Genomic DNA, 54,777 nt, shown 5'->3' on the forward strand with positions numbered 1-54,777 from the left:
AACATCAGTCGGGCAACAAGTGCCCGACCTACCCGCTGCAACAAAATTCAGCATAACCCGTAGGGTGTGCAACTTGCTGCGCACGCTGTTTGCTAACTCAAAGGCAGCCTTGCCCCTTTGTCCAAATCTTTGATTTGGGTATAAAGGGGTAGTCCGCAGCGCACCGCGCAAGGTAGAAAAACCTATTTCCCCACTTTCAAGCTGCCTCCCCCGAAAGCCCGCCATGCCCCACACCACCAACAAAACCCTAGCCCAAGCCGAGCGCATCATGCTGGTTTCCGTGTTGCTGTCCAGCCAATATTCGGGCAGCAACCAAACGCGCGAGCGCAGTTTTCAGGCTGCCTGTACCGAAGCTGCCGAGCTGGTGCGTGCCACAGGCGGCGAATTGGTTTGCAGCGAAACCGCCAAGCGCGACAAACCGCACACCGCGCTGTTTGTGGGCACGGGCAAAACCGAAGAACTCGCCCAACTTGTGCAGCAACACGACATCCAACTCGTCGTCTTCAACCACGAACTCACGCCCACCCAAGAGCGCAACCTAGAACGCGCCCTGCAATGCCGCGTGCTAGACCGCGTAGGGCTCATCCTCGCCATCTTCGCCCAGCGCGCCCAATCGCAAGAAGGCAAGCTGCAAGTGGAGCTTGCCCAGCTCAACCACCTGTCCAGCCGCCTCGTGCGCGGCTACGGGCATCTGCAAAGCCAAAAAGGCGGCATCGGCTTGAAAGGCCCGGGCGAAACCCAGCTGGAAACCGACCGCCGCCTCATCCAAACCAAAATCAACGTGCTCAAACGCCAGCTTGCCAACGTGAAAAAGCAACGCGAAACGCGGCGCAAAGCCCGCCTTTCAGGCAGCCTAAAAACCTTTGCCATCGTGGGCTACACCAACGCCGGCAAATCCACCCTGTTCAACCGCCTCACCAAATCCGACGTGTTCGCCAAAGACCAACTGTTCGCCACGCTCGACACCACCGCGCGGCGGCTCTACCTTGCCCCCGAAGCCAGCATCATCCTCAGCGACACGGTGGGCTTTGTGCAGGATTTGCCGCATCAGCTGGTTTCCGCCTTTTCCGCCACGCTGGAAGAAACCGCGCTGGCAGACGTGCTGCTGCACATCGTGGACGCGCACGACCCCGAACACGAACGCAAAATCCAAGATGTGAACGCGGTGTTAGCGGAAATCAAAGCCGATAAAATCCCGCAGATTATCGTATACAACAAGATTGATTTGCTGCCCGAGGCGGAACAACACGCAGGCAGCCTGAAAAACCATGCAGGGCAAACCGTTGCCGTGCGCGTGTCGGCGGCCAGCGGCGCGGGGTTGGATGATTTACGCGCGGCGTTGGCAGAATGGGCTTGAATGATGGTTTTCAGGCTGCCGCAAATGACACGTTGGCAGCTTGTCGCCATAACCGCCCATGCAATGGAACGGCGGCGGCTCGCCGCCACAAACTCAACGCCACCACACCCACGCAAGCGCAAGATAGGAAACAGTTTGAACTCTTTGCCCCCTGCGGCAGCCTGAAAATCAGAAATACCGTCATCCCCGCGATATTCAGAAATAATTGTAAAAACAAACTGTTGCTTATCAGTAGGTACGCGCGCGGTTAGGATGGCGCAAACCGCGTGCGCAGCCAAGCTGCACACCCCGCAATTAGAATCAACAACCTATCCCATCAGTAAAAATGCAGCTTGCGCGGTTGTTTGCCGCATTTCCCCCGTGTAAACTGCGCCTCGCCTTTTCAGGCTGCCTCAATATGGAACAGCGGCAGCTTGCCAACATTTCGCCCACCATGCGCAAATGTTGATTGAACGAACCATCGCCGCACCACCAACAAAGGCAGCCTGAAAACGCAAACCCTTTCCCAACCCCCAACGGAGTAAATACCATGAGCATTAAAATCGTTGCCACCCTTGCCGTAAAACCCGCCCACCGCGCCGAGCTGCTCGCCGTGTTCCGCGATTTGGTCGCCAAAAGCCGCGCCGAAGCGGGCAACCTGCGCTACGACTTGCACCAAGATGTGCAAAACGAAAACCGTTTTGTGTTCGTGGAAACATGGCAAGACCAAACGGCGGTGGACAGCCACAACGCCAGCAGCCATTTTCAAGGCTTTGTGCAAGCGATTGACGGCAAAACCGACAGCGTGGAAATTGTGTTGATGACAGATGTGAGCGAAAACGGTAATTAACCGCCGCGCAAACCAAAGGCAGCCTGAAAACGAGCGAAGCGAGTTTCAGCGGAGCTAACAGCGAAGCTAAAACGTGCCTCTAAAAATGTTTTCAGGCTGCCTTACATTTGCCATCCAACTGCCGTCATTCCCGCGCAGGCGGGAATCTTGGCTAAAATTGGGCAATAGATTGTTTTTACACACATTTCTGAATAACAAACAAGATTCCTGCCTGCGCGGGAATGACGGCGTTTCTTGTTGTTCAGGCTGCTGCTAGGGTTTGCAAAGGGTTCAGATGGCATGAAAGGCAGCCTGAAAACAAATCACACCATTTTCAGGCTGCCTATATGCTTACCGCGCAGCCATTACCCCACGCGATAAAACGCCAAGCTGCCGAGCAAATTGGGCAGTATTTCCACGCGGTGATCGCCCGTCATCACGGTGCGTTCCAGCACGCGGATTTGGTTTTTGGCGCACAGTTGGTCAAAGTCTTGCAGCGTGCACCAATGGATATTGGGCGTGTTGTACCATTGATACGGCATCCGCTCGGACACGGGCATATGCCCACCCAGCGCGATTTGCAGGCGGTTGCGCCAGTAGCCGAAGTTGGGGAAGGTAACAATGGCCTGCTTGGCGACGCGGGTTAAATCGCGCAGGATGGTTTCGGTGTTTTGCATGGCTTGGATGGTTTGGCTGAGCACAATCACGTCAAAACTTTGGTCACCGAAGGTGGTCAAGCCGCGTTCCAAGTCGGCTTGGATGACGTTGATGCCGCGTTCTATGGCGGCTTGCACGCTGGCGGGGTTGATTTCTATGCCGTAGCCCGTGCATTGTTTGCTTTGGGTGAGCGCGGATAGCAGCGCGCCGTCGCCGCAGCCGAGGTCTAGCACATGGGATTTTTCGGGAATCCAGTCGTAGATGAGTTGGAGGTCATTGCGTAGGGGCATGGTTGGGGGTCTCGTTTGGGATTTTCAGGCTGCCTCTAAGACAGGGCAACAGCAAAACACATTAGGCAGCCTGAAAATGGGTTTTAAGGACAGATACGTTTTACTCCACCAATTCCCACGTTTGCTTACTGGATTGCCAGCGCAAATAGGGGGCGACGTAGCCGTCTTGGTAGCGGATTTCGTATTCGCTGGGGCTGTGGCGGATGTAGTTGGGTTGCCAGCCTTGTTTGTTGTGTTTGAAGCCGAGCGGGATAAGTTCGGCTTCATTGTTTTCAGGCAGCCTGTGGTGGCTGCGCTGGAATTGTTGGATTTGGGCGATGATTTGGTTGCCAAGCTGGATGTCTTTGTGTCGCCGCCATTGAACCGGCATGTTCAGATAGAGCATGCCGACGGCAATCAGCACAACCATGCCCAACAGGGTTTGAATAAAGGTTTTCATGGGTTTAGACGCTGATGTTGTTCATATAGGCGCGCACGGCGTTGTGGTATTGCGGGTCGTCGAGCAGGAAGGCATCGTGTCCGTGTTGGCTGGGCACTTCCACATATTGCACGTTTTTGCGCGCGGCAATCAGGGCGCGCACCAGCTCGCGCGAACGCTCAGGGGAAAACCGCCAATCGGTGCTGAAACTGGCGATAAAGTAGTGCGCTTGGGTGTGTTGCAGCGCGGCTTGCAGGTTGTTGTATTCGGCGGCGGGGTCAAAATAGTCTAGGGCTTTGGTCATCAGCAGATAGGTGTTGGCATCAAAGGTTTCGGCGAATTTGTCGCCTTGGTGACGCAGGTAGCTTTCTACTTCAAAATCTATGTCGTAGTTGTAGTTATAGTGTTCGTTGCGCAGTTGTCGCCCGAATTTGTTGCCCAGCCCGTGTTCGGCGAGATAGGTGATGTGCCCCATCATGCGGGCGGTGCGCAGCCCACGGCGGGGCTTGGTGTGGTGTTGGGCGTAGTTGCCACCGTGGAAATCGGGGTCGGTGATGATGGCTTGGCGGGCAACGTCATTAAAGGCGATGTTTTGGGTGGAGAGTTTGGGCGCGGACGCAATCACTAGGGCGTGGCGCACGCGGCTGGGGTAGTCTATTGTCCATTGCAGGGCTTGCATGCCGCCCAAGCTGCCGCCGACTACGGCTGCCCATTGTTCTATGCCAAAGTGGTCGGCAAGCTGGGCTTGGGTGTTCACCCAATCGCGCACGGTTACCAGCGGGAAATCTGCGCCGTATGGCTCGCCTGTGGCGGGGTTGATGCTGGTTGCGCCTGTGCTGCCTGCGCAGCCGCCTAGGTTGTTGAGCGCAATCACAAAGAATTTGTTGGTGTCTATCGGTTTGCCTGCGCCTATCATGTTGTCCCACCAGCCTGCGTATTTGTCGTTGGTGTGGTGTCGCCCTGCGGCGTGGTGGTTGCCCGATAGCGCATGGCAAATGAGCACGGCGTTGCTTTTGCTCTCGTTGAGTTCGCCGTAGGTTTCTATGATGAGCTGGTAGCTGGGGAGTGTGCTGCCGTTTTGTAGGGTGATGGGATGGGGGAACTGGATGATTTGCGGGGTGATTATGGTGGTGCTGGTGATGGTCATGGCGGGGTGGGGTTAGGATGAAAATAAGGCGCGATTATAGCGCGAGATAAGGGGGCAAAGGCAGCCTGAAAATGGAAAAGCGCGGGCGCGGCGGTAACCCTAGGCTTCAATTTACGCTACAATCTCGCCTTTTTCAGGCTGCCTTACAAGGAAACATCATGTCGCTTAAATTCAGCAAAATGCACGGCTTGGGCAACGATTTTATGGTGATTGACGGCATCAACCAAACGTTCGCGCCCAACCCCGCGCGCATCGCGCAGTGGGCAAACCGCCATTTCGGCATCGGCTTTGACCAACTGCTGCTGGTGGAACGCGCCCAAACGCCCGCTGCCGATTTTCGCTATCGTATTTTCAACGCCGATGGCGGCGAGGTGCAACAATGCGGCAACGGCGCGCGCTGCTTTGCCAAATTTGTGTACGACAAGGGTTTAACCGATAAAACGCACATCGCGGTGGAAACGGCGGCGGGCATCATCAAGCCGCAAATCCAGCCCAATGGCTTGGTAACGGTGGACATGGGCGCGCCGCGCGTATTGCCCGATGACATCCCTTTCAGGCTACCTGCTGATGGCTCGGAAACGGCAGGCGCGCTCACGCATCAAATTGTGTGGCGCGGCGACCAACCCGCCGTTGCCGCCAGCCTGGTGAGCATGGGCAACCCGCACGCCGTGCTGCGCGTGGACGACACGAAAACCGCGCCCGTTGCCGAAATCGGCGCGGCGTTGCAGCAGCATCCGCAGTTCCCCGAGCGCGTGAACGTGGGCTTTATGCAGGTGCTTGACCCCACGCACATCGCGCTGCGCGTGTTTGAACGCGGCGTGGGCGAAACGCTGGCTTGCGGCACAGGCGCGTGCGCGGCGGTGGTGGCGGGGATGCGGCAAGGCTGGCTGGCGGCGGGCGAAACGGTGCAGGTGTCGTTGCGCGGCGGCGATTTGTTTGTCCAATGGCAAGAAGGCGAAAACGCGATGATGACGGGCGCGGCGGTGTTGGTGTTTGATGGGGAATTGGCGTAAGTGTGCCAGAGGCAGCCTGAAAAAACAGCCCAACCGCACAGCGGCGATGCGCCCATGAGTGATAAACCGTTGCCACACCATTTTAGATTTCAGGCTGCCTTGATGCTGCTGCCAATGGTTGATACTGATCGGGGTGCAGGGGCTTGCCCCTGCTCGTGGTAGGCGGCGAAACACCTGCGCTGGCAAAAAAATAAAGAATGCAAAAAAGCAGCCTGAAAAGCATTTAACCACACGGCAGGCGCAACGCCCATTGCGCTTAATCCTCAATGCAGCCTGAAACCCTCTTTCAGGCTGCCCATTCCACAGAGTTCCCCCATGATAAACGTAAACAAAGTTTGGTTTTACAGCACAGCAATGGCGGTGGTGATTGCGGGCGTGTATTTCAGCCTGCCCAGCGAAGAGCAGCAAGCCAAAATGCAAGCCGCCGCTGCCAAGAAAAAAGCGGAACGCGCCGCCAAGCGGCAACAATCCGCCGCCCAACCGCCCGCCGCATCCGCACCCGCCGGCGCAGCACGGTCGCAGTAGTTTTCAGGCTGCCTCTGCTGGGTGCGGCAGATAAGCCCGCCCATATCGCAACCATTAGTAATGCAGCCTGAAAACCCATTCATCCCCATTTCCCCCTCCAAGCCGCTTACCCCTTTTTTCAGGCAGCCTCACCCAACCCACTCCATACCCACCCGCCATGTCCCAAATCAACCTCCTTACCGCCAGCCTATTTGTCGCCCTATTCGTGTTCCAAACCCTGCGCCACCGCCAGTTTGCATGGCTCGCCCTCAGCACCGCGCTGTTTATCGCCGTGCAATGGTATTTTTTGCACGACCTTTCGCGCCCTGCCCTGCCCTTTGTGCAGCCATACAGCATCGCCGCCCATCTCTACATCGCCCAAGCCTACATCCTCATCGGCAGCCTTGCCTACCGCCACCCGAGGCAGCCTGAAAACGGGCATCACGAGCATAACAAACTGGCACCCAGCGCCACCCCCAGCCTCTATATCACCAGCCTCATCCACGCCAACCTTGCCATGCACCTTGCCTTTTTTATCCTGATTGGCTGCGCGTGGATTATCTACCCCTACGGCATCAGCCCGCATTTCATCGCCGACCTCTACCAAATCTACGCGCTCGACCCCACCGCATGGCTCAGCTTCACCGCCTTTTTAATGCTGCTCACCACCCTCTATCTGGTTTTATTTCGGCAGCCTGAAAACTGCAAACCCGGCCGCCGCCAGCTTTCCGTCAGCGTGCTGCTTGCCCTTGCCATGCAGGCGCACTACATCCGCCAAACCCTGATAGACCTGTTCGCCCAATTCCAATGACCCTAGCCGCCCTGCACCAAACCCAGCTTGCCCTTGCCCCCATGGCAGGCATCACCGACCTGCCCTTTCGCCAGCTCACCCGCCAATTTGGCGCACAATGGGCCGCCAGCGAAATGGTAACCGTGAACCCCGATTTGCAGCACACCGCCAAAACCCGCCACCGACAAAACCACGCAGGCGAAAGCGGCGTCATCGCCGTGCAAATCGCAGGCAGCGACCCCGCCCAACTCGCCGCCGCCGCGCAACACAACGTCGCCCTCGGCGCGCAAGTCATCGACATCAACATGGGTTGCCCCGTTAAAAAAGTGTGCAACGTGCTCGCAGGCAGCGCCTTGCTGCAAAACGAAAAACTCGTTGCCCAAATTCTTAACGCCGTCGTGCGCGCCGTAAACGTGCCCGTAACCCTCAAAACACGGCTCGGCTGGGACGACGCGCACCAAAACATCCCCACCATCGCCCAAATCGCCGAAGACGCAGGCATCGCCGCCCTTGCCATCCACGGGCGCACCCGCAGCCAAATGTATCGCGGGCAAGCGCAATACGAACTCATCGCCGCCGTCAAACAACAAAGCCGCCTGCCCATCTGGGCAAACGGCGACATCACCAGCCCGCAAAAAGCCGCCGCCGTGCTCGCGCAAACAGGCGCAAACGCGGTGATGATTGGGCGCGGCGCGCAAGGGCAGCCGTGGCTGTTTGCCGACATCCAGCATTATCTGCAACACGGCACGCTGCCCCCGCCCATGCCGTTTCAGGCTGCCTCTGCCACCATCCTGCGCCACCTCGCAGCCATGCACACCTTCTACGGCGACAACGCAGGCACACGCATCGCCCGCAAACACATCGGCTGGTATCTCGCCCGCATCCCCAACAGCCAAACCGTCCGCCAGCAACTCAACCAAATCAACCACGCGGGCGAGCAATACGACTATTTGGCAAACTATCTCGCCGCGCAAGCCCAGCAATACGCATACTGGCCGCGCGATTATGAGGCAGCCTGAAACGCTAAACCCAAATGGAACGGCGACGGCTTGTTGCCCAAAGGCAGCCTGAAACCTTTAACACAATAACAAATCTGAAACCTTTGCAAACCCAAGTAGGTCGGGCATTTATGCCCGACGTTTTTAGTTATGGCGTATGAAATAAATATGGCAGTTTTTGTCGGGCATAAATGCCCGACCTACAACAACTGCGCTATTTTATTTACCAAAATGTCGGCAAGCCGCCGACGCTCCATCGCGCATCTGGTTTCAGGCTGCCTCAGCAACGCAATTCCCAAAGGCAGCCTGAAAAAGAAAAACCGTTTGGTATTCAGCCAAGCGGTTTTTTTGCTGGATGAATTGGCTTTCAGGCTGCCTAATCTCATCACAACCGTTTAATACTGCCACTCTCTCCCCTACGTCCAGCCGAACGCAGCATCTTTTTTTCGGGAAAAAGCGTGCGCTTGTTCGACGACGCGCGAAGCGCGGCTAGTTCGCACGCGCCGAAAAAAGGATGTGCAGTGAGGGAAGTTCGCGCAGCGAACCTGCACGTCGGGGTCGCCTTTTTTTGCCAGAACCTGTATTCGTTATCTGCGCGAGCGGATTTTGTATTCAGTGAATACGAATACAAGGCGACAAGCCAAGTTAATAGTGGTTCTATTAACTTGGCTTGGCAACGCGGTAGGCGTGTTCAATGAAGGAAAAAGCAGCCGTGCAGATAGCGAATGCAGGTTCTCATTCTTTGGCGAAGCAAAGAAAAGTAAGTGCCCCGCTGGCACGAAGCGCATGGTTAAAACTACACCCCAAACCAACCACAAAACAGCAACCTTTTTCAGGCTGCCTCACCATCCTGTAACCCAACAACACAACCACCCCCAGTCTTTACAAATTAACGAAACAAAGCAACACTTTATTTACACAAAATAACGGTTATAATGCGCGCGCTTCTGATTTCGGAGTAATCATACAACATGACCTTAACGCTTCTTTTCCGAGAATATTGCAGTTTGTGCCACCACATGCGCCAAGCCCTGCTGCCCTATCAGCAGCAATACGGGTTTGAACTCAACGTGGTGGATGTGGATGAAGACGAAAATCTAGTCGCGCGCTATAACGAGCTGGTGCCCGTGCTGCTGCATGGCGAACACGAAATTTGCCATTGGCATCTCAACGAAGCCGCGTTATCGGCGTATCTCAATCAGGCGGCGGTTTAGGGGCTATTGACAATCAACAGCCCTAGGGCAGCCTGAAAATATCGCGTGAACACGCTTTTCATACAGCACAACGCCGTAGCCAAAGCCAAGCCGCGCGATGACAGGCAGCCTGAAAACCGCTTTTGTTTTACTTGTTGGAAGGAGACTGTCAAATGACAGCACTTGTTGAATATTTAACCGCCAATCCCTTGTTTGCATTGTTTGCAACGATTGCATTGGGCTACGCCGTGGGCATGATTAGCGTGCGCGGCTTATCGCTGGGCGCAGGCGCAGTGTTGTTCGTGGGCTTGGCAATGGGCGCGCTTGCGCCGCAATCCGCCTTGCCGGGGGTAGTGGGCACATTCGGCCTGCTGCTCTTTTTATACGGTGTGGGCGTTTCGTTTGGCGCGCAATTTTTCAAAGGCCTAACCAGCCCGCTGGGCATCAAGGCCAACATCGCCTCGGTAATCGGCGTGCTGCTGTCGCTGGGCTTGATGCTGCTGGCGATTAAATTTATCCCCGGCGTAAACTTTGCCGAAGCCATTGGCGCATGGGCAGGAGCAGGCACCAGCACCTCTGCCCTGCAAGCGGCAATGGTGGTAACGGGCGACAAAATCCCCGCCACAGGCTATTCCGTTGCCTACCCCTTTGGCGTGGCGGTGCCCATTTTGATTATTGGCTTGTACAACAGCTTCTTTAAGCCCAAATACACGCTGGAAGAGCGCACCTCATTGCGCGTATGCGCCGTGCGCGTGGAAAACCCCGAAATCTTCGGCAAAACCATGTCGGATGTAAACAGCACCCTGCCCGATGGCGTGAGCATCACCACCACCAACCGCGGCGGCAAAGCCGTTGCCTTGGGGCATTTGGGTGAATTGCAACACGGCGATATTGTGTTGATTACCGCGGTGGACAACGCCAAGCTAGACCAAGCCGTGCCCACCATCGGCACGCGCGTGGGCGACAAAATCAACTTGGTGCAAGGCGAAAAAGAATACCAACGCCTGTTTATTTCTAACCCCAACTTGGCGGGCAAAACCATCCCGCAAATCCGCCAACTGATGACGCTCAATGTCAGCATTTTGCACATTCGCCGTGGCGACACCGATATGCCGCTCACCCAATCGCTGCGCATGGAAATCGGCGACCAAATCGGCGTGCTTGCCGAAGTGGGGCACACCAAAGAATTGCAACGCTTCTTCGGCGACTCGGTGAAAGCGGGCGGCGAAGTGAACTATCTTTCTATGGGCGTGGGCGTGGCGTTGGGCTTGGCGGTGGGTTCTATTGCCTTCCCCATCCCAGGCTTGGGCAACGTGAAACTGGGCTTGGCAGGCTTGCTGCTGGTGGCGTTGTATCTGGGCAAAGCGCGTAACACATGGAAGTTCACATGGAGTATGCCGATTGCTGCTTCGCGCGTGTTCCGCGAATTTGGCTTGGCGTTGTTTCTGGCGCAAGTGGGCATGGCATCAGGTTCAACCTTTGTGGAAACCGTTGCCAAAAGCGGCATGACTTATCTGCTGCTGGGCGTGGCGCTGGTTGCGCTGCTTTCTATCAGCGTGTTGCTGATTACCGTGTATGTGTTCCGCATCCCTTACGACATGGCGGCGGGCATCATCTCGGGCGCAACGGGCAACCCCGCCATTTTGGCGTTCAGCAGCAAAACGCTGGCTTCCGATAAACCCGATGTGGGCTATGCGATGATTTTCCCGTCGATGACGGTGTTTAAAATCTTGCTGGTGCAGATTATCGGCGCGTTTATGTAGCGGCGGTTGCTCAACGATAAAACCCTTTGTGCTTGGTGCATAAAGGGTTTTTTGTTGGGAGGATGGGGTTTCAGGCTGCTCTATCGCTTGCCAACAATTAAGGCAGCCTGAAAACCAAAAAAGACGGCATTCACCGTCTTTCTCTCCATCCACCTAACCGCCCTACCCCGCTTCCCCCGTTTTCAGGCTGCCTATCCCTTCCAAAATACAACACGCCGCAGCATCGTCGCCCGCGCATTGGTTGTGCCATGCTTGCAGCGTGTCGCGCATGGTTTGCAGCGTGGCGATTTTTTGGTTGAGCTCGGCGATGTGTTCGCTCGTCAGTTGTTTGACATCGCGGCTGTGCCGTTCTGGGTCGTCTGCCAACGCCAGCAAGCGTTTAATCTGCGCCAGCGAAAAGCCCACTTCGCGCGCGTGGGCGATAAAGCGCAGCCGTTGCAAATCGACAGGCAAAAAACGGCGATAACCCGCTTCGCTGCGTGGCGCGGGCGGCAGCAAGCCTTGTTTTTCATAATCGCGGATTTGTTTGGCGGATAAGCCCGTTTGGGCGGCGGCTTGGCTAATGTTCATATTTGGCTTTCGTTAAGGCAGCCTGAAACTTGCTTTACTCGTTTTCAGGCTGCCTCTGATGGATAGTTTTACGCTTTCCCTGTTCTCGGCGAAATAGTCAAAATCTCGCAGCCCGTTTCAGTAACCAGCACTTCGTGTTCCCATTGCGCGGAGAGCTTGCGGTCTTTGGTTACCACCGTCCAGCCGTCGTCCAAGATGCGCAGATGGCGTTTGCCTTGGTTAATCATCGGCTCGATGGTGAAAATCATGCCCGCTTTGAGCACCATGCCTTGCCCTTTGCGCCCGTAGTGCAAAATTTGCGGCTCGCAATGGAAATCGCGCCCGATGCCGTGCCCACAAAATTCTTGCACCACCGAATAGCCTGCGTTTTCGGCAACGTTTTGGCAGGCGTAGCCAATGTCGCCCAGCGTTGCGCCCGCTTTCACGGCGGCGATGCCCGCCATCATGCTTTCGTGGGTAACGTCAATCAGGCGCTGCGCCTGCGGGCTCACTTTGCCCACGGTAAACATGCGGCTGCTGTCGCCGTGAAAACCGTCTTTTTTGATGGTTAAATCAATGTTGATAATATCGCCTTCTTTCAACGGTTTATCATCGGGGATGCCGTGGCAAATCACATGGTTCACCGAGGTGCAGCACGATTTGGGATAGGGCGGATTACCATAATGCAAGGGCGCAGGATAGCCGCCCTGCACGTTCACGTGATAGTCGTACACCAGCTTATCCAGCTCGTTGGTGGTGATGCCGGGTTTCACGAAATCGCCGATATAATCCAGCGCGTCGGCAACGAGCTTGCCCAGCTCGCGCATTTTTTCAATCTCTTCGGGGGTGTGGATGATTACTGCCATGATGGTCTTTCCGTTTATATAGTCGTTCCACACAACCTTATACTGCGTTGGCTCGCCTTGCTGTACTACTTTGTACTATCTGCGGCTCGCCGCCTTGTCTAAGGCTGTGTGGAACGACTATAGTTGATAAAATATAGCGTTTTCAGGCTGCCTCATGCGATTAAGGCAGCCTGAAAGCAAGCGGGGCAAAATATAAAGAAAAACGCCCCCGATAGCAAATATTCTTATTTATAGGCGTGATTATGTTTGAAACCATCGTCAGCATCATCGTGGGCATCTTTGTTTTCGCGTTCAATGGGCTGATTTTTTTCATCATCGTCCGCCAAATCCGCCGCGTGCCCAGTGTGCAGCACAACGGCGAAACCTTGCGCCCCATTAGCCGCTCGAAAGTGTGGAGCAACGAGCGGTATTACATCGGCAGCAACGAGATTTTTCACTACAACGGCAACACGCTTATCAGCAGCCACCCCATCGCCCGCATCACGCGCGTGGAAAAAAGCAGCCTGAAAATCAACAACACCTATGTGTGGGACATCCACATCCAAGCCAACGGCAAATACTACATTTTCAGCTTCCGCCCCAACAACAAACACTTTGGCGACTGGCTCATCCAATTTCGCCAAGCCCATCCCGATAGGGTGCACGGCAAATGGTCGCGCTGGGCGTAGAGCGTATAAACCCCGCCGATGATTTTAATTCTCTTAAAGAAATCAGTATAATCCGCGCTTTCCCTTTTCAGGCTGCCTATGCAAAACGTTAAGCAGCCTGAAAATCTTTTCTTAACATCAGCCCCGCAATTACGGGCAACCTGAAAGAACTCAATCCATGAAAAAAGTCTTTATCCGCACCTTCGGCTGCCAAATGAACGAATACGACAGCGAAAAAATGCTCGCCGTACTCGCCGAAGAACACGGCGGCATTGAACAAGTTTCCGAACCCGACAATGCCGACATCATCCTATTCAACACCTGCTCCGTGCGCGAAAAAGCGCAAGAAAAAGTCTTTTCCGACTTGGGGCGCGTGAAACCCATCAAGCAAAAAAATCCAAACGTAATCATCGGCGTAGCAGGCTGCGTGGCATCGCAAGAAGGCGAAGCAATTGTGAAACGCGCGCCTTATGTGGACGTGGTTTTCGGGCCACAAACCCTGCACCGCCTGCCCAAAATGATTGTGGACAAAGAAACCACAGGGCTATCGCAAGTAGACATTTCCTTCCCCGAAATTGAAAAATTTGACCACCTGCCCCCCGCCCGCGTGGACGGCGGCAGCGCGTTTATTTCCATTATGGAAGGCTGCTCCAAATATTGCAGCTTCTGCGTGGTGCCCTACACGCGCGGCGAAGAGTTTTCGCGCCCGCTGAACGACGTGCTCACCGAAATCGCCGGCTTGGCGCAACAAGGCGTGAAAGAAATCAACCTGTTGGGGCAAAACGTCAACGCCTATCGCGGCGAAATGGACGACGGTGGCATCTGCGACTTCGCCACCCTGCTGCGCATCGTGCACGAAATCCCTGGTATTGAACGGCTGCGCTTCACCACCAGCCACCCACGCGAGTTTACCGATGCCATCATCGAATGCTACCGCGACCTGCCCAAGCTGGTTTCCCATCTGCACCTGCCAATTCAAAGCGGCAGCGACCGCGTGTTAAGTGCCATGAAACGCGGCTACACCGCGCTGGAATACAAATCCATCATCCGCAAACTGCGCGCCATCCGCCCCGATTTGTGCCTCAGCTCCGACTTTATCGTTGGCTTTCCAGGAGAGACCGAGCGCGAGTTTGAGCAAACCTTAAAGCTGGTGAAAGACATCGCCTTTGATTTGAGCTTCGTGTTCATCTACAGCCCGCGCCCTGGTACGCCCGCCGCCAACCTGCCCGATGACACGCCGCATGAAGAAAAAGTGCGCCGCTTGGAGGCTTTGAACGAAGTGATTGAAGCGGAAACGGCGCGGATTAACCAAACCATGCTCGGCACCGTGCAACGCTGCCTGGTGGAAGGCATCTCCAAAAAAGACCCCGACCAACTGCAGGCGCGCACCGCCAACAACCGCGTGGTGAACTTTTACGGCGATGTATCGCTGATTAATCAGATGGTGGAGATTGAAATCACCGATGCGCGAACCTTCTCGCTAAGCGGCGAACTGGTTTGATTAGGCGTTAGCCGTATGGTTGAGGCAGCCTGAAAACGCGTTCACCCGCCTTATTTCCCATGCCAACAGCCCAAGCATTCGCCCTTTCCCTGCCCCATATCAAAGGCAGCCTGAATATCCCATTTTCAGGCTGCCTTTGGTTTACGCTGTTGTGCCAAAAGACTATAATTGAAAACGAGTTGCAACAAGCACTCAATGGAAACAATGGTTTACTTTTTCAACTAACCGCGCAGCCCTTTCAGGCTGCCGAAAGAGAGGTCTATCATGTCTGACAAAAAAGTCGCCGTCGTAACCGGTTCGGCCGCAGGCTTGGGCAAAGCCATCGCCACCCGCTTGGCGCAGGACGGTTTTGCCGTGGTGTTGCACGACATCAACGCCGACAATCTTGCCAAAGTCAAAGCTGAATTTGACCAAAAAGGCTGGCAAAACATCGCCGTGCAAGGCAACGTTGCCAACCGCGCCGACCAGTTCCGCCTGGCCGAAGAAGCCGTTAAAGCGTTCGGACGCTTGGATGTGTGGGTGAACAACGCGGGCGTGGAATCGGTGGGCACATTCTTGTCGCTGGACGAAGCCGAAATTGACCGCGTGCTGGGCGTAAACATCAAAGGCGTGATTTTCGGCACGCAAGCCGCTGCCGAGCAGATGAAAAAACAAAGCGGCATTGGCAAAATCATCAATGCGTGCAGCATCGCGGGGCACGAATCCTACGAAATGCTCAGCCTGTATTGCGCCACCAAACATGCCGTGCGCTCGTTCACGCATTCCACCGCCAAAGAATTGGCGCAATACAACATCCGCGTGAACGCCTATTGCCCCGGCGTTGCCGACACGCCGATGTGGGAGCGCATCGACGCGGCGTTCGTGCAACACAAAGGCTATAAACCCAAACAAGCGTGGACGGAATTCACCGCCGGCATTTTGGCGGGCCGCCCGCAACAGCCCGAAGACGTGGCTTGCCTGGTGTCGTTCCTATCGTCGCCCGATTCGGACTACATCACAGGGCAAACCATTTTGACCGACGGCGGCATGGTGTTCCGTTGATAAAATAAGAACCTGTATTCACTATTTCCATAGGCATTTTTCATGCCCTAAAAACGCGGCTACCGCGTTAAAAATGCTCGCAAGGTGTTCAACCTTGCTGTGCTTTTTGCCTTGTATCCGCGCTTTTATGTCATAAAATCTGCCCATGGAAATAGTGAATACAGGTTCTAATTTTCAGGCTGCCGCTGACGGATGGCATAGGCAGCCTGAAAAAACAAACCGAATGTTCAAGCATTCGGTTTTTTTATTGGCAACACGGTAAGCAAAATTACAGCCTCATCCTGCGCGGCAACAAACCCGCATCGGCGGGGTTGCGCAAAAAGCGTTGCAACACGCGTTTGAGTGCGGCATCTTCGTGTTGGTATTGCAGCTTTTGCGTGAAAAAATCGGCGATGATTTGCGCCTGCTGCTCCATGTTGAACTGCGCCAAATCGTGCCGGCCGGCGAGCAGGTGTTGGTAGCGGTAGGCGCGGTGGGCGATGTAGCCGCCTTGCAGCGCAAGGCAAACGCCGCAGCGGCGGACGGGGTAACCGAGGCGGTGTTGCCAGATGTGGCTGCATTCGTGGATAAACAGGTGGCGCTCTTGCCATGTGCCGTGGGCAAAATCGGCGCGGTATAGCGGGCGGGGGTAATAGCTGTGTCCGTTGGGCGACATGGCGGTGCAGGCATTTTGCAGCGGCAGGTAGCGGCGCCCGTGGATATGGATGGCGGCGTAGTCCAGCGCGTTTCGAAAGATGGGGCGAATCAGGGCGATTTCGGCGGGGGTGAGATAACGGGGCATGGGGCAGCCTGAAAGGGGGTTGGGCGGAAGGCAGCCTGAAAACGCGATTATCCGTTTTCAGGCTGCCTCATTTATGACGATGCTGTTACGCCAAGGCTTCTTTCACCGCGCGATACGCTTGGTCAATCGCGTCTTGCACATACGGCTTCCAAGCCACATCGCTGCCCGCCATCAAAATATTGCCCAAGCGTTTTTGCATTTGCGCGGTGGTGTCCGCCGCGTTGCGCTCGGTGTTGAACAAATCCAGCCGCTCGTAGCTGTATCCGTGCGACCAGCGGTTGATGGAAACGTCCAGCAGGTTGTCGTCCAGATTTTCGCCCGCCAGCGCGTAGATGGCGCGAAGCTGTTTGAGCATTTCTTCTTTAATTTCGTCAAACTTCATGCCTGCCAGCTTGCCGCGCCCTTTTTTATACATTTCCTGCGGCGTTTTGCCTTCGGTGGCGGTGGCGATGTGCGCCATGTGGATCACAATCGGCTCGTCAGGCGTTTTGGCGAATTGGTAATCGCCGATGCTCACGGGGTCGTCGAGCTTCACGTCGCAGAAGAACGCGGTGGGCGAATACAGGCGGTGCACGCCCAGTTTCTTGAAGGCGCGGGCGTTTTTCACCAGCGCGTTGGCATAAACCATCGGCGTGCGCGAGTTGCTCAGTTCCGCCGTTTTTTGCGCTTCGGGCATTTCGGGCATGATTTTCGCCGCCAGTGCGCTGTGTCCCGCGAAAATGCATTTTGCAGCATCGGCGCGCACCAAGTCTTGGCTGCTTGGGGTTTTGTAGGCAACCGCCACGCCGTTTGCCGTGTTCTGCACAATCAGCGCGGTGCTGTTGAGGCGGATGCGGACGTTGTTGGCGGGCAAGTCCAGTTTGCCGTAATCAAACTGTGCGGTAACGATGTCTTCCATGCTGTTGCCTTTGGCGATGCCGGGGATGAGTTTGCGCACCAACAGGCGGGCGATAGAGGCGTTGCCATCGGGGAAGTGGTAGATATACGGCTCTTCGGCGTGGGCTTTATGGCTCAATTTCAGGTTTTGCACGCCGGGGTAACCGTCTTCCAGCGCGGAATAAACGGAAATGGCGTGGATGGAAATGCCCCAGTATTCGCTGCTGATTTGGGTGAGGTAGTTCAGGGCGCTTTCGGGCAGCTTGGCGGTGTTTTTCAGGAAATCGTAGTAGCTGGTGCTGTGGGCAAGCTCGGTGCGCTCGCGTTTGCTTTTGCCCTGCCAGTAGTCGGCGGGTTTGGTGTAAAGCGCGGTGAGCGCGGCGCGGGCATCTTCGGACAGGGGGAACTGCGCGATAACGGTGGCGGATTGGGCGTTGCCGGTTTCAGGCTGCCCTGCCACTACGGCGTTTTTGCCGAAGGTGGCTTCGTCGAAGAACACGCCTTCTTTCAAGCCCCATTTTTTCTCGTATAAGGCTTGGTCAAAATAGCGGTTGAATTTGGTGTAATCAATGCCTAAGTCGCGCAAGAGTTGCTTGGCTTGGCGCGAATAGCCTGTTTTGGGGGAATCGATGGATTCGCTGCCGCCGTAGCCCAAGATGAGTTTGCCGTTGGCGCGAAATTCGTTGCGGATGGCGTGTCCACCGAAATCTTGGTGCGCGTCCAGCAGCAGGATTTTGGCTTTGGGGCGCGATTTTTGGTAGAGATAGGCGGCGGTCAAACCGCTTAATCCTGCGCCGATCACGATTAAGTCGTATTGCTCGCTGGCTTTTTCGGGCAGGGTTACGCTTTGTCCGCGCAGGGCAAGGCCGTGGGCGGCGGCCTGGCTGCCGTCGTTGTCGCCCATTAAGGCGCGTATCAGCGCGGGCGGATAATAGGCGGCGGCTTCTTCGGCGGCGAGGGCGCGGTAAACGGGGCCGGCAAAGGCAACCGCGCCTGCCGTGGCGGCGGTGCTTTTGAGAAAGCGGCGGCGGGTGAGGTGTAAAGGCATGGTGTGTTCCTTTTGTTGTGGTGGGTAAAGGGGGCGATTGTACCGAAAGATGGGGCGGGGTTAAATGCGGCAGCCTGAAAGAGGGTTTTTTGTTTGGGGAAAAACAGGCTCTGCCGTTTTGGCTTGGCAACTCCGCTTTCAGGCTGCCTTCGGACGCTCGGGTAACGTCAACAAAAGGCAGCCTGCGTAGCGAAACAATGCGGCTCAATCCAAATCAACGTGCAAAATATGCTGCCCGCAATGCAGGCAGCGGAACAGACAGCCGACTATTGAACCGCTGCTGCGGATGTGGGGGCGCTCTTCGGGTTCGGGCGGGGAGCCCAGCCATTCTATGCCTTCGGCGATGCCTTGTTGTTCCAAATCTTCCCAGCCGGCATAGCCGACAAAGGCGCAGTAGTCGCCGCAATGGTCTGCCCATTGCGCTTCCTGCCAGCTGGAATACGACGGAGTGCGCAGGCAGAGTTCGTCTTGCTGCGCTTTGCCGATTGCCTGCGAAACGTCGTCGCGGATAACAAATTCGCCCTCCAACTCTTCGGCGGCGCGTCCGCCGGCGATGCACTCGGGGCAAAGGGCGTTGATGTCGTCGTAGCTGTAAAACGGGTGGGTGTAGAACACGTGGGTGTCGTGGTGGCAGCAGTCGCAGGCGACGGCTTTTTCCTGCGTGCGGAAGATGCCCGAGGCGAGCGGGTCGGGGCAGTATTTGAACGCGGGCAGGGACGCTTTGAGCTCGGGGGTGATGGGCAGCGGGCGTTCGGCGCGTTGTTTGTCGTCGCCATAGTTTTGGGCGAGGTTTTGCAAATAGGCGAAATCGGCGCGGTCTTGCGGGTCTTGGCGGTTAGCGGCAGCCTGAAAATGGGTGAATGCGCTTTGGTAACGCCCCAGCGCGGCATACACGCGGGCAAGGGCGCGGTGTTTTTCGGGGCTGTCGGGCTCGGCGGCGATAAGGGTTTCCAGTTCAAACATCCGCAGCAGGCGGCTGTTGCTGTCCAGCGCGTCGGCGGCTTCTACTAGGGGGATGAGGGTGTCGGGGTTCATGGTGGGTCTCCGTGGTAGAGTGGATTTTCAGGCTGCCTTTATCCGTTTAACAATGGAGCCAACGCCGTCCGCGTGATTCATAAACTGCGCCGCGCCCGGCTGCCCGTCTTCAAACTTCGCGCCGCGCAAATCGCAGCGGTCAAACAATGTGTTTTCAAAATCGCAGCGCGTGAATACCGTGCCATCCCAATTCGCACTTAATCATGCCCGCTCTGCAAGGCTTTGCAACGGTTTCAGGCTGCTTCATGCCGCTCAGGCAGCCTGAAAATCACGCCGCCATAAACCCTTCCCTGCTGCCGAGCCAGCGTTCCAAATGCGCCTGCACGATTTCAGGCTGCTGTTCAATCAACAGCGGGGCGAGTTGGCGCGCGTGTTCCAGCAGTTCCAAATCCTGCTCCAAATTGGCAAAGCGCAGCATCATCGCGCCGCTTTGGCGCACGCCCAAAAAGTCGCCCGCGCCGCGGATTTCCAAATCCTGCCGCGCGATTTCAAAGCCGTCGGTGTTTTCGTAAATCACTTTGAGCCGCTGTTTGCCCACTTGCCCCAAGGGTTCAGCAAACAGCAGCACGCAGGTGCTGGCTGCCGCGCCGCGCCCCACGCGCCCGCGCAGTTGATGCAGCTGCGCCAGCCCCATGCGTTCGGCGTGTTCAATCACCATCAGGCTGGCGTTGGGCACGTCCACGCCCACTTCAATCACGGTGGTTGCCACCAGCACGTTCAGGCTGCCTGAAACAAATTGCGCCATGATTTCGGCTTTTTCGGCGGGCTTCATGCGCCCGTGCACCAAGCCGATTTTGAGCTGCGGCAGCGCGGCTTGCAGCTCGGCGAGCGTTTCGGTGGCGGCTTTCAGTTGCAGGCTGTCGCTCTCTTCAATCAGCGGACACACCCAATACGCCTGCTGCCCTTTTTGGCAGGTGTTGAGCACGAAGCCTTCCACTTCGGCGCGGCGCACATTGTTCACCAATTTGGTTTTAATCGGCGTGCGGTTAGGGGGCAACTCGTCAATGGTGGATACGTCCAAATCGGCAAAAAACGACATCGCCAGCGTGCGCGGGATGGGCGTGGCGGACATCATCAGCTGGTGCACGTCTTGCCCTTTGTTTTTCAACGCCAGCCGTTGCGCCACGCCAAAGCGATGCTGTTCGTCCACAATCACCAGCCCAAGATTGTGAAAGACAACATCGTCTTGAAACAGCGCGTGCGTGCCAATAGCAAGGCGGATGCGCCCATCGGCAATCGCGGCGCGGGCTTGGTCTTTGTCGCGCTTTTTCAGGCTGCCTGAAAGCCACGCCACGCTGATGCCCAGCGGTTCAAGCCATTGTTTGAACTTGATATAGTGTTGCTCGGCTAGGATTTCGGTGGGCGCCATCACGGCAGCCTGAAAACCGCCTGCGTCTTCCAATGCCACCAACGCCGCCAGCGCGGCAACAATGGTTTTGCCGCTGCCCACGTCGCCTTGCAGCAGGCGGTGCATGGGATGCGGCTGGGCTAAATCGGCGCGGATTTCGTTGAACACGCGCTGTTGGGCGCGGGTTAGGCTAAACGGCAGTTGGGCAATCAGCGCATCGGTTAAGCTGCCGTTGCCAATCAGCGGTTTCAGGCTGCCTAAACGGCGTTTTTGCTTGGCAAGGCGCATGGAGAGTTGCTGCGCCAGCAGTTCGTCAAATTTGAGCCGCTGCCATGCGGGCAACGCGCCGTTGCTGATTTGCGCGAGGTGGATGCCGGGCGGCGGGTTGTGCAGCAGGCGCAGGCTGTCGGCGAGCGTGGGCAGTTGGTATTGGCGCAGCACGCTTTCGGGCAGGATTTCGCGCAGGTCTAGCTGTTGCAGCGCGGCGGCGATGGCTTTGCGCAGCGTGGGCTGGGTTAAGCCGTTGGTGGTGGGGTAAACGGGGGTAAGCGTTTGGGCGAGCTCGCTTTTTTCGGGCGATTTGATTTTGGGGTGTATCATCTCTGCGCCGTAGTAGCCCTGTTTGATTTCGCCCAGCGCGCGCACGCGCTGCCCTTTGGCAAGCTGCTGCTGTTGGCTGGGGTAAAAATGGATGAAGCGCAGGTTGAGCAGCCCGCCTGCGCTGTCTCGGATGCGGGCGATAAGCTGTTTGCGCGGCTTGAACTGGACTTCTTGCAGCACCACTTCGCCTTCCACTTGGCACATCTCGCCAATGGGCGCGGCAGCAATCGGCGTGATGCGGGTTTCGTCTTCATAGCGCAGCGGCAGGTGTAGGGCTAAATCCCATGCGTTGTGGATGTGTAGCTTTTCCAGCTTTTGCACGGTGCTGTCGGTGAGTTTTAGGGTTTGGCGAAGGTCGGGAAGCATGGTTGTTTGCGCGGAAGGAGTTTTCAGGCTGCCTAATTATAGGGAAATTTGGGCGTAATGAATAATGGCGCGGGATTAAGGCAGCCTGAAAAGTAGGTTGAGCATTGATGCCCGACATTTTGAATTTATGGCGTATGCGGATAAATAGGGCGGTGTTGGTTGGCGTTTATTTGTGTTTGTCGGGCATCAATACCCGACCTACTCTAATGGTTGGCACCACATGGGGTGCAGGGGCTTGCCCCTGCTCGTGGTAGGCGGCGAAACGCCTGCTCTGGCAAAAAATAAGCCAAAGGCAGCCTGAAAACCCATTTACGTTTTTCAGGCTGCCTTTGGCACAAAAAAGGGCAGCCATTTCTCTGCCCCTGTTCGCATCATCTAATCTTCAACGTGCTCAACCCAATCAATACCAGCACAATGGTGATAATCCAAAAGCGCACCACCACTTGCGTTTCTTTCCAGCCCTTTTGCTCGTAGTGGTGATGAATCGGCGCCATCAGGAAAATGCGTTTTTTGGTTTTTTTATACCAACCCACTTGCAGCATCACGGAAATCGCTTCCATCACAAACAAGCCGCCCATAATCACCAACACAAACTCTTGGCGAATAATCACCGCCACCGTGCCCAACGCCGCGCCCAACGCCAACGCGCCCACGTCGCCCATAAACACTTGCGCGGGGTAGGCGTTGAACCACAAAAAGCCCAAACACGCGCCGCACATGGCAGTGCAGAAAATGGCGACTTCGTTTGCGCCCGCCACAAACGGCAGTTGCAAGTATTCGGCAAATTTGTAATGCCCTGTTACATAAGCAAAAACGCCCAAGCCGCCCGCCACCAGCACCACGGGGAACGCGGCCAGCCCGTCCAAGCCATCGGTTAGGTTTACTGCGTTGGAAGTGCCCACGATGGTGAGATAGGTCAGGATGATGAAGCCCACCACGCCCAGCGGCAGGGCGATTTGTTTGAAAAACGGCACGATCAGGATGTTGTTGGCGTTGTTTTTGGCAAGGTAAAACAGCGCGAAGCCCGCGCCCAGCGCCACGGTGGACTGCCACACCATTTTGAAGCGGGCGGATACGCCGTTGGGGTCTTTGTAAACCACTTTGCGCCAGTCGTCATAAAAGCCGAGCGCGCCTGTGGCGAGCAGCACAATCAGCAGTATCCAAATATAGGGGTTGGCAAGATTTGCCCACAGCAGGGTGGACAGGGTGATGGCGGTGAGAATCAGCGAGCCGCCCATGGTGGGCGTGCCGTTTTTGACCAGATGCGTTTGCGGGCCATCGCTGCGCACGGCTTGCCCAACTTTAAGCGCGGTGAGCTTGCGTATTGTCCACGGTCCGAGCAGCAGCGAAAACGCTAGGGCGGTGAGTGCCGCCATCACGGCGCGAAAGGTGGTGTATTGAAAAACGTTTAGGGCGGAAATCCAGTTGCTCAAACGAGCGAGCCATAACAGCATGATGCTTCCTTGTTGCTTGGTGGCAGTTTTCAGGCTGCCGTTGTGAGAGTTTAAGTTGTTGTTTATAAAACCGCGCGGATTATAGGGGAATGGGCGTGAGGTGGGGGGTAAAATTTATAGATGGAGAGATGATGTTTGCTGCATGAACGCCATCTATTTGCTCATATTGCTCATAACATTGCTTGCACCAACTAACAATGATATGAAAAACGCCTTCATGGCTCTAGCAAAATCGTCTGTAAACGCATCCACAGTAACAGCAAGAAGAATAGGTCCAGTCAGCCAACCAATATAGCCCAAGATTAAACCTATTAACGCGACACCTGCGCCACTCTCGTTAGGATTTTTGCGAATTTTGCTGCGTGCTGAGTGCCCCATGGCGATAGCAGCAATGTTCAGAAATGATGGGATAAAAGGCAGTAAACCGATTAACGCACCAATTAAGCAAAGCGTAGCTAGGGCACTGGCACTTAGGGACGTGGATTCTTGGTTTGACGCGTCTGAACTTTGCGCTTGTTCTGAGTTTGGATTGTGTTCTGAACTTTGCTCCAAATTTGAACTGGGTTCTGGGTTAGTCTCTTGGTTTGGCGTATTGGAATTTAGATTGGGGTTCGGCGTATCCGACATGATGCGTCCTTTCGTTTAGCGTTTTCGGGTTTTCAGGCTGCCTCACAGCAGCGACAACAGCCACCTAAACAATTCATTTATCACCGCTTCAAAACTCATCCCATACAAAATCATCACGATAACCACCGCCGCCAGCATAATCAGCGGCACAACCAGCAAGCCGATGTAGCCCATGATTAAGCCTGCCAACGCGATGCCTGCGCCGTCTTCGTTTGGGTTTTGACGGATTTGGCTACGCGCCATGTGCCCCATCACAATGGCGGCGATGTTGATTACGCCTGCGGAGGGCAGCCCGCCCGCCAAGCCCAGCAGTCCGCAAATCAGGCTCACCACGGCTAGGATATTGGTGGTGCGGGGCGTAGGGTTGGGGGTGTTTGCCATAGCGTGTCCTTTGCTGTTTGCTGGGTTAAACGGCGTTTCAGGCTGCCTTAGCCGCGTGCTGCTGCCGATAGGTTTCCACATCCAGCACGCAAATGGGAAACGATGCGCCTGCGCCCGCATCCCCAGCCAAAAAGCAAGCAACAGCGCGGCGAGTATCCCTATCCGCTTGGCGGTTTTCATTCTATTTTTGTTGCTGTTTTCAGGCTGCAACCTTTGCCAACCCTGCAACTGATGGAGCGTTGGCGATTTGCCGACATCTTGGCAAACCAGTCCCATGCCTTGTTTAATCAGCCATTTGGCGGCGAACCGCCGCTCCATTTTGGTTTTCAGGCTGCCTCTTGCGGCATAGGCAGCCTGAAAACTATGCCAACAACGCCGCCACCACTTCTTCCATCTGCATAAAGCGCGAACCTTTTACCAACACGCTGGCGCGTTCGGGCAAATTGTGCGCCAACACTTGAATCAGCGGGTCTTTATCGGCAAACCATAGCCCGTTGCCGCCAAATTTTTCGGCAGCCTGAACGCTGTTGTCGCCCACAAAATAGGCATATTCAATGCCCAAATCGCGCGCATAAACGCCGATTTCTTCGTGCATACTCGGCGCTTCGTCCTCGCCCAGTTCGCCCATGTCGCCCATCACAAACACGCGCGGCGCGGGTAGCTTGGCGAGCACATCCAGCGCGGCTTTCATGCTGTCGGGGTTGGCGTTGTAGGTGTCGTCCAAAATCAGCGCTTGGCGGATGCCGTTTTTGCGTTGCAGCCGCCCTTTGATGTTGCTGAACGCGGCTAATCCACGGGCGATTTCAGGCTGCCCTGTGCCACCTGCCAGCGCCAGCGCGGCAGCGGCGCAAGCGTTGCTGATGTTGTGCCTGCCTGCCACGGGCAACTGAATCGCTTGGCGCGCGCCGTCACACACCAAATCAAACGTGCTGCTTAAAGGTTCTAGCGCAATGTTCTCAGCGTGGACATCACCCGTTGTTAAGCCAAAGGTTCGCGTTTGCCATGCGCTTGCGGCAGCCTGAAAAAGGGCAAAGTTGCCATCTTCAATCGGCAAGATGGCCACGCCGTTTTCAGGCAGCCCTTGGTAAATCTCGGCTTTGGCGCGTGCGATGTCGTCCACGCCGTTAAAACCGCAGCCAATGTGGGCGCGCATGGCGTTGTTCACCAGCGCCACATTGGGCGCGGCGATGCGCGTGAGCACCGCCAATTCGCCCGCGTGGTTCATGCCCATTTCAATCACGGCGTGGCGATGCTGCTCGCGCAAATTGAGCAGCGTGAGCGGCAAGCCGATGTGGTTGTTGAAATTGCCCGCCGTCGCCAACACAGCATCCGCGCCGTGCGCCGTGCGCAAAATGGTCGCCAGCATTTCTTTCACCGTGGTTTTGCCGCTTGACCCTGTGATGCCGTACACAAACGGGTTGAGCTGCTTGCGCCATGCGGCGGCGAGCGTTTGCAGCGCGGCAAGGGTATCGTCCACTTTAAGGCAGCCTGAAAACGAGGCGCAGTCGCCGCGCGACACGACGGCGGTTGCGCCTTTGGCCAACACGTCGGGCACAAAATCGTGCGCGTCGTGGTTTTCGCCGACTAGGGCGAAGAATAGGTCGCCCTGTTGGGCGGTGCGGCTGTCGGTGGTGATTTGGTTGATGGGGCTGTCTGTGGCGATTTCAGGCAGCCTGAAAAGACGGCGGACGAAGTTTTGGGTAAGTGCGGTCATGGTTTTCACTCAATAAAATGGTTTTCAGGCTGCCTCATCGCTCATGGCACAATCACCGTAAACACATACGCCGCCAAATTTACCAGCAAAACAATGCCATACAGCATATTGGTTTTGCCATAATGCAGCGACAGCATCACGGTAAACGTGCTCAACCCGAGCAGCAGCATGGATTTGGCATCCAAGCCCAGCACCACGTCAATATCATAAATCAGGCACACCAACGCCACGGCGGGAATGGTGAGCCCGATGCTGGCAAGGGCAGAACCCAACGCCAGATTGATGCTGGTTTGCAAGCGGTTGCGGCGGGCGGCGGTGAGCGCGGCGAGGCTTTCGGGCATCAGCACCACGGCGGCGATAATCACGCCCACCAGCGCCTTGGGCGCGCCCCACGACACCACCATGCTTTCAATGGCGGGCGACAGGGCTTTTGCCAACGCAATCACCACGCCCAAACACACCACTAAGCACACCAAGCTAGCCAGCGCGATTTGGGTGGGCGGCGGCTCGGCATGGTGGCTGGGGTCTTCATCGTCTGCCAAAAAATAATCGCGGTGGCGCACGGTTTGGGTCAGGATAAAGGAAAAATACAGCACAAAAGACGCAACGGCGATAAACAGCAGCTGCGCCGTGTTGTAGCTGCCCGATGGCGTGCTGGTGGTGAAATTGGGCAGCACCAGCGTGAGCACCAAAATGGAAATCAGCGTTACCAGCGCGGTACTCACCGATTTTTTATTGAAAAATTGCTCGCGGTGTTTCAAGCCACCAATTAGCAGGCACACGCCCAATAATCCCGTTAAAATCAACATGATAGCAGCAAACACCGTATCGCGCGCCAACTACGCAGCGTTACTGCCCCCGCCCATCATCATGGAAACAATCAACCCCACTTCCAGCACGGTAATCGCCAGCGCGAGAATAATCGTGCCAAACGGTTCGCCCACTTTGTGCGCCACCACTTCGGCATGGTGCACGGCGGATAGCACGCTGCCAATCAGCATCGCGCCGCCAATCAACTGCAACGGCACGCTGCCTTTGATGCCGATGAAATACACTAGCCATGCGGCGATGGGCAGGGCGATAGACCAGATGGGAAGGAGGTTGTGTGCGGGTTTTGTCATGTTGGGATTGAAAGTAAGGTTGGGTTTGGGTTTTCAGGCTGCCTACCATTGCCCTAAGGCATCTTGCGCCACTTCAAAATCAGAAAAATGATGTTTCACTCCTTGAACATCCTGATACGTCTCATGCCCCTTGCCTGCAATCAGCACAATATCTTGCGCCTTGGCTTGGGCGATGGTTTGTTCAATCGCGGCTTTGCGGTCGGCTTCCACCAGCGCGGGCTGTGGCACGGCGGGCAGGATATCGTTAATGATGGCTTGGGGCTGCTCGGTGCGCGGGTTGTCGCTGGTTACCACCACGCGGTCGGCAAATTGGCTGGCGACGGCGCCCATCAGCGGGCGTTTGCCGCGGTCGCGGTCGCCGCCGCAGCCGAACACGCACCAAAGGCTGCCTGCAGGCTGCTTGATTTCGCGCAGGGTGGTGAGGGCTTTTTCCAGCGCATCGGGCGTGTGGGCGTAATCCACCACCACCAGCGGTTTGTCGGGCTGGATAATGCAATCCATGCGCCCTGTGGCGGGACGGATGCGGGATAACGCGGCTAAGGCAGCCTGAAAATCGTAGCCCGCGGCGCAGAGTGCGCCCAGCGCGGCGGCGAAGTTTTGCGCGTTAAACCGCCCGAGCAGCCGGGTTTGCGCGCTGCCGTTGCCCCATGGTGTCGCCAAGCTGATGCTCATGCCTTGGGTGCTGGCGGCAAACTGGGTGATGCGGATGTCGGCTTGCTCGTTGAAGCCGTAGGTGTAGGTTTTCAGGCTGCCTCTGTTGTGTTTAAGCTCGGCGGCGAGTGCTGCGCCAAATGCGTCGTCGCTGTTGATGATGGCGTTTTGCAAGCCTTGCCAGTAGAACAGCCGCGCTTTGGTTGCGCCATATTCTGCCATGCTGCCGTGGTAGTCCAAATGGTCGCGGGTTAAATTGGTGAACACGGCGGTGTGAAAGGGCACGCCGTTCACGCGGTATTGCGCCAAGCCGTGGCTGGACACTTCCATGGCGATGCTGCGCGCGCCTTGTTGTTTGAATTGGCGGATGAGTGTTTGCACGGCAACGGGGTCGGGCGTGGTGTGCGTGGTGGCTTGCAATTCGCCGAAAAAGCCGTTGCCCACCGTGCCGATGATGGCGCAGCTTTGGGTTTGTTCCAAATTATCCATCGCTTGGGCAAGCCATTGGGTGATGGAGGTTTTGCCGTTGGTGCCTGTTACGCCGATGATTTTCAGGCTGCCCGAAAGGTTGCCATAGGCTTGCGCCGCCACCATGCCCGCGCGTTGGCTCAAATCGCTGATGCCTTGGTTGGGCACGCGCCATTCGGGCTGCCATTGGAACGCGCCATCGTCGTCCCAATACACGAAACTTGCGCCGCGGGCGATGGCATCGGCGATGTAGTTTCTGCCGTCGGAATATTCGCCCTGGCAGGCGATGAAGACATCACCGGGCTGGATTTTGCGGCTGTCGGCGTGCAGCGTTTGGCAGCCTGAAACGGTGTGTTGCAAGGCGGGAAGGACGGGTTGGGCGGGAGCGGCTTTTTGGCTGAACATGGTAAATCTCTACAAACTTTACAAAAGGGTTTTCAGGCTGCCTGCGAACGGCGTTGGCGAATGCACGCATTCATCGCGGTGACACACAAGGCAGCCTGAAAAGCCTGCTGAATGCGGGCGCAACCGTTTTCAGGCTGCCGATTAACAAAAAAACCTTTGCCGCACCCAAAGTGCCGCAAAGGTCGTTGCATGGGGCTATCGTTTTTTGGCAACGTTGGCTGCGGGTTCGGCGTTCACATAAGTAGGTTTCACGCCTAATTTTTTCAGCCCGCCCGCCATAATCTCGCGGAACGCAGGCCCTGCCACCGTGCCGCCGTAATAGCCTTTGCCGCGCGGCTCGTCGATGCTCACCGCCACAATCAAACGCGGATTTTGCGCGGGCGCGAAGCCCACGAAGCTGGCGCGGTATTTATCGGCATAACCGCCTGCGCTGGCTTTGCGCGCCGTGCCTGTTTTGGCGGCGACATCATAGCCCGGCACTGCGCCGTCTTGCCCCGTGCCGCCCTTGCGCGTGATGCTCACCATCATTTCGCGCATTTGTTTGGCGGTTTCGGGTTTGATGACTTGCGTGCCTTTGGGCGTTTGCGTTTGCTTGTAGATGGTGGCGGGCATCAATTTGCCGCCTGCGGTGAAAATGGTGTAGCCCTGCGCCATTTGCAGCAAATTCGCGGTAATCGCGTAGCCGTAAGACATCACGGCGCGATCCAGTTTGCTCCATTTGTCGGCGGGTTTAATCGCTTTGTTTTGCTCGCCGCTTACGCCCGAGCCTGTTTTGCGCCCAAAGCCCACATCGGAAAAATGCTGATACAAACTTTGGTTGTCATACAGCGCGGCGATGTGGCTGGTGCCCACGTTAGACGATTTTTGCAAAATGCCTTGCGTGGTGAGCGAAGGGTAGTCGTGCGTATCGCGGATGGTTTTATCGCCAATCGCATAAGGGCGCGTGTTGAAAGTGCTGTTGCGCCCGATTTTGCCGTCGTCCAAGGCTTTGGCGATGATAAAAGGCTTCATCACCGAACCGGGCTCCATCGTTTCGCTTACGGCGAAGTTGCGCAGGCTGGTGGCGGGGTATTCCTGATAATAATTGGCATCGTAATCGGGCAGGCTGGTCATCGCCAGAATTTCGCCCGTTTGCGCGTCTAACACCACCGCGCCGCCTGCTTTGGCGTTAAAGTTTTTCAACGTTGCCGCCAGCTGATCGTGCGCCAGCTGCTGCAAATCTTGGTCAACCGACAGCACCAGCGTTTCGCCCGATTTTGCCGCCGTGTTTTCGGGCGAATCAATCAGCTCAACAATATTGCCATGGCGGTCGCGCAGCACCACTTGCCGCCCGTCTTCGCCCACCAAACGTTGATTTGCCACGCGTTCCAAGCCCTCCAAGCCTTCGCCTTTGTCGTTGGCAAAGCCCACAATGTGCGAAAACAGATTGCCTGTGGGATAGGCGCGTTCGGTGCGCTCCTCAAAGCGCAAAGAAGGAATATTCAACGCTTTCAGCGCGTCGGCTTCTTCCAGCGAAAGCTCGGTTTTAAACTGCACATATTGGCTGGAACGGTCTTGCAATTTCCGGCGCACTTCGTTTTCAGGCAGCCTTAAAATCGCCGCCAGCTTGGCAAACTGTTCATTGCTGATGGCGTTCCAGTTAATCTCATCGCCTTGGCGTTTGGGCGCGTAAATCGCTTTGGGGTTAAACGTTGCCACTTTCAAATAACGGCTCACCGCTAAAATCGCGCCGTTGCGGTCGGTAATCGTGCCGCGCAGCGCAGGGCTTTTGATGCTACGAACCACGCGGTTTTCGCTAAACTTGCTCAACTCGCTATGATGCTGCGCCTGCACGCGAAAGCTATGCCCCACCAGCACGCAAAACGCGCCGCCAATTGCCAGCATCAGCCACGAAAGGCGTTTATTCCCCTCAACCACTTGGCGTTTGGTTTCTTCTTTTTTTGCCATGTATGGCTTAAATTCATTATGGATTAACATCGTGTTCTTCTTAACTTCTTAACTACTTAATAACCAACAGCCACCGTATTTTCTGATGTAGGTGCGCTCATCTTCATTCTTTCAGCAGCTCGCGCCACTTGCTTAGAATCAGACAGCTTGCTTTGCTCGTAAACCAACTCGGCATGGTCTTGATTCAAGCGAATTTTCTCTTCTTGTCCTTTGCCATAAAGGTGCGTTTGCCGCTTAATCCCCATGCGCAAATCGGTTACATATAACGCCGAAAGCGTAACGGAAACCAGCAAAATAAAATTTAACTTAGACATCTTCACCCCATTAGGCAGCCTGAAAATCAAATTGCCCTGCCGTGCGCTCCGCCACACGAAGCACCGCAGAACGCGCACGCGGATTGGCAGCCACTTCCGCCGCGCTTGCCTTAACCGCCTTGCCGATTGCCAACAAAGGCGGCTGCGGCAAATCTGCATCGCGCACCATCGCCCATTTGGGCAACGGCGCATGAGTAGCATATTGACGGATAAACTGCTTCACCAGCCTATCTTCCAACGAATGAAACGCAATCACCGCCAATCGCCCACCCAAATTCAATCGTTCAACCGCTTGCGGCAAGACCGCTTGGATTTCGTCCAGCTCGCGGTTAATAAAGATGCGAATGGCTTGAAAGGTTCGCGTTGCAGGGTCTTGTCCTCGCTCACGAGTACGGACGCATTGCGCCGCGATTTTCGCCAGCTTGAAGGTTGTATCAATGGGCGTTTCGCCCCGCTGCGCGACAATTGCACGCGCAATCGCGCGACTAAACCGCTCTTCACCATAATTCTTGATTACCTCGTTTATTTCATCTTCGCCGGCAACCGCTAGCCAATCGGCAGCCGATTGCCCGCGCGTGGTGTCCATGCGCATATCCAGCGGCGCATCAAAGCGAAAGCTGAACCCGCGCGACGCATCGTCAATTTGCGGCGAAGAAATGCCCAAATCAAACAACGCGCCATCAATTTTTGCCACGCCCAGTTCATCTAAGGCAGCCTGAAAATGGGAAAAGCCATTGTGTACCACGCTTACACGCGCATCTTGCGCCGCCAAATCTCGTGCCACCGCAATCGCTTGCGGGTCTTTGTCAAACACCACCAGCCGCCCTTTTGCGCCCAGCTTGGACAAAATCAAACGCGAATGCCCGCCGCGCCCAAACGTGCCGTCCACATAAATACCGTTTTCTTGAATATTCAGCGCATCAACAGCTTCATTCAATAAAACGGTTATGTGTTGAAATGGTTCAGGTTTTTCAGCTAAATTCATAATTGCAAATCGGTTTGGCTTAAATCAAAATCCAGCTCATCGGGGTCAATAGACAAGGCTTTTTCGGTTTCTGCCATTTTTTGTTCCAAGCCCCAAAGTTCAAGACGATTCACGCGCCCCACCAGCATCACATCTTTATCAAAATTCACCAAACGGCGCAGATTTTGCGGCAGCAACACGCGCCCTGCGCTATCTAATTCCAATGTTTCCGCATTGTGCAGCAGCAAATTTTGATAAAGCTGCAAATTGGGCTTGCCTTTTACGTTGAGCGACAAAAGCTGTTGCTCCACTTTCTCCCACTCGCCTTCGGGATAAAACAGCAAGCGGTCGCGACTATCCAACGTGGCAACGATGCGTTGCGTGTCAAAATCGCGCGACAGGGCATCACGAAACTTGGCCGGAATCGCCAATCGTCCTTTGTTATCAAGGGTTAATTCGTGTGAGCCGCGAAACATAGTTAAAAATCGGGTTGGTTTTACAATTTGGGAAAGTTTTACCACTTGGCACCACTTCTCCCCACATGACTACACTATAAGCAAAAAACGGCTGTCGGTCAAATTGTCCAACTAGAATTAACTCTTTAAAAACATATTAAAATTTCATTTTTAAACGCATTTCAGGCAGCCTGAAAACGCATTCAAGCTGCCTGAAAAAACATGGAAAATTTTTTACCAATAAAAACAAAGCGTGCTCAAAACCACTTCGTTTCGCACGCGCCAACAAAGCCATTTATAATAGCTTTTCCGCTTCACACTTTTACATAACTTAACCTTATGAGTTCAACACAAATCCCACATTTGGATAGCAATCAACAGCAAGCCAGCGATGCGCTCGCGCAGATTATCGCCGCCGAAATTGCCCAACATGGCGCGATACCGTTTTCGCGTTTTATGGAGCTTGCGCTTTACGCACCGCAATATGGTTATTACACGGGCGGGGCGCATAAAATTGGCGCGGCGGGCGATTTTGTTACCGCGCCCACGTTGTCGCCGTTGTTTGGGCAAACTCTGGCGCGGCAAATTGCGCCGCTGCTGCCGCAAACGGCAGGCAATGTGTATGAATTTGGCGCGGGCACGGGTGCACTGGCGGCAACCTTGTTAAACGCGCTTTCAGACTGCCTGAATGCTTATTATATTATGGAGCTGTCGCCCGAATTGGCGGCGCGGCAACGGGCATACATTCAGCAACACGCGCCAAATTTAGCGCATAAAGTGAAGCACTTATCCGCCCTGCCCTGTTCTTTTGACGGCGTTATCCTGGGCAATGAGGTGTTGGATGCAATGCCGATTGAGCGCGTTTGCCGTCATGAAAACGGCGATTTTTCGCGCGTGTGTGTGGGCTATGAAGCGGAGCGGTTTGCGCTGCGTTATCAATCGTTGCTTGACCCCGACCTTTTTCAGGCTGCCTTAAATTATTTTCCCGACCCTGCTTTGCTGCCATACACGGGCGACTACACCAGCGAATTGCATCCCGCGCAGCACGCTTTTATCCGCACGCTGGCGCAAAAGCTCACGCGCGGCGCGATGATTTGGCTGGATTATGGCTTTGACGCGGCGCAGTATTACCACCCCGAGCGCAGCGATGGTACGCTGATTGGGCATCATCGCCACCACAGCATCCACGACCCGTTTTTTCGCGTGGGGCTGACGGATTTGACGGTACACGTTAATTTTAGCGACATCGCGGCGGCGGGCTGCGGCGCGGGCTTGGATTTAATCGGCTACACCAATCAAGCGACTTTTTTATACAATTTGGGCATTTTGGATTTGCTCGCGGCGCAGTTCCCCGAAACCGACACGCCCAGCTATTTTCAGGCTGCCCAAGCGGTCAATACGCTCACTGCGCAGCATGAGATGGGCGAATTGTTTAAAGTGATGGCTTTTGGCAGGGGCGTGGAAGTGGATTGGCCGGGGTTTGCGCGAGGGGATATGTGCCATAAGCTGTGAACGGGGGTTCAGGCTGCTGATATGTATTGCGGATTGCGCTTGCGCGGTTCAATAAAGGCAGCCTGAAACCTGCACCGAGCACGCAACCGATGCCGCGGCGGCTCGCCGACCTCTTGCCATCCCGTAAAACCCTGTTGAACACGACAATTTGGCGACGAGCCGTCGCCGCTCCATTTTAGATTTCAGGCTGCCTCAAACGCCTGATGCAGCCTGAAAAACAAAACGTTTAGCCCGCGCCCGCGCTTACCGCAAAGCGCAAACCTTTTTTCAGGCTGCCTATCGTAACCGTTTACCACAATGCCCTGCCCCATTTAGGCAGCCTGAAAACACCATCCGCAACAATCCCAACCAAGAGACCCGCCATGCCCCTCTGCATCATCCCCGCCCGCGGCGGCAGCAAACGCATCCCGCGCAAAAACATCAAGCCGTTCAACGGCAAACCCATGATTGCCCACAGCATCGCCGCTGCCCAAGATTCAGGCTGCTTTTCGCAAATCATCGTCTCCACCGACGATCCCGAAATCGCCGCCATCGCCCAGCAATACGGCGCAAGCGTCCCGTTCACGCGCCCGCGCGAACTCGCCAACGACTATGCCACCACAGGCGCAGTCATCGCCCATGCCGTGCAATGGATGCAACAACACGGCTGGCAAGGCAACGCCGCCTGCTGCCTTTACGCCACCGCGCCCTTTGTACAACCCCATGATTTGCAACAAGGTTTAACTGCGCTCGCCCAATCCCATGCCGACTACGCATTCAGCATCACCAGCTTCCCTTTCCCCATCCAACGCGCCCTCAAACTGCGCGAACACAACCAAGTTGCCATGTTCCAGCCCGAAAACTTCGCCGTCCGCAGCCAAGACCTAGAAGCCGCATGGCACGACGCAGGGCAGTTCTACTGGGGCACAACCGCCGCGTGGCTCGCGCAAAAACCCATTTTCAACAGCCACAGCATCGGCATCAAAATCCCCCGCCACCGCGTGCAAGACATTGACACACCCGAAGATTGGACACGCGCCGAAATTTTGTATCGCGTGCTGCAAGAGCAAGCAAGCGAATAAACCGTTTTCAGGCTGCATCTTTACTCAACGCCAATAAGCAGCCTGAAAAAATAAAACCGCTTGATGTTGAGCCAACTGAGTAAATCGGCTTTTCAGGCTGCCTAATCTATCGCAACAGGTTGATGCTACTGCTTTCTCCCCTACGTCCAGCCGAACAGAGCGTCCTTTTTTCGGGAAAAAGCGTGCGCTTGTTCGACGACGCACGAAGTGCGGCTAGTTCGCACGCGTCGAAAAAAGGATGTGGAGTGAGGGAAGTTCGCGCAGCGAACCTGCACGTCGGGGTCGCCTTTCTTTGCTTACTTTCTTTGGCGAAGCAAAGAAAGTAAGTCGCCTGCGCCGCGATAAGGCGCAAAGGCAAACGCATCACCAATGTTTACCGAAACACAGCTAATGCTATTCTGATTTCACAGAACTTCGTTTCAAACTGCTCCCCAAAAGGTCTCCCCATGCACTTCCTTATCCGCGCAGACGCATCGCTGCAAATCGGCAGCGGGCACATCATGCGCTGCCTCACCCTCGCCCACAAACTGCGCCAACAGCACCACCGCATCACATTCATCACCCGCGCCCATCAAGGACACCTTGCCGATACCATCCGCCAGCAAGGCTTTGACTGCATCCTGCTGCCCTTGCCCGACCACGCAACAACGTCCGCCCAACCCCAAAGGCAGCCTGAAACCGCGTGCAACGAGCTTCCACCCAGCCCGCCCGCGCCCGCCATCCCCCACGCCGCATGGCTTGCCACCAGCCAAGCGCAAGACATCACCGACTGCGCCCCCCATATCCGCGCCTTAGCCCCCGACTGGATAATCTGCGACCACTACGCCCTAGCCGCCGCATGGCAAACCGCCGCCCGCGCCCTGTGCCACAGCAAAATCATGGTGATAGACGACCTACACGACCGCGCCCACGATGCCGACCTGCTGCTAGACCAAAACCACGCCCACACCGCCGCCGACTACGCCCCACTCGTCCCGCCCAGCTGCCGCATCCTAACAGGCACACGCTACGCCCTACTGCGCGACGAGTTCGCCCAACACCGCACCATCAGCCTGCACCAACGCGCCACGCCCCCAGCAAGGCAGCCTGAAACCGCCTTGCCGCACAGCCAAAACATTCTAATCAACCTAGGTGGCGTGGACAAAGACAACCACACCCTAGCCGTGCTGCAAGCCCTATCCGCCTACGTTTCAGGCAGCCTGAAAGCCCTACCCATCCGCGCCACCATCATCATGGGCGCAACCGCCCCCCATCTCGCCAGCGTGCAACGCTACGCCGCCACCGCCCCCTACCCCGGCCAAGTCATCGCCAACGCCCACAACATGGCAGAACTCATGACCCAAGCCACATGGGCAATCGGCGCAGCAGGCAGCACCTCATGGGAACGCTGCGCCCTCGGCGTACCCACCCTGCTCCTCACCATCGCCGACAACCAACGCTCCATCGCCGCCCAACTGCAACGCGCAGGCGCAGCCCTCGCCCTAGAAGCCAGCCAAATCCACAGCCCCGCCTTCCAAGCCACCCTCACCCACCTGATGCAGCCTGAAAACCAACACCGCATCAGCCAAGCCGCCGCCCAACTATGCGATGCCCACGGCGCAGCGCGCGTCGCCCAACACATCGCCCAACTCACCGCCGCCCCCCAAGCCCAACTGCGCCCCGCCACCGCTGCCGACTGCGCGCGCATCCACGCATGGCGCAACCACCCCAGCATCCGCGCCATGATGTTCCAACCCGACCCTATCCCCCTGCCCCAACACCAAGCATGGTTCGCCGCCCAACTCGCCAACCCCAGCTTCAAAATGTACGTTTACACACTCGGCGGCACCCCCCAAGGCTACGGCAGCCTGAAACGCATCGCCCCCAACGAATACGAATGGGGCTTCTACCTCGCCCCCGATTGCCCACGCGGCAGCGGCAACGGCAGCGCAATGTGCAACCTACTGCTGCAACGCGCCTTTGGCGAACTGGGCGCAACCACCGTGCACGGGCAAGCCCTGCGCCACAACGCTGCCAGCATCGCCCTGCACCGCAAACTCGGTTTCAGGCAGCCTGAAAACAGCCTGCACGACGACAACATCGTCCCATTTGAACTACACGCCGGCGAAGCTTGGCAATAATCCTGCTTCCCACCAACCCAAAGGCAGCCTGAAAACAAAATCACACACGTTTTCAGGCTGCCTTATCTCAATCGTATTCCACACACATGGAGCGTCGGCGGCTCGCCGACATTTTGCCAATCAGCAACACCATGTTAAGTAGGGTGTGTAGCTGTGCCACGTACCGTTTAGCAATGCTCAATGAAATGAATAATGCGCGGCAAAACCACACCCCCTACTTTTTGAATCACTACACATTCCACCCAGTCTCCATCACCACAAACAAAAGCAGCCTGAAAACGCCCCCACGCATTTTCAGGCTGCCTCATCGCATCCCCTCACTTATTTAAACTGCTTAGACACATCCAAAAACACCCGATGATTGTCATACTTATAATAAAAATGGTTGCTGTCCACGTGCGACCACGTCCAGTTCAAACGCGGCTCAAACCCGCGCCACGCCAGCTTTTTATGCGACAGCGACAAGCGCGTGAAATACTCCTTCTCGTTGCGCTTGATATTGAAAAAATCCTCCGCGCGATACTTACGCTTTTGCACGCTACCATGCAGCGAAGTGGTCAAACTATGCTGGCTGCCCCATTGCCGATTCCAGCCCAAGCCCAAATTGCCAAAGCGATACGCCTCCGATTTATCCTTCGCCGAATTTTCCCCGCCGCCCCAGCTCACCACAAAATACTGATAAGGCGACGTGCGATACAGCAGCGACACCGTACCCAAATGCGACGCGCCATCTAAAAACGTGCGCTTATCATGCTTTTTATAGCCCGACTGCCAAGCCGTAAACACCTGCCATTTGGGCGACAACACACGCGAATAACGCATCAATCCGCCCGTTGTGTAGGAATAAGCCTTGCCTCCATACCAGCGTTTCTCATAAAACGGCAACAGCGAAACCTCCTGCTTCGCATCGCGCCACACCGGTCCCGCTTCCAGCCGCGTAACCAAATCATCATAATCGTGCGCATCCCAATAAAACTTACCATACGCCGATGCATTCACCCGCGCCGCCCAATGCCCCTTAATCGGCGTGGTTTTTTGCGCCGATAGCTCATAGCCCACGCCGTGCGCCGATTTAGGCTCGGCAAAACGCCAATAGCCATAAGTGCGCTGCTCGGGCGTGCGCCCCACATTGCTGTCTTGCAGATAATACGCATTGGCGTTGAACTGCCACGCCTTGCTTTTTTGCAAATGCGCGTCAAACTGGTCAATATATTGCGCCACAGGCGCAGGCAAATCAGGCGTTTGCTTCAAGGTTTTCAATTCATTTGCCGCCTCGCGCTGCTTGCCGTTTTGCGACTGGCTCAACGCCAACTGCAAGCGCACAGGCGCGTAATCAGGATGTTCCGCCAAAATTTCGTTAAATAATTTTTCCGCCGCCTCGTGCTTATCATCCGCCAGCAACACCAGCCCTTCCGAATAGCGCGCCAGCACAGAATCCTGCTGCTCGGCAGGCAGCCTGCGATACAACGGCAGCAAAAAACGAATGTTTTCAATATTGTGCTGCGCATTTGCCGTGTCCAGCGCGTTTTTAAGCAAATCAGGGCGTTGCAACAGCTCTTCTTCCGTCATGGAAACCGATGTTTTTTCGCCATTTTACGCCGCTTGCTTTTGCTGATTTTGGCGTTCGGTTTGTTGGATTTGTTCCTCGGTTAAATCCGCCACAGGATTAAGCGGCGTAGCAACGGGCGCGGCTTGGGTGTAAAAGGTTACAGTCAGCAATAAAAAAGGCAGATATTTCATAAAACATTCCATAAGGCAGCCTGAAAAAGGCAGCCTGAAAAAGGCAGCCTGAAAAAGGCAGCCTGAAAATAAAAAAATGGGAAACCCACTCGGTTTAAAACCAAGTGGGTTTATTCACGCTAAATTATTATTTTTTCGCGCCAAACGAGCCAATCCATTTGAAAGTACCGCCACCAACTGGTGCAGGAACTTCTCCATTGAATACTCCGCCCATTTCAGCTGCTTGTGGACCATAGAAGCGACCAGAAGTTTTAACCCCATCTGTTGAAGTACCAGAGAATTGGTTGCCGTCGATTTTTGCCGTTAAAGAAACGGGATTCCAGCGACCCACGCTCACCGAGCCATTTAGTTTTTTCGTGCCAAAATCTACATTAAATGTGGATGTGCCTTCTTCATACACGCCGCCGCCGATAGGGCTGGCTAGGGCTAAACCTGAGTAGGTGGCTTTGCCTGATTTGGGCATATCGGCTTGGGGGGTAACGCTGCCGAGGGCGAACACATAGGCGGGGTTGAAATTGGGGTTGTTGTTGTGGTTTACATCGGTGTAGGAGCCAAAACGCATATGGCTGAGGTAGTTGCCGCTTACCACGGTGGTTTCGTCTCTTTGTGTGATGCGGGTAAACGTGCCTGCGGAAATGCCTTCTCGTTTTAGGGTGATGTCAATGCCGTTTACGGTGATTTTGTCAAAATTGTTGCTGCTGATGGTTTGGGTGGGCGTTTTGCCGCCGTTGTCAATTTCCCCAGGGATAACAACGCCATCGTAGCTTTGCGATGGGCTGGGGGCGGGCGCAGGCGCGGGGGCGATGCTGTTGTTATTTGAACCGCCGCCGTTGTTTAAATTTGAACCGCCTCCGATGTTTGAACCGCCGTTGTTATTGGCATTGCCATTATTTGCACCGCCATTGTTTGAGCCGTTGTTGTTTGAACCATTGTTGTTTGCGCCGCTGTTGTTGTTTGAGCCGCCGTTGTAATTCAGCCCGCCCGAGCCGCTGCTGCCACCGCAAGCGGTTAAGCCTAATAATGCGGCGCAAGCCAATACGGTTAATTTCATTTCATAGAATCGTCCTTTTCATCAAGTTTTAAAACGTGTTTTTAGCCGAAACGGCTGGGGCGGCATGATAACAATTTTTTACAAATAAACAAGTTGTTGTCTTTTATTTTAATAAGAAAATCAACGGAAACAATGTGTTGCAGCGATGAGAAATGGGGATTGAGGCAAGCCGAGCGGTTTGCTTTTCTTTAAGGCAGCCTGAAATCTAAAAATGAAGCGGCGATGGTTTGTTGCTTAATGGCGTGTTCAATAGGTTGATGAGTTGGCAATGTTGTGAGGCTGGGTGCGGCATTGGTTGCTGATTTGCCAAAGTTTCAGGCTGCCTATTGGCGTGGGGCAAATGATTCAAACTGCGCTACGTTTTGTTTAGCAAAAGGCAGCCTGAAAACGTGTGGGAATGCGTTTTCAGGCTGCCTTTGTTACCAAAAAATAGGGCGGAATGGCGAGCGATAAAATGGGCGAGGGAAAAACCAGTCATCGTCGTCGTAAAACATTTCTATGCGTTCTAGCCGCCGTTGGGCAAGGTAGTTTTGCCATGCCATTTTGTAGCAGGCTTGGAACATGGTGTTGTTGATTTTGGCTTGATAGCGTTGTTCAAAATCGCGCTTGGCTTGTGCGCTGGGGTAGCTGCGTTGTTCGTATTGTTCGCGCATCAGCGCGGCGGTGTCGGCATCGCATTGGCTGGCGAGATGGACTTGCAGGGCTTGTTGCGCACGCTGTTGCGCGGCGGCGCGGGCGGCTTGTTGCTCGGGGGTGAGGGCGCAGGCGGTGAGCATGAGGGCGAGCAAAGCGGGCGCGGCGATTTTGGCAAACATGGCAAACTCCTGTGTTGATGCGGTTTCAGGCTGCCTATTATTTCACAATTCGGGCGGAGAAGGCAGCCTGAAACGGCATTGCGTTTTTGCTTCGCGTAAGCGCGTAACCGTGTTTTCAGCCTGCCTATTCACTCGCAAACTGCGCCGCTGGGGCAGCCTGAAAATCGGCAATCAAGCGCAGCAATTCGGCGCGGCTGGTGGGATAAAGCCGCGTTTCGTTTTCCACAAAGCCGAATGTTTCGTTCACATCCAGCAGGGTTAAAACGAAGCATTGGGCGTTGTGGTCGTACACGGCATCAAAAAGATAGCGGGCATCGGGCGATGCGCCTGCGATAAGCTGCGGCTGGCTGTATGCGGCGAAATTGGCGGCGTTGGGTTCTTCATCGGGCAGGCGGGAAGTGATGCGCCAAGTGTTCATGCGCGCTCCAAGATGTAGAGCGTGGTGATTTCGCGCTGGCGGGCAAAAGCGAGCGGGTCGCTGCGATCGCTGGCTTTGCGATGCTGCGGCGTGGTTTTCAGGCTGCCGACCACGCGCCAGCCGTATTGCGCGAACCAGTTTGCCAAATCGTGTGCGCCGCGCAAGCCAAGCAATTCGGCAAGGTTGGACATCACCAGCCATACTTGCCCGCCCTGCGCCAAATGTGCCGCCGCGCCGCGCAAAAAGGCGTGCAGCATGGCGTGTTTGGGGTCATATAGCGCGGTTTCTACGGCAGAGGTGGGCTTGGCGGGCAGCCACGGCGGGTTGCAGACGATTAAATCGGCGGTGTGCCCGCCAAACAAATCTTGTTGCAACACGTTGATTTGTGGCGCAAACCCCAGCCGCGCGATATTGGCTTGGGCGCAGGAAATAGCACGGGGGTTGGTGTCGGTGGCGATGATGCGGGGCACGCCGCGCTGGGCGAGCAAGGCGGCAATCACGCCGCTGCCCGTGCCCACATCCAGCGCGGTGCGGGCGTTTGCGGGCAGCTTGGCTTGGGCAATCAGCGATAAATATTCGCCGCGAATGGGCGAAAACACGCCAAACGGCACATGAATTGCGCCGCCCAATTCGGGAATGGTTACGCCTTTTTGATGCCACTCGTGTGCGCCGATAAAGCCGAGCAGTTGCGCCAGCGGCAAAACAAAAGGCTCTGTGTTTTCAACGCCATACACATCGCGCAAGGCAGCCTGAACATCGGGTGCACGCGGCAAATCCAGCGCGAAGCCCGCGCCTATTTCCACGCACAAAGCGTTCGCCAAACGGCTGGCTTGCGATTGGGCAAGGCGGTATTGGTGAAACGCGGAGGCGGGGTCGGCGTGCGCAGGGGCTTCGGCTTGGGGCCTGGGTTTCACGCGCTTTTTGATTGCCACCAGCACTTGCTTGGCGTTGTGATAATCGCCCTGCCACACGGTGGCGATGCTTTGCCGGGCAGCCTGAATGATGCGGCTGGCGGAGGCTTCGGCGACGAAGACAAAATCGCGCGGCGGGGATTGGGTGGATTCGTTGCGGTAGTTCATGGGAAATATCGTTGATAAGAAAGAGAAACAGGCAGCCTGAAAACCGGTTTAACCGAAGTGAAAACGGGAGTGCGTTTTGCGCGGGGCAGAATCGGTTTTCAGGCTGCCCTATCGTTGTGTTCGGCAATGCGGCCGGCTTAACGTTGCGCCATGAGCAAAAGCAAAATCGCCAAACGGTTTTCAGGCTGCCTCAACACATGGTGGCAGCCTGAAAATGTACGTCTGTCATACTATCGCGCCAACCGTTTTTCCAATGCCTCGGCGCGCGCGGTAATCATATCCAGCGCCAAGCCCGAACCGTTGAGCAAATCCATGGTGCCGCCTGTTCTGGTGTATTCCTTGCGGGTGGCGCGTTTCATTTTGTGCAGCCAGTCGGCTTGCTCTTTTTTGAGGCGGGCGGCTTTTTTGGGGTGCTTGGCGACAAGTTTGGCTAGGACGTTGTTCATGCGCGTTTCTTGGCGGTCGATTTCAGCGTTGGTGCAATTTAGCATGGCGGCGGTAACACCGTTTTGGGCTTCGGGTTGCTCAAAGCATTGGTCCATTTCGGGGTAGCTGTATTCCTTGGCAAACGCGGGCGCGGCAAATGCGCCGACAAGCAAGAATGCGGTAAACAATGTGCTGATGCGTTTCATCTGACGAGTTCCATAATTGAAAGAGGATTTGGTTGCGCCGCACATCGTTTGAGGCTGCCTGAAACTACTGGCAACTGCCCTGCCCTTGCCTTTGCGCGGCTTAATAAATAGCGCCCACAGCACGGTTTGAGGTTTTCAGGCTGCCTCACACAAACAGTTTAATCAACACGGTAAACACCAGCAGGGCAACCAGGGCGATGCCCGTGTAGAGCGCGAGTTTGCGCCATTGTTCGGCGAAAATGCCGTCGTCCTCTGCTTGCGGCAAAAACGGCACGTTCTCGGGCATGATGAGGATGTCGTCTTCCACGGTTTCAGTGTTGCCGCCGCGCAGCAGTTGCACGTCCAGCCAGTGCTTGATTTGGCGGTATTGCGGGGCGGGGTCGGTGTGGGGCAGCGCGCCCAGCGTGGTCAAGCCTTTGATGCGCTGTTCGGCGATGGGGCTGCCTTGTTCTTGCGCGGCGATGAGCTTGGCTTTGGCGGCGTATTTCATGGCGGCGGGGGTGTCGTAGAAACGGCGCAGGGCTTGTTCAATGCGTTTGGGGTCGGTTTTGGGCATTTCGGCGTGCCATTTTTCGGCATCGGCTTGGATTTCGTTGCCGATTAAATCGCGGGCGGCAAGCGGCGCGGCAACGAGCAGTTCCGCCCATAAATGGTTGGCGCGCCAGTCTTTTTTGCCGGCGGCAAAGCGCAAATAATGCGCGGTTTTTTGCAGCGAGGATTCGGTGTGGATGCCTTGGCTATATAGATAGGCGAGATACAGCGCGGCGGTGGTGTTGCCCTGCTCGGTGAATTGCTGCAACACGGTAAACATTTTTTCGCATTGCGCGGGGCTGAGTTTGAGCTGGATGGCGGCGGCGATTTTGGGCAGGGTGGGCTGGTTGAGCGCGGCGGCGTAGGCTTCGTTTTGCCAGTCGGCAAGCAGCGGGGCTAAATCGGCAAGGCGCAGCTGCGCGTATTTTTGCACGCTTTCGCCGTAGTTGCTTTTGCCTTTGCTGCGCAGTTGCTCAGCGCAATCGCGGATTTGCGCTTCGGTGGGGCGTTTTTCTATTTGGGGCGGATTGAATGGCATATTGAATATAAAAGCATTTTTAAAGGTGTTATTCTAACGTAAAACATTTGCGGCGTTCTGAAAACATTTGCGGCAGCCTGAAAACATCAACGGCAGCCTGAAAAACTATTTTCAGGCTGCCTCTGTCGTATGCGCCAAATTATTCCACCGTTACCGATTTCGCCAGATTGCGCGGTTTGTCCACATCCGTGCCGCGTGCCAGCGCGGTGTAATACGCCAAAAGCTGCACGGGAACGGTGTGTACAATCGGCGACAACACGCCCACATGGCGCGGCGCACGAATAATGTGTACGTGCTCCGCAGGCTCAAAATCGCTGTCCAAATCGGTAAACACAAACAATTCGCCGCCGCGCGCGCGCACTTCCTGCATATTGGCTTTCACCTTGTCCAGCAAGCCATCTTTGGGCGCAACCACCACCACGGGCATATTTTCGTCCACCAACGCCAATGGTCCGTGTTTCAACTCGCCTGCGGGGTAGGCTTCGGCGTGGATGTAGGTGATTTCTTTCAGCTTCAACGCACCTTCTAGCGCGATGGGGTAATGAATGCCACGCCCCAAAAATAACGCGCTGGTTTTCTTGGCAAATTTTTCCGACCACGCGGTGATTTGTGGTTCAAGGTTCAGCGCGTGTTGCACGCTACCAGGTAAGGCGCGCAGTTCATCCAAATAATCTTGCGCCTGCCCTTGGCTTACCACGCCGCGCATTTTGCCCAGCGTAACCGCCAAGCCAAACAGCGCAACCAGTTGCGTGGTAAAGGCTTTGGTAGATGCCACGCCAATTTCTGCCCCCGCGCGGGTGTAAAACACCAATTCGCTGGCGCGAGGCAGTGCCGATTCCATCACATTGCAAATAGACAAGCTGTGTTGATGCCCCAGCGATTGCGCGTATTTCAACGCTTCCATCGTATCCAGCGTTTCGCCCGATTGCGAAATGGTGATGATAAGCTGCTTGGGGTGGGCAATCACATCGCGGTAGCGGTATTCGCTGGCGATTTCCACATCGGTGGGGATTTTGGCGATGCTTTCCAGCCAATATTTACTGGTGGACGCGGCATAAAACGATGTGCCGCAGGCGAGAATTTTGATGCTGTCAATGTCTTGAAAAACGTGTTCGGCGTTCGCGCCAAAATTGCTGGCGATAAAGCCGCTTTCTAGGAACACTTCTGCGGTGTCGGCAACGGCGCGGGGCTGCTCGTGGATTTCTTTTTGCATGAAGTGGCTATAAGGCCCCAGCTCCAACGATGCCAGCGACAGCTCGGACGTTTTCACCGCGCGTTGGGCGGCTTTGCCTGTTTTGTCCACCAGCTTTTCAATGCCGTTTTCGCTCAGCAGGGCAACGTCGCCGTCTTCCAAATAGCTGATTTTGCGCGTGAACGAAATCACGGCGGAAACATCGGAGGCGATAAAGGTTTCGCGCTCGCCCAAGGCAACCAGCAGCGGGCAGCCCATGCGCGCTACTACCATGTTTTGCGCGTTGTCTTGCGCGATGACGGCGATGGCATACGCGCCGTGGAAGTTTCGGCAGGCAGCCTGAACGGCGGCGAACAAATCGCGCCCGTTGCGTTGGTATTCGTGGTTGATGGCGTGGGCGATGACTTCGGTGTCGGTTTGCGATTCAAACGCATAGCCCAAGCCTTGCAGGCGGCTGCGCTCGGCTTCAAAGTTTTCAATGATGCCGTTGTGCACCACGGCGATTGTGCCGCCCGAAATATGGGGATGGGCGTTGGGTTCGGTTACGCCGCCGTGGGTTGCCCAGCGGGTGTGCCCGATGCCGATGTTGCCAAACAATGCTTTTTCTTTGGCGGCTTGTTCCATCAAGGCAACGCGCCCTACTCGGCGCACGCGTTTGATTTTGCCTTCGCTTAACACGGCGATGCCTGATGAATCATAGCCTCGATATTCCAGCCGCTTTAAGCCATCGGTTAAAAAATCCACTACATTATTTTGCGCGCGAATGGCGCCAACGATACCGCACATAGTTGTTCCTTAGTATCTTTTGAGCGTTGCCGCTCGGTTGCAAAAATTCAGGCTGCCCGACTTTCAGGCTGCCTGAAACCAATCAGCGGCGGATTATACGCATGATGGTTTATCCGCGCGATAAGGTTTTCAGGCTGCCTCAATGTAGTTCGCAGGCAGCCTGAAAACGAGTTAGCTGTTGCAGGTTTTACAAAAATTTCAGGCTGCCTTGATATGGTTTCCCAAGGCAGCCTGAAAACGGATTCACCGCATCACAACGCCAGCGCGGCAAAACAGTAAACGGTAATCCCCGCAATCAACACATAAGCCGCGGCATAAGGCATGGCGGAGCGCAAAAACGCGCCTTCTTGCCCTTGCTGCTCGCACGCCGCAGCAGCGATGGCAATGCTTTGCGGCGAAATGATTTTGCCGCCTGTTGCGCCAGCGGTGTTTGCCGCCGCCAGCCATGCTTTGTTTACGCCAATTTTGTCGGCAACCGCCGCTTGCAGCTTGCCAAACAAGATGTTAGACGAGGTGTCGCTGCCGGTGGCAAACGTGCCGATTGCCCCCACCAAAGGCGCAAACAGCGGATAAAAATTGCCCGTGGCGTTTACCAATCCATCCGCAATCACCACAATCATGCTGCTGTGGCTCATAATCGCGCTCATGGCAACCAAGCTGATGATGGTGATGCCCGATGCTTTCATTTTTTTCAGCGTTGCGCCCAAAATTTGGAACTGCTTGCCCGCCGACACGCCTTGCACCAAGCCGCCGATAAACGCGCCCAAAAACAGCATCAAGCCCGCGTTAGACAGCCAGCCGAAGTTAAACGTTTTGCCTTCGGCGTAAATCGGCAAATGAATTTTGCTTACCAGCGTGGTTTTCAAAAACGCGCTAATCGGGCCAGACAGCGGGCTTGCCAACAAAATAAACACCAAAATAAAACCATACACCGCCCATGCTTTGCCCATTTGCCCAAGGGTAAGCGGTTTGGCATCGGGGTCTTTTTTCTCGGTCATTTTGGCGTATAACACGATGAACACGATGCAGGAAATGCTCCCCAAAATGGCTGGCGTTTCCGCGCCGATAAAATACGCCGCACAAAATTGCACCGCCAGCGACAAGCCGCCCACCACCGCAGCCAGCATGATATTGGGCACGATGTATTTTTTAGACGTATCGGTGAGCAGCAAAATTACAAAAGGCACCAGAAACATCAAGGCAAACAGTTGGAAAATCACATTGCCCGCCAAGGCCTGCGTTTGCTGCGCGGTAACTTCCGAGCCAAACACCTCTTTTGCCAAGGTAATCACCGGCACGCCCACCGCGCCAAAGCCCGTTGCCACGCTGTTACCAATCAGCGAAACCAGCGCAGAAAAGCGCGGCGAAAAGCCCAAGCCGATTAAAATAGCCGCAGGAATCGCCACCGCCGTGCCAAAGCCCGCCATGCCTTCCAGCAAGCCGCCAAAGCCCCACACAATCAGCAAAACTTGAATACGCTTATCGCTGGAAATATTGGTAAATTGCTGTTTAATTACTTCAATTTGCTTGCTTTCCAGCAAAATATTGTAGCTAAACAATGCCATCAAAATAATGATTAAAATGGGGAACACGGCTTTTAAAATGCCTTCCACAAACGCCCAGCCCACATAGCTTGCGCCGTAGCCTTGCGGCGGGGTGAAGCCGCTCACGTTTGGCACGGCAAAAACCGCAATCAGCACGGCAGACAAAACCGCCAGCACCGCGCTTTTGTCGCCCGGCAGCTTCACGCCTATCATCAAAACAATCAGTAATAAAATGGGGAAAATGGAGAGAAAAATGCTCATGGTTGTGTTTTCCTGAACTTTTGTTATCGTTATCTGCCTTATTTGAGGCAGCCTGAAAATGATTAAGCCCACGTTTTGCAGCCACGCGGGCAAACTCCGCTGCGAAGTAGGCGCGTATTGTGTGTAATTACATGTAGTTTGTCAATTCATTTTGAAAAGTTTTGTTAAAATTGACTACCAAGCCAAAACTCAATTACAACACAACCATTCGCGCCACACAGCGCAGATTACCGCCTTATCCGCCCTATCGTTTCGCCCGCCCTATTCTGTTTACCCATTTCGTTTTAACAAAACATAACGAACGCAGTTTCATTAAATTACAACATTTCATTACAAAGGCAGCCTGAAAATGCCCACCGCCGATTTAAATGCCGATTTAGATTGCATCACCCGCCTGCTAGACCACCTTTGGCTGCAAGAGCGCCTATCGCAAAACACGCTTGATGCCTACCGCCGCGATTTGACCAAAATCGCCACGCGGCTGGCAAACGAACACAGCAGTCTGAAAACCACCGATGCCGTGCAACTGGCGGCCGCGATTTACGTTGCCCAAGAGCAGCCGCGCTCGCAAGCCCGCGCCCTATCCGCCTGCAAACGGCTCTACGCATGGCTGGAAGAAACCGGGCAGCGCAGCGACAACCCCTGCCGCGATTTGCGCACCGCCAAGCAAGCGCGCACCCTGCCGCCCATCATCACCGAGCAACACATCACCGACCTGCTCAACGCGCCCGACACCGAAACGCCGCACGGCCTGCGCGACAAAGCCCTGCTGGAACTCATCTACGCCACAGGTTTGCGCGTGAGCGAAGCGGTGGGGCTGCAATTAAACGAAATCAACCTGCAAAGCGGCATGGTGAACACCATCGGCAAGGGCGACAAACAGCGCATCGTGCCGATGGGCGAAGAAGCGGTTTACTGGCTGGAACACTATCTGCAACACGCCCGCCCCGCGTTGTTGAAAAACGCCCGCTGCGAAGCCGTATTCGTGTCACAAAAGAAAACGGGCATCAGCCGCCAACTGGCCTGGATGGCGGTTTCGCGCTACGCCGAGCAAGCAGGCATGCCGCATATTTCGCCGCACGATTTGCGCCACGCCTTTGCCACGCATTTGGTGAACCACGGCGCCGATTTGCGCGTGGTGCAAACACTGCTGGGGCACGCCGACATCGCCACCACGCAAATCTACACCCACGTTGCCAACGAACGCTTGAAGCAAGTGGTGGACAAATTTCATCCGCGCGCCAAAGGATAGGCAGCCTGAAAACGGGGTAGTGTGTTTTCAGGCTGCCTATTTACGTCTATGTTTTATAAGCGCGTTATACTTGACTAAATCACTCAGAAATAGCACAATCTCGCCCCACCAAGCCACAAGGAACACCCCATGAGATTAACCACCAAAGGACGTTTCGCCGTAACCGCCATGGTTGATTTGGCGATGAACGCGCAAAACAACGCCGTCAAACTCAACGCCATCAGCGAACGCCAAAAAATCTCACTTTCCTATTTGGAACAACTGTTCAGCAAGCTGCGGCGCGCAGGATTAGTGGAAAGCGTGCGCGGGCCGGGCGGCGGCTATGTGCTGGGCAAACCCGCCGGCCAAATCAACATCGCCCAAATCATCACCGCCGCCGAAGACCGGCTAGATGCCACCCAATGCAGCGGCAAAGCCGATTGCCACGGCGGCGCGCCCTGCATCACCCACAACCTATGGGAAAGCCTGAACCACACCATCCACAACCATTTAAGCAGCGTAACCCTTGCCCATCTCATCGCCCAAGACCAAACCCCGAAAGAACACGTTGTAACGCTTACCCATATCCACGTTTAAGGCAGCCTGAAAGCGAGTTTACGAGCTTCTGCGAAGCTAAAACCCATTTCGCCTGTTAAACCAATAAATCTCTTTCATAACACAACCACTGAGGAAACCAACCATGAGCAACCCAAACCGCCCCATCTACCTAGACTACGCCGCCACCACCCCGCTAGACCCGCGCGTGCTAGATAAAATGCTGCCCTATCTCACCGAAAAATTCGGTAACCCCGCATCCAGCAGCCACGCCTACGGCTGGGAAGCCGAAGAAGCCGTAGAAGAAGCCCGCGCCCACATCGCCGCGCTCATCAACGCCGACCCCAAAGAAATCATCTTCACCAGCGGCGCAACCGAATCCGACAACCTCGCCATCAAAGGCGCGGCCCAGTTCTACAAAACCAAAGGCAAGCACCTGATTACCGTTAAAACCGAACACAAAGCCGTGTTGGACACCATGCGCGAAATGGAACGCCAAGGCTTTGAAGTAACCTATCTGGGCGTAAAAGAAAACGGCCTGATTGATTTGGACGAACTCAAAGCCGCCATCCGCCCCGACACCATTCTGGTTTCCGTGATGTGGGTGAACAACGAAATCGGCGTGATTCAAGACATCCCCACCATCGGCAAAATCTGCCGTGAACACAAAATCGTGTTCCATGTGGATGCCGCCCAAGCCTGCGGCAAAACGCCTGTGGACGTGGAAGCAGGCAATATTGACCTGCTTTCCATGTCTGCCCACAAAATCTACGGTCCCAAAGGCATCGGCGCATTGTATGTGCGCCGCAAACCCCGCGTGCGCCTAGAAGCGCAAATGCACGGTGGCGGGCACGAGCGCGGCTTTCGCAGCGGCACCTTGCCCACCCACCAAATCGTTGGCATGGGCGAAGCCTTCCGCATCGCCAAACAAGATTTAGACCAAGACATCGCCCACGCGCTCAAACTGCGCCAAATTTTCTTGGACGGCATCGCGGGCATCGAAGAAGTGTATATCAACGGCGATTTGGAACACCGCGTCGCCACCAATTTGAACGTGAGCTTCAACTTTGTGGAAGGCGAAAGCCTGATTATGGCGGTGAAAGAAATCGCCGTATCCAGCGGCTCGGCTTGCACGTCCGCCAGCCTAGAACCCAGCTACGTTTTGCGCGCGTTGGGGCGCAACGACGAATTGGCGCACTCATCGCTGCGCATCACCTTCGGGCGTATGACCAGCGAAGAAGACATCAAGTTCGCCGCCGAGCTGATTAAATCCAAAATCGGCAAGCTGCGCGAATTGTCGCCGCTGTGGGAGATGTTTAAAGAAGGGGTGGATTTGAACACGGTGGAATGGGCGGCGCATTGATTTTGTAAGTTTCAGGCTGCCTGAAAACAAGCGAAGCGCGTTTGAACTCAACCAAAACCCAAAAACTTTATTCAACAACAAACCAAACAAGGAAACCAAAACCATGGCATACAGCAACAAAGTCATTGACCATTACGAAAACCCCCGCAACGTGGGCACATTCAACAAAGACGACAGCGATGTCGGCACCGGCATGGTGGGCGCGCCCGCCTGCGGCGACGTGATGCGCCTGCAAATCAAGGTAAACGATGCGGGCATCATTGAAGACGCTAAATTCAAAACCTACGGCTGCGGCTCGGCCATCGCCTCTTCCAGCCTGATTACCGAATGGGTGAAAGGCAAAAGTCTGGACGATGCGCTGGCGATTAAAAACAGCGAAATTGCCGAAGAATTGGAACTGCCGCCCGTGAAAATCCACTGCTCCATTTTGGCGGAAGACGCGGTGAAAGCGGCGGTGGCGGATTACCGCAAAAAGCAGGGTTCGTAATGTTTTAAGGCAGCCTGAAAATGCCTTCAATCCGTTTTCAGGCTGCCTTTTACCGTTCCATGAAAGGAAAAATCATGATTACCATCACCGAAAATGCGGCGGACCACATCCGCAAATTCTTAACCAAGCGCGGCAAAGGCGAGGGCATCCGCATCGGCGTGAAAACCAGCGGCTGCTCGGGCATGGCATACACGCTTGAATTTGTGGACGAAATCCAGCCAGAAGACCAAGTGTTTGAGCAAAACGGCGTGAAAGTGTTTATCGACCCCAAAAGCATGGTTTACTTGGACGGCACGCAAGTGGACTTTGCCAAAGAGGGCTTGCAAGAGGGGTTTAAGTTTGAAAACCCCAATGCCAAAGAAAGCTGCGGCTGCGGGGAAAGTTTCCACGTTTAAACGCAACGCGCTTCGAACGCAATAAAAGGCAGCCTGAAAACGCGCTTAACGTTTTCAGGCTGCCTTTGTCATGCTTGCCGATTATGCTTCTTTGCTCTCCGCCGCTTTCACGCGCAGGCGCAAGCTGAGTTCGCGCAGCTGTTTCTCGTCCACGCTGTTGGGCGCGTCCACCAGCAAGTCTTGCGCGCGTTGCGTTTTGGGGAAGGCAATCACATCGCGGATGGATTCTGCGCCTGCCATCAACGTAACCAAGCGATCCAAGCCAAACGCCAAGCCGCCGTGTGGGGGCGCGCCAAATTTCAGATTATCCAGCAGGAAGCCAAATTTGTTTTGCTGCTCTTCGGGGGTGATTTTCAGCGCGGCAAACACTTTTTCTTGCACTTCGGCGCGATGGATACGGATGGAGCCGCCACCAATTTCCCAGCCGTTCAACACCATATCGTAGGCGCGGGCTAGGCAGTTTTCAGGCTGCGTTTCCATCAGGTCTTCGTGGCCAGGTTTCGGGCTGGTAAACGGATGGTGCATAGCGGTGTAGCGGTTTTCCTCTTCGTCGTATTCGAACATGGGAAAATCGACTACCCACAGCGGTTTCCATTCATCGACAAAATAACCGTCGGCCGCGCCGTGTTCCAAGCCGACTTTGATGCGCAATGCACCGAGGGCTTCATTGACCACTTTGGCTTTGTCCGCGCCGAAGAAAATCAAATCGCCGTTTTGCGCGCCGGTGCGCTCGATAATGGTTTTCAGGCTGCCTTCGGACAGGAATTTTACAATCGGTGATTGCAAGCCGCTGTCTTCGCCATTGCTCAAATTGTTCACATCGTTCACTTTGATGTACGCCAAGCCTTTTGCGCCGTAAATGCCGACAAATTTGGTGTATTCGTCAATGTCTTTGCGGCTCAATTTCGCGCCATTGGGCACGCGCAAGGCAACCACGCGACCGTTGGGCATATCGGCAGCGGCGCGGAAGACTTTGAACTCTTCCGTTTTCATCACGTCTGTTAGCTCGGTAAATTTCAGGCTGATGCGCATATCGGGTTTGTCGGAGCCGTATTTAAACATGGCTTCGCTGTATGGCATACGCGGGAAGTCGCCCAAATCCACGCCCAGCGCGTCTTTGAACACTTTTTTCGCCATGCCTTCGGTGATGTCCATGATTTCGTTCTCGTTCAGGAACGAGGTTTCCAAGTCGATCTGGGTGAATTCGGGCTGGCGGTCGGCGCGCAGGTCTTCGTCGCGGAAGCATTTGGTGATTTGGTAGTAACGGTCAAAACCGGCCACCATCAACAGTTGTTTGAAGAGCTGCGGCGATTGCGGCAGGGCGAAAAATTCGCCGGGGTGTACGCGGCTGGGCACGAGGTAGTCGCGCGCGCCCTCGGGGGTGGAGCGGGTGAGCATCGGCGTTTCGATGTCGATAAAGCCCTGCTCGTCGAGATAGCGGCGCACGCCCATGGCGACTTGATAGCGCAGGCGCAGATTGCGTTGCATCACGGGGCGGCGCAGGTCAATCACGCGGTTTTGCAGGCGCACGGTTTCGCTGATGTTTTCGTCGTCAATCATAAACGGCGGCGTGGCAGCGGGGTTCAAAATTTCAATTTCTTTCGCCAAAATTTCAATTTTGCCCGACACCATTTTGTCGTTGGTGGTGCCCTCGGGGCGGTGGCGCACACGCCCTGTGATGCTTAATACGAATTCGTTGCGCGCGGAATCCGCCAGCGCAAAGGCTTCGGGCGTGTCGGGGTCAATCACCACTTGCACGATGCCTTCGCGGTCGCGCAGGTCAATAAAAATAACCCCACCGTGGTCGCGGCGGCGGTGCACCCAGCCTTTTACGGTTACGGTTTGGTCTAGATAGGCTTCGTTGATTAAGCCGCAGTAGTTGGTACGCATGGTTTTTTCTTTCTGGTTTGAATAAGTTGGGGGAAAAGGGGTTTAGCTTCGCAGAAGCTCGTAAACTCGCTTTCAGGCTGCCTTAATTAAATCAAATCGTATTCTGCAAGGGCATCTTCCCTCAGCAAATGACGGTTGGCGGTAAGCGTTCTTTTAACAATTTGTTTGAACAGCTCGGGTTCGGATACGGTTTCTTCAAACGCATAATGTTGCCAAATGCGTTTAATGGCGGCGCTGTCGTGGGCATCAAGCACGATGACTTGGGCGGTTTCTACATCGCAGCAGCCGTAGCCGTCAAATGAAATGCGCCGTAAACAGACGGCTTCGCCGTGGTTGATGAAGTCAATAAACGCGCAATCGCCCACGCAGAAATAATAATCGGCAGGGCGCGAAAGATTGTCATAACTGGGTTCTACTTGCATGGTTGGTCCTTTTAGGCAGCCTGAAAATGGGTTTACAGGCTTCTGCAAAGCCAATGGCTTATTCGGCTTTGCCAAATACTTGCGTTAAATGCTGCGCGTAATCGGCGAAATAGCGCTCGGGCTGTGGGTTTTTGATGACATCGTTGCAGATAAAGGTGGGCAGCGGGCGCATGCCTAAAAATTCGTTGGCTTTGTGAAAATGCAAATACACGCCGTCCACGCCTGCGCCGTCAAAAAAATCGCCCGCGCGGGTAAAGGCTTCAATGGGGGCGTTCCATGTGAGCGACAGCATATGGTGTTTGCCGTGCAGCAAGCCGCCTGTGCCGTAGCCTTCGGTGGGGGTGGCGCTGTGTCGCCCGTCGCTGGCGAATAATTTGCCTGCGCCTGCGGAAAAGACTTTGTCCATGTATTCTTTAACTGTCCACGGCTCGCCCATCCACCAACCTGGCATTTGCCAAATGACGGCATCTGCCCATAGGATTTTTTCTACTTCTGCGGGGGTATCGTAGCCGTTTTCTATCACGGTTTCTTGCGTGCGATGCCCAAGCGAGGCGAGGGTTTGCTGGGCGAGGGTGTGCAGGCTGTGGTTGAGTTTGCCTTGTGAGTGTCCGAAGGCTTTGCCGCCATTGATAAGTAGGAGGTTCATGGGTGTCCTTGTTGTGTGTGTGGATTTTCAGGCTGCCTGAAATGAGTTATTTGTCCTATTCTGCTTAACCGTGCAAGCCATCTCGTTCAGGCTGCACTGCCGTTTCGCGCTCTGCCATAAAATCTGCGCTGGCGGTGTTGCCGCTTAAAAAGAAGCTGTCCCACACTTGATTAGCGGGGCTGATAATGCGCTCGTTGCCGACTACGCGCACATTGACATGAGTAACGTGTTCATCAAATCGGGCGGAATAAGGCAAATGAATGGTTTGCGGATTGTCTAATGGAATTTGCATAGCGCACTTCTTTAATCTCGTTTATAGACAGCCTGAAAACGCTTAATCATCGTGATGTTCCCACCACCATAAAACCAGCCCAATCACAACCAAGGCGGTTATCAATAATAGGGAGTTGA

General features: G+C 55.2%; 62 protein-coding genes and 1 pseudogene (1 of these 63 running past the window's edge). 25 read left to right on the forward strand and 38 right to left on the reverse strand.

Annotated elements, in window-relative coordinates:
• From JDW22_RS09755 to JDW22_RS09770, 4 genes are all read left to right on the forward strand, one after another.
• Positions 1-56, forward strand: the end of a protein-coding gene (locus JDW22_RS09755) for a hypothetical protein (protein WP_200523046.1). The gene continues 163 nt to the left of window position 1, outside the view; 56 of the gene's 219 nt are visible here — the last part of the coding sequence; its start codon lies off the left edge, out of view; its stop codon occupies positions 54-56.
• A 167-nt stretch (positions 57-223) separates the two neighbouring features.
• A complete protein-coding gene (gene hflX / locus JDW22_RS09760; RefSeq protein WP_200522899.1) occupies positions 224-1,357 on the forward strand; it encodes a GTPase HflX in 1,134 nt (377 codons plus the stop codon).
• A complete protein-coding gene (locus tag JDW22_RS09765) occupies positions 1,348-1,608 on the forward strand; it encodes a hypothetical protein (RefSeq protein ID WP_200522900.1) in 261 nt (86 codons plus the stop codon). The genes hflX and JDW22_RS09765 overlap by 10 nt, the downstream gene beginning before the upstream one ends.
• 278 nt (positions 1,609-1,886) lie before the next feature.
• Positions 1,887-2,186 carry a putative quinol monooxygenase gene (locus tag JDW22_RS09770; RefSeq protein WP_200522901.1) on the forward strand — a complete coding sequence of 100 codons (300 nt, stop codon included), beginning with the start codon at positions 1,887-1,889 and terminating at the stop codon, positions 2,184-2,186.
• Between the two features lie 344 nt (positions 2,187-2,530).
• Here the strand turns inward: JDW22_RS09770 and metW are convergent, their stop codons facing one another.
• The 3 genes from metW to metX form a co-directional block, all read right to left on the reverse strand.
• Positions 2,531-3,112 carry a methionine biosynthesis protein MetW gene (gene metW, locus JDW22_RS09775; RefSeq protein WP_200522902.1) on the reverse strand — a complete coding sequence of 194 codons (582 nt, stop codon included), beginning with the start codon at positions 3,110-3,112 and terminating at the stop codon, positions 2,531-2,533.
• Positions 3,113-3,212: 100 nt separating this feature from the next.
• Positions 3,213-3,551, reverse strand: coding sequence for a hypothetical protein (locus JDW22_RS09780; RefSeq protein WP_200522903.1), 339 nt, complete (start codon positions 3,549-3,551; stop codon positions 3,213-3,215).
• 4 nt (positions 3,552-3,555) lie between these two features.
• Positions 3,556-4,677, reverse strand: coding sequence for a homoserine O-succinyltransferase MetX (metX, locus tag JDW22_RS09785; RefSeq protein WP_200522904.1), 1,122 nt, complete (start codon positions 4,675-4,677; stop codon positions 3,556-3,558).
• A 155-nt stretch (positions 4,678-4,832) separates the two neighbouring features.
• Here metX and dapF point away from each other — a divergent pair, with 155 nt between their 5' ends.
• The 7 genes from dapF (at position 4,833) to JDW22_RS09820 (ending at position 10,938) form a co-directional block, all read left to right on the forward strand.
• Positions 4,833-5,690 carry a diaminopimelate epimerase gene (gene dapF / locus JDW22_RS09790; RefSeq protein WP_200523036.1) on the forward strand — a complete coding sequence of 286 codons (858 nt, stop codon included), beginning with the start codon at positions 4,833-4,835 and terminating at the stop codon, positions 5,688-5,690.
• 315 nt (positions 5,691-6,005) lie between these two features.
• Entirely contained in the window at positions 6,006-6,215 is a 210-nt protein-coding gene (locus JDW22_RS09795; RefSeq protein ID WP_200522905.1) for an MFS transporter, read from the forward strand.
• Positions 6,216-6,372: 157 nt separating this feature from the next.
• Positions 6,373-7,005, forward strand: coding sequence for a hypothetical protein (locus JDW22_RS09800; RefSeq protein WP_200522906.1), 633 nt, complete (start codon positions 6,373-6,375; stop codon positions 7,003-7,005).
• Positions 7,002-8,003: a tRNA dihydrouridine synthase DusB gene (gene dusB / locus JDW22_RS09805; protein ID WP_200522907.1), complete on the forward strand. Its 1,002-nt coding sequence runs from the start codon at positions 7,002-7,004 to the stop codon at positions 8,001-8,003. The genes JDW22_RS09800 and dusB overlap by 4 nt, the downstream gene beginning before the upstream one ends.
• 147 nt (positions 8,004-8,150) lie before the next feature.
• Positions 8,151-8,381: a hypothetical protein gene (locus tag JDW22_RS09810; protein ID WP_200522908.1), complete on the forward strand. Its 231-nt coding sequence runs from the start codon at positions 8,151-8,153 to the stop codon at positions 8,379-8,381.
• Between the two features lie 572 nt (positions 8,382-8,953).
• Positions 8,954-9,196 (forward strand): glutaredoxin family protein, encoded by a 243-nt coding sequence (locus tag JDW22_RS09815; protein ID WP_200522909.1) that lies wholly within the window; start codon positions 8,954-8,956, stop codon positions 9,194-9,196.
• A 152-nt stretch (positions 9,197-9,348) separates the two neighbouring features.
• Positions 9,349-10,938 carry an aspartate:alanine exchanger family transporter gene (locus tag JDW22_RS09820; RefSeq protein ID WP_003797238.1) on the forward strand — a complete coding sequence of 530 codons (1,590 nt, stop codon included), beginning with the start codon at positions 9,349-9,351 and terminating at the stop codon, positions 10,936-10,938.
• Between the two features lie 162 nt (positions 10,939-11,100).
• Here JDW22_RS09820 and cueR read toward each other — a convergent pair whose 3' ends face one another.
• Complete coding sequence (cueR, locus tag JDW22_RS09825; protein ID WP_003797240.1) at positions 11,101-11,508, reverse strand: Cu(I)-responsive transcriptional regulator; 408 nt, start codon at positions 11,506-11,508, stop codon at positions 11,101-11,103.
• Between the two features lie 68 nt (positions 11,509-11,576).
• Positions 11,577-12,353, reverse strand: a complete 777-nt coding sequence (gene map / locus JDW22_RS09830; RefSeq protein ID WP_207748832.1) for a type I methionyl aminopeptidase — start codon at positions 12,351-12,353, stop codon at positions 11,577-11,579.
• Between the two features lie 242 nt (positions 12,354-12,595).
• Between map and JDW22_RS09835 the strand changes: the two genes are divergently transcribed.
• From JDW22_RS09835 to JDW22_RS09850, 4 genes are all read left to right on the forward strand, one after another.
• A complete protein-coding gene (locus tag JDW22_RS09835; RefSeq protein ID WP_200522910.1) occupies positions 12,596-13,021 on the forward strand; it encodes a hypothetical protein in 426 nt (141 codons plus the stop codon).
• A 157-nt stretch (positions 13,022-13,178) separates the two neighbouring features.
• Positions 13,179-14,501, forward strand: a complete 1,323-nt coding sequence (gene miaB / locus JDW22_RS09840) for a tRNA (N6-isopentenyl adenosine(37)-C2)-methylthiotransferase MiaB (RefSeq protein WP_200522911.1) — start codon at positions 13,179-13,181, stop codon at positions 14,499-14,501.
• 59 nt (positions 14,502-14,560) lie between these two features.
• The gene (locus tag JDW22_RS09845) at positions 14,561-14,773 is read left to right on the forward strand and encodes a hypothetical protein (protein ID WP_200522912.1); all 213 of its coding nucleotides are present in this window, start codon (positions 14,561-14,563) and stop codon (positions 14,771-14,773) included.
• A complete protein-coding gene (locus tag JDW22_RS09850) occupies positions 14,766-15,542 on the forward strand; it encodes an acetoin reductase (RefSeq protein ID WP_200522913.1) in 777 nt (258 codons plus the stop codon). Before JDW22_RS09845 ends, JDW22_RS09850 begins: the two co-directional genes overlap by 8 nt.
• Before the next feature lie 268 nt (positions 15,543-15,810).
• Here JDW22_RS09850 and JDW22_RS09855 read toward each other — a convergent pair whose 3' ends face one another.
• The 17 genes and pseudogenes from JDW22_RS09855 to mraZ all read right to left on the reverse strand — a co-directional run bounded on the left by JDW22_RS09855 (position 15,811) and on the right by mraZ (position 32,118).
• Positions 15,811-16,323: a type IV secretion protein Rhs gene (locus tag JDW22_RS09855; protein WP_200522914.1), complete on the reverse strand. Its 513-nt coding sequence runs from the start codon at positions 16,321-16,323 to the stop codon at positions 15,811-15,813.
• 85 nt (positions 16,324-16,408) lie between these two features.
• On the reverse strand, positions 16,409-18,247 hold the full coding sequence (locus JDW22_RS09860; protein WP_200522915.1) for an NAD(P)-binding protein: 1,839 nt from the start codon (positions 18,245-18,247) through the stop codon (positions 16,409-16,411).
• 204 nt (positions 18,248-18,451) lie between these two features.
• Positions 18,452-19,282 carry a CbrC family protein gene (locus JDW22_RS09865; RefSeq protein ID WP_200522916.1) on the reverse strand — a complete coding sequence of 277 codons (831 nt, stop codon included), beginning with the start codon at positions 19,280-19,282 and terminating at the stop codon, positions 18,452-18,454.
• A gap of 27 nt (positions 19,283-19,309) precedes the next feature.
• Positions 19,310-19,465: pseudogene (locus JDW22_RS14175) on the reverse strand (pentapeptide repeat-containing protein); the annotation flags it as partial.
• A gap of 85 nt (positions 19,466-19,550) precedes the next feature.
• Positions 19,551-21,596: an ATP-dependent DNA helicase RecG gene (gene recG, locus JDW22_RS09875; protein WP_200522917.1), complete on the reverse strand. Its 2,046-nt coding sequence runs from the start codon at positions 21,594-21,596 to the stop codon at positions 19,551-19,553.
• A gap of 371 nt (positions 21,597-21,967) precedes the next feature.
• Positions 21,968-23,050, reverse strand: a complete 1,083-nt coding sequence (mraY, locus tag JDW22_RS09880; protein ID WP_200522918.1) for a phospho-N-acetylmuramoyl-pentapeptide-transferase — start codon at positions 23,048-23,050, stop codon at positions 21,968-21,970.
• Positions 23,051-23,203: 153 nt separating this feature from the next.
• Positions 23,204-23,677 carry a DUF4190 domain-containing protein gene (locus JDW22_RS09885; RefSeq protein ID WP_200522919.1) on the reverse strand — a complete coding sequence of 158 codons (474 nt, stop codon included), beginning with the start codon at positions 23,675-23,677 and terminating at the stop codon, positions 23,204-23,206.
• A 42-nt stretch (positions 23,678-23,719) separates the two neighbouring features.
• On the reverse strand, positions 23,720-24,376 hold the full coding sequence (locus JDW22_RS13710) for a DUF4190 domain-containing protein (protein WP_235965416.1): 657 nt from the start codon (positions 24,374-24,376) through the stop codon (positions 23,720-23,722).
• 43 nt (positions 24,377-24,419) lie between these two features.
• Positions 24,420-25,772, reverse strand: coding sequence for a UDP-N-acetylmuramoyl-tripeptide--D-alanyl-D-alanine ligase (locus JDW22_RS09895; RefSeq protein ID WP_200522920.1), 1,353 nt, complete (start codon positions 25,770-25,772; stop codon positions 24,420-24,422).
• Positions 25,773-25,813: 41 nt separating this feature from the next.
• Positions 25,814-26,581: a calcium:proton antiporter gene (locus JDW22_RS09900; protein WP_235965444.1), complete on the reverse strand. Its 768-nt coding sequence runs from the start codon at positions 26,579-26,581 to the stop codon at positions 25,814-25,816.
• A 30-nt stretch (positions 26,582-26,611) separates the two neighbouring features.
• On the reverse strand, positions 26,612-26,893 hold the full coding sequence (locus tag JDW22_RS13715) for a hypothetical protein (RefSeq protein ID WP_235965456.1): 282 nt from the start codon (positions 26,891-26,893) through the stop codon (positions 26,612-26,614).
• A gap of 42 nt (positions 26,894-26,935) precedes the next feature.
• Positions 26,936-28,417: a UDP-N-acetylmuramoyl-L-alanyl-D-glutamate--2,6-diaminopimelate ligase gene (locus tag JDW22_RS09905; protein WP_200522921.1), complete on the reverse strand. Its 1,482-nt coding sequence runs from the start codon at positions 28,415-28,417 to the stop codon at positions 26,936-26,938.
• 32 nt (positions 28,418-28,449) lie between these two features.
• Positions 28,450-28,608 carry a hypothetical protein gene (locus JDW22_RS09910; protein WP_200522922.1) on the reverse strand — a complete coding sequence of 53 codons (159 nt, stop codon included), beginning with the start codon at positions 28,606-28,608 and terminating at the stop codon, positions 28,450-28,452.
• Positions 28,609-28,612: 4 nt separating this feature from the next.
• A complete protein-coding gene (locus JDW22_RS09915; protein ID WP_235965465.1) occupies positions 28,613-30,364 on the reverse strand; it encodes a peptidoglycan D,D-transpeptidase FtsI family protein in 1,752 nt (583 codons plus the stop codon).
• 56 nt (positions 30,365-30,420) lie between these two features.
• Positions 30,421-30,678: a cell division protein FtsL gene (locus JDW22_RS09920; protein WP_200522924.1), complete on the reverse strand. Its 258-nt coding sequence runs from the start codon at positions 30,676-30,678 to the stop codon at positions 30,421-30,423.
• Between the two features lie 10 nt (positions 30,679-30,688).
• Entirely contained in the window at positions 30,689-31,663 is a 975-nt protein-coding gene (gene rsmH, locus JDW22_RS09925; protein WP_200522925.1) for a 16S rRNA (cytosine(1402)-N(4))-methyltransferase RsmH, read from the reverse strand.
• The gene (mraZ, locus tag JDW22_RS09930; RefSeq protein ID WP_003797290.1) at positions 31,660-32,118 is read right to left on the reverse strand and encodes a division/cell wall cluster transcriptional repressor MraZ; all 459 of its coding nucleotides are present in this window, start codon (positions 32,116-32,118) and stop codon (positions 31,660-31,662) included. Before mraZ ends, rsmH begins: the two co-directional genes overlap by 4 nt.
• Before the next feature lie 318 nt (positions 32,119-32,436).
• Here mraZ and JDW22_RS09935 point away from each other — a divergent pair, with 318 nt between their 5' ends.
• Positions 32,437-33,609, forward strand: a complete 1,173-nt coding sequence (locus tag JDW22_RS09935) for a class I SAM-dependent methyltransferase (protein ID WP_200522926.1) — start codon at positions 32,437-32,439, stop codon at positions 33,607-33,609.
• Between the two features lie 182 nt (positions 33,610-33,791).
• On the opposite strand, the gene JDW22_RS13985 is transcribed toward JDW22_RS09935, so the two are convergent.
• Positions 33,792-33,920 (reverse strand): hypothetical protein, encoded by a 129-nt coding sequence (locus JDW22_RS13985; protein WP_268884234.1) that lies wholly within the window; start codon positions 33,918-33,920, stop codon positions 33,792-33,794.
• 51 nt (positions 33,921-33,971) lie between these two features.
• On the opposite strand from JDW22_RS13985, the gene pseF reads away from it, so the two are divergent.
• Both pseF and pseG read left to right on the forward strand, forming a co-directional pair.
• A complete protein-coding gene (gene pseF, locus JDW22_RS09940; protein WP_200522927.1) occupies positions 33,972-34,670 on the forward strand; it encodes a pseudaminic acid cytidylyltransferase in 699 nt (232 codons plus the stop codon).
• Positions 34,671-35,116: 446 nt separating this feature from the next.
• Positions 35,117-36,790: a UDP-2,4-diacetamido-2,4,6-trideoxy-beta-L-altropyranose hydrolase gene (pseG, locus tag JDW22_RS09945; RefSeq protein ID WP_200522928.1), complete on the forward strand. Its 1,674-nt coding sequence runs from the start codon at positions 35,117-35,119 to the stop codon at positions 36,788-36,790.
• Here pseG and JDW22_RS09950 read toward each other — a convergent pair.
• The gene (locus JDW22_RS09950; protein ID WP_200522929.1) at positions 36,764-36,910 is read right to left on the reverse strand and encodes a hypothetical protein; all 147 of its coding nucleotides are present in this window, start codon (positions 36,908-36,910) and stop codon (positions 36,764-36,766) included. The two genes, pseG and JDW22_RS09950, sit on opposite strands and share 27 nt — an antisense overlap.
• 65 nt (positions 36,911-36,975) lie before the next feature.
• Between JDW22_RS09950 and JDW22_RS09955 the strand changes: the two genes are divergently transcribed.
• Positions 36,976-37,119, forward strand: a complete 144-nt coding sequence (locus tag JDW22_RS09955; protein ID WP_200522930.1) for a hypothetical protein — start codon at positions 36,976-36,978, stop codon at positions 37,117-37,119.
• On the opposite strand, the gene JDW22_RS09960 is transcribed toward JDW22_RS09955, so the two are convergent.
• The 10 genes from JDW22_RS09960 to JDW22_RS10000 all read right to left on the reverse strand — a co-directional run bounded on the left by JDW22_RS09960 (position 37,112) and on the right by JDW22_RS10000 (position 47,377).
• Positions 37,112-38,359 (reverse strand): surface lipoprotein assembly modifier, encoded by a 1,248-nt coding sequence (locus tag JDW22_RS09960; protein WP_235965476.1) that lies wholly within the window; start codon positions 38,357-38,359, stop codon positions 37,112-37,114. The genes JDW22_RS09955 and JDW22_RS09960 overlap by 8 nt on opposite strands.
• 24 nt (positions 38,360-38,383) lie before the next feature.
• Positions 38,384-38,530 carry a hypothetical protein gene (locus JDW22_RS13720; protein ID WP_235965482.1) on the reverse strand — a complete coding sequence of 49 codons (147 nt, stop codon included), beginning with the start codon at positions 38,528-38,530 and terminating at the stop codon, positions 38,384-38,386.
• Between the two features lie 127 nt (positions 38,531-38,657).
• Positions 38,658-39,581, reverse strand: a complete 924-nt coding sequence (locus tag JDW22_RS09965; RefSeq protein WP_200522931.1) for a Slam-dependent surface lipoprotein — start codon at positions 39,579-39,581, stop codon at positions 38,658-38,660.
• 419 nt (positions 39,582-40,000) lie between these two features.
• On the reverse strand, positions 40,001-40,396 hold the full coding sequence (locus JDW22_RS09970) for a hypothetical protein (protein WP_200522932.1): 396 nt from the start codon (positions 40,394-40,396) through the stop codon (positions 40,001-40,003).
• A 124-nt stretch (positions 40,397-40,520) separates the two neighbouring features.
• Entirely contained in the window at positions 40,521-40,814 is a 294-nt protein-coding gene (locus JDW22_RS09975; RefSeq protein ID WP_200522933.1) for a hypothetical protein, read from the reverse strand.
• Positions 40,811-41,893, reverse strand: a complete 1,083-nt coding sequence (locus JDW22_RS09980) for a methyltransferase (RefSeq protein WP_200522934.1) — start codon at positions 41,891-41,893, stop codon at positions 40,811-40,813. Before JDW22_RS09980 ends, JDW22_RS09975 begins: the two co-directional genes overlap by 4 nt.
• Positions 41,894-42,123: 230 nt before the next feature.
• Positions 42,124-42,525: a lysozyme inhibitor LprI family protein gene (locus JDW22_RS09985; RefSeq protein WP_200522935.1), complete on the reverse strand. Its 402-nt coding sequence runs from the start codon at positions 42,523-42,525 to the stop codon at positions 42,124-42,126.
• A 145-nt stretch (positions 42,526-42,670) separates the two neighbouring features.
• A complete protein-coding gene (locus JDW22_RS09990; RefSeq protein ID WP_200522936.1) occupies positions 42,671-43,594 on the reverse strand; it encodes a hypothetical protein in 924 nt (307 codons plus the stop codon).
• Between the two features lie 139 nt (positions 43,595-43,733).
• On the reverse strand, positions 43,734-45,572 hold the full coding sequence (gene glmS, locus JDW22_RS09995) for a glutamine--fructose-6-phosphate transaminase (isomerizing) (RefSeq protein WP_200522937.1): 1,839 nt from the start codon (positions 45,570-45,572) through the stop codon (positions 43,734-43,736).
• Between the two features lie 251 nt (positions 45,573-45,823).
• Positions 45,824-47,377: an L-lactate permease gene (locus JDW22_RS10000; protein WP_200522938.1), complete on the reverse strand. Its 1,554-nt coding sequence runs from the start codon at positions 47,375-47,377 to the stop codon at positions 45,824-45,826.
• 151 nt (positions 47,378-47,528) lie between these two features.
• On the opposite strand from JDW22_RS10000, the gene JDW22_RS10005 reads away from it, so the two are divergent.
• The 6 genes from JDW22_RS10005 to iscA all read left to right on the forward strand — a co-directional run bounded on the left by JDW22_RS10005 (position 47,529) and on the right by iscA (position 51,408).
• Positions 47,529-47,675: a hypothetical protein gene (locus tag JDW22_RS10005; protein ID WP_003797344.1), complete on the forward strand. Its 147-nt coding sequence runs from the start codon at positions 47,529-47,531 to the stop codon at positions 47,673-47,675.
• A gap of 51 nt (positions 47,676-47,726) precedes the next feature.
• Complete coding sequence (gene xerD / locus JDW22_RS10010; RefSeq protein WP_003797346.1) at positions 47,727-48,629, forward strand: site-specific tyrosine recombinase XerD; 903 nt, start codon at positions 47,727-47,729, stop codon at positions 48,627-48,629.
• 129 nt (positions 48,630-48,758) lie between these two features.
• Positions 48,759-49,205 carry a Fe-S cluster assembly transcription factor gene (locus tag JDW22_RS10015; protein ID WP_003797347.1) on the forward strand — a complete coding sequence of 149 codons (447 nt, stop codon included), beginning with the start codon at positions 48,759-48,761 and terminating at the stop codon, positions 49,203-49,205.
• Between the two features lie 103 nt (positions 49,206-49,308).
• A complete protein-coding gene (locus JDW22_RS10020; RefSeq protein WP_200522939.1) occupies positions 49,309-50,526 on the forward strand; it encodes an IscS subfamily cysteine desulfurase in 1,218 nt (405 codons plus the stop codon).
• Positions 50,527-50,629: 103 nt separating this feature from the next.
• Entirely contained in the window at positions 50,630-51,013 is a 384-nt protein-coding gene (gene iscU, locus JDW22_RS10025) for a Fe-S cluster assembly scaffold IscU (protein ID WP_200522940.1), read from the forward strand.
• 74 nt (positions 51,014-51,087) lie between these two features.
• A complete protein-coding gene (gene iscA, locus JDW22_RS10030; protein WP_200522941.1) occupies positions 51,088-51,408 on the forward strand; it encodes an iron-sulfur cluster assembly protein IscA in 321 nt (106 codons plus the stop codon).
• A gap of 81 nt (positions 51,409-51,489) precedes the next feature.
• On the opposite strand, the gene aspS is transcribed toward iscA, so the two are convergent.
• From aspS to vapB, 4 genes are all read right to left on the reverse strand, one after another.
• Positions 51,490-53,298, reverse strand: a complete 1,809-nt coding sequence (gene aspS, locus JDW22_RS10035; protein WP_200522942.1) for an aspartate--tRNA ligase — start codon at positions 53,296-53,298, stop codon at positions 51,490-51,492.
• A gap of 86 nt (positions 53,299-53,384) precedes the next feature.
• Positions 53,385-53,720 (reverse strand): hypothetical protein, encoded by a 336-nt coding sequence (locus tag JDW22_RS10040; protein ID WP_200522943.1) that lies wholly within the window; start codon positions 53,718-53,720, stop codon positions 53,385-53,387.
• 58 nt (positions 53,721-53,778) lie between these two features.
• Entirely contained in the window at positions 53,779-54,366 is a 588-nt protein-coding gene (locus JDW22_RS10045; RefSeq protein ID WP_200522944.1) for an NAD(P)H-dependent oxidoreductase, read from the reverse strand.
• Between the two features lie 64 nt (positions 54,367-54,430).
• Positions 54,431-54,658: a type II toxin-antitoxin system VapB family antitoxin gene (gene vapB, locus JDW22_RS10050; protein ID WP_200522945.1), complete on the reverse strand. Its 228-nt coding sequence runs from the start codon at positions 54,656-54,658 to the stop codon at positions 54,431-54,433.
• Positions 54,659-54,777 lie beyond the last annotated feature (119 nt).

It is taken from the genome of Kingella bonacorsii (genome assembly GCF_016623605.1).
Classification (GTDB): Bacteria; Pseudomonadota; Gammaproteobacteria; order Burkholderiales; family Neisseriaceae; genus Kingella_B; species Kingella_B oralis.

Bases quoted from the DNA above. Each gene is read 5' to 3' on its own strand.
- hflX (WP_200522899.1), top strand. From the start codon at position 224: ATGCCCCACACCACCAACAAAACCCTAGCCCAAGCCGAGCGCATCATG.
- JDW22_RS09765 (WP_200522900.1), top strand. From the start codon at position 1,348: ATGGGCTTGAATGATGGTTTTCAGGCTGCCGCAAATGACACGTTGGCA.
- JDW22_RS09770 (WP_200522901.1), top strand. From the start codon at position 1,887: ATGAGCATTAAAATCGTTGCCACCCTTGCCGTAAAACCCGCCCACCGC.
- metW (WP_200522902.1), bottom strand. From the start codon at position 3,112: ATGCCCCTACGCAATGACCTCCAACTCATCTACGACTGGATTCCCGAA.
- JDW22_RS09780 (WP_200522903.1), bottom strand. From the start codon at position 3,551: ATGAAAACCTTTATTCAAACCCTGTTGGGCATGGTTGTGCTGATTGCC.
- metX (WP_200522904.1), bottom strand. From the start codon at position 4,677: ATGACCATCACCAGCACCACCATAATCACCCCGCAAATCATCCAGTTC.
- JDW22_RS09795 (WP_200522905.1), top strand. From the start codon at position 6,006: ATGATAAACGTAAACAAAGTTTGGTTTTACAGCACAGCAATGGCGGTG.
- JDW22_RS09800 (WP_200522906.1), top strand. From the start codon at position 6,373: ATGTCCCAAATCAACCTCCTTACCGCCAGCCTATTTGTCGCCCTATTC.
- dusB (WP_200522907.1), top strand. From the start codon at position 7,002: ATGACCCTAGCCGCCCTGCACCAAACCCAGCTTGCCCTTGCCCCCATG.
- JDW22_RS09810 (WP_200522908.1), top strand. From the start codon at position 8,151: ATGGCAGTTTTTGTCGGGCATAAATGCCCGACCTACAACAACTGCGCT.
- JDW22_RS09815 (WP_200522909.1), top strand. From the start codon at position 8,954: ATGACCTTAACGCTTCTTTTCCGAGAATATTGCAGTTTGTGCCACCAC.
- JDW22_RS09820 (WP_003797238.1), top strand. From the start codon at position 9,349: ATGACAGCACTTGTTGAATATTTAACCGCCAATCCCTTGTTTGCATTG.
- cueR (WP_003797240.1), bottom strand. From the start codon at position 11,508: ATGAACATTAGCCAAGCCGCCGCCCAAACGGGCTTATCCGCCAAACAA.
- map (WP_207748832.1), bottom strand. From the start codon at position 12,353: ATGGCAGTAATCATCCACACCCCCGAAGAGATTGAAAAAATGCGCGAG.
- JDW22_RS09835 (WP_200522910.1), top strand. From the start codon at position 12,596: ATGTTTGAAACCATCGTCAGCATCATCGTGGGCATCTTTGTTTTCGCG.
- miaB (WP_200522911.1), top strand. From the start codon at position 13,179: ATGAAAAAAGTCTTTATCCGCACCTTCGGCTGCCAAATGAACGAATAC.
- JDW22_RS09845 (WP_200522912.1), top strand. From the start codon at position 14,561: ATGCCAACAGCCCAAGCATTCGCCCTTTCCCTGCCCCATATCAAAGGC.
- JDW22_RS09850 (WP_200522913.1), top strand. From the start codon at position 14,766: ATGTCTGACAAAAAAGTCGCCGTCGTAACCGGTTCGGCCGCAGGCTTG.
- JDW22_RS09855 (WP_200522914.1), bottom strand. From the start codon at position 16,323: ATGCCCCGTTATCTCACCCCCGCCGAAATCGCCCTGATTCGCCCCATC.
- JDW22_RS09860 (WP_200522915.1), bottom strand. From the start codon at position 18,247: ATGCCTTTACACCTCACCCGCCGCCGCTTTCTCAAAAGCACCGCCGCC.
- JDW22_RS09865 (WP_200522916.1), bottom strand. From the start codon at position 19,282: ATGAACCCCGACACCCTCATCCCCCTAGTAGAAGCCGCCGACGCGCTG.
- recG (WP_200522917.1), bottom strand. From the start codon at position 21,596: ATGCTTCCCGACCTTCGCCAAACCCTAAAACTCACCGACAGCACCGTG.
- mraY (WP_200522918.1), bottom strand. From the start codon at position 23,050: ATGCTGTTATGGCTCGCTCGTTTGAGCAACTGGATTTCCGCCCTAAAC.
- JDW22_RS09885 (WP_200522919.1), bottom strand. From the start codon at position 23,677: ATGTCGGATACGCCGAACCCCAATCTAAATTCCAATACGCCAAACCAA.
- JDW22_RS13710 (WP_235965416.1), bottom strand. From the start codon at position 24,376: ATGGAGCGGCGGTTCGCCGCCAAATGGCTGATTAAACAAGGCATGGGA.
- JDW22_RS09895 (WP_200522920.1), bottom strand. From the start codon at position 25,772: ATGACCGCACTTACCCAAAACTTCGTCCGCCGTCTTTTCAGGCTGCCT.
- JDW22_RS09900 (WP_235965444.1), bottom strand. From the start codon at position 26,581: ATGTTGATTTTAACGGGATTATTGGGCGTGTGCCTGCTAATTGGTGGC.
- JDW22_RS13715 (WP_235965456.1), bottom strand. From the start codon at position 26,893: ATGACAAAACCCGCACACAACCTCCTTCCCATCTGGTCTATCGCCCTG.
- JDW22_RS09905 (WP_200522921.1), bottom strand. From the start codon at position 28,417: ATGTTCAGCCAAAAAGCCGCTCCCGCCCAACCCGTCCTTCCCGCCTTG.
- JDW22_RS09910 (WP_200522922.1), bottom strand. From the start codon at position 28,608: ATGCAACGACCTTTGCGGCACTTTGGGTGCGGCAAAGGTTTTTTTGTT.
- JDW22_RS09915 (WP_235965465.1), bottom strand. From the start codon at position 30,364: ATGGCAAAAAAAGAAGAAACCAAACGCCAAGTGGTTGAGGGGAATAAA.
- JDW22_RS09920 (WP_200522924.1), bottom strand. From the start codon at position 30,678: ATGTCTAAGTTAAATTTTATTTTGCTGGTTTCCGTTACGCTTTCGGCG.
- rsmH (WP_200522925.1), bottom strand. From the start codon at position 31,663: ATGAATTTAGCTGAAAAACCTGAACCATTTCAACACATAACCGTTTTA.
- mraZ (WP_003797290.1), bottom strand. From the start codon at position 32,118: ATGTTTCGCGGCTCACACGAATTAACCCTTGATAACAAAGGACGATTG.
- JDW22_RS09935 (WP_200522926.1), top strand. From the start codon at position 32,437: ATGAGTTCAACACAAATCCCACATTTGGATAGCAATCAACAGCAAGCC.
- JDW22_RS13985 (WP_268884234.1), bottom strand. From the start codon at position 33,920: ATGGGGCAGGGCATTGTGGTAAACGGTTACGATAGGCAGCCTGAAAAA.
- pseF (WP_200522927.1), top strand. From the start codon at position 33,972: ATGCCCCTCTGCATCATCCCCGCCCGCGGCGGCAGCAAACGCATCCCG.
- pseG (WP_200522928.1), top strand. From the start codon at position 35,117: ATGCACTTCCTTATCCGCGCAGACGCATCGCTGCAAATCGGCAGCGGG.
- JDW22_RS09955 (WP_200522930.1), top strand. From the start codon at position 36,976: ATGAATAATGCGCGGCAAAACCACACCCCCTACTTTTTGAATCACTAC.
- JDW22_RS09960 (WP_235965476.1), bottom strand. From the start codon at position 38,359: ATGACGGAAGAAGAGCTGTTGCAACGCCCTGATTTGCTTAAAAACGCG.
- JDW22_RS13720 (WP_235965482.1), bottom strand. From the start codon at position 38,530: ATGAAATATCTGCCTTTTTTATTGCTGACTGTAACCTTTTACACCCAA.
- JDW22_RS09965 (WP_200522931.1), bottom strand. From the start codon at position 39,581: ATGAAATTAACCGTATTGGCTTGCGCCGCATTATTAGGCTTAACCGCT.
- JDW22_RS09970 (WP_200522932.1), bottom strand. From the start codon at position 40,396: ATGTTTGCCAAAATCGCCGCGCCCGCTTTGCTCGCCCTCATGCTCACC.
- JDW22_RS09975 (WP_200522933.1), bottom strand. From the start codon at position 40,814: ATGAACACTTGGCGCATCACTTCCCGCCTGCCCGATGAAGAACCCAAC.
- JDW22_RS09980 (WP_200522934.1), bottom strand. From the start codon at position 41,893: ATGAACTACCGCAACGAATCCACCCAATCCCCGCCGCGCGATTTTGTC.
- JDW22_RS09985 (WP_200522935.1), bottom strand. From the start codon at position 42,525: ATGAAACGCATCAGCACATTGTTTACCGCATTCTTGCTTGTCGGCGCA.
- JDW22_RS09990 (WP_200522936.1), bottom strand. From the start codon at position 43,594: ATGCCATTCAATCCGCCCCAAATAGAAAAACGCCCCACCGAAGCGCAA.
- glmS (WP_200522937.1), bottom strand. From the start codon at position 45,572: ATGTGCGGTATCGTTGGCGCCATTCGCGCGCAAAATAATGTAGTGGAT.
- JDW22_RS10000 (WP_200522938.1), bottom strand. From the start codon at position 47,377: ATGAGCATTTTTCTCTCCATTTTCCCCATTTTATTACTGATTGTTTTG.
- xerD (WP_003797346.1), top strand. From the start codon at position 47,727: ATGCCCACCGCCGATTTAAATGCCGATTTAGATTGCATCACCCGCCTG.
- JDW22_RS10015 (WP_003797347.1), top strand. From the start codon at position 48,759: ATGAGATTAACCACCAAAGGACGTTTCGCCGTAACCGCCATGGTTGAT.
- JDW22_RS10020 (WP_200522939.1), top strand. From the start codon at position 49,309: ATGAGCAACCCAAACCGCCCCATCTACCTAGACTACGCCGCCACCACC.
- iscU (WP_200522940.1), top strand. From the start codon at position 50,630: ATGGCATACAGCAACAAAGTCATTGACCATTACGAAAACCCCCGCAAC.
- iscA (WP_200522941.1), top strand. From the start codon at position 51,088: ATGATTACCATCACCGAAAATGCGGCGGACCACATCCGCAAATTCTTA.
- aspS (WP_200522942.1), bottom strand. From the start codon at position 53,298: ATGCGTACCAACTACTGCGGCTTAATCAACGAAGCCTATCTAGACCAA.
- JDW22_RS10040 (WP_200522943.1), bottom strand. From the start codon at position 53,720: ATGCAAGTAGAACCCAGTTATGACAATCTTTCGCGCCCTGCCGATTAT.
- JDW22_RS10045 (WP_200522944.1), bottom strand. From the start codon at position 54,366: ATGAACCTCCTACTTATCAATGGCGGCAAAGCCTTCGGACACTCACAA.
- vapB (WP_200522945.1), bottom strand. From the start codon at position 54,658: ATGCAAATTCCATTAGACAATCCGCAAACCATTCATTTGCCTTATTCC.